Source organism: Streptomyces sp. NPDC005393 (assembly GCF_040606675.1).
In the GTDB taxonomy this organism is placed as follows: domain Bacteria; phylum Actinomycetota; class Actinomycetes; order Streptomycetales; family Streptomycetaceae; genus Streptomyces.
This window is the reverse complement of record NZ_JBEXFG010000051.1, coordinates 1-44,585: the sequence shown is the minus strand read 5'-3', so window position 1 is coordinate 44,585 and position 44,585 is coordinate 1. Positions and strand designations below refer to the sequence as shown.

Here is a 44,585-nt window from a genome sequence, read left to right as displayed (position 1 = left end):
TGCCGTTGCGAGGGTGTCCAGGTCTTTCGTCACACATTGACATTGGGCGCCCTCGTGCCATGTCCGCAGGCGAACCCTTGGACTCATTCATCTAGTGCGCCGACGGCCGGGGGCCGGTAGTGGGGCCGCCGATCAGGTTGCCCAGGCTGAGCCAACACCAGCGGGCGTCGGGGATTGCCTGCTGGGGTTCGTCTGGCACGAGTGCCTCTCCTCTCCGCTGGTCGGCTTGGGCTTGTGGCAGGCGCACCCGCAGGGTGTTGCAGGGAGAGTCGCCGGGATGCGGCAACACCCGTGGACCTCCGCGTACGCGGGGTCGGCGCTTGCGAGGCGGCAGTACGGGCACGTCCACGCCGGGGCGCGGTGCCGGCCGGGGAGTTGTTCGAGGGGCGGTGGGGGCGGGGCCGGCTGGCGGTCCGTATCAGTCCGGCCCCTGCCGTTGGGCGCGGCGCACGGCCGATAGGACTTCGAACGGGTCGAGGTGCTTCGGGAAGCTGGGCGCACAGCCCGGGCATGCGTAATGCCTGCGGCCGGCGACGCTCCCGCCGTGCTCCATCCCGACGATGACCGGCTCGTTGGTCGGTCGGTCGCAGCGGGCGCAGATCTGGGACGTCACCCGAGCTCCACCTCCTCACCGGGACCAAGCTCAGCGACGACCGCCCGGATCAGGGCTTCGCGCAGCCGGTCCTCGTCCGTGAGATAGCGGTCCGGGCCCATCGGGACGCGCCGTGCAGGGGGGCCTTGCGTGCGCGTGATGGGGGGCACGCCTACGTAGGTGATCTCGGCATGATCCGCGCCGAGTAACTGAACCTGCCGGATACGCCGCCAACCCCTGGTGCTTCCCGGCCGGACGAGCCAGCACAGCTGGGCGTAGTCGGCGATCACAGCACCAGTCGCGCCGAGCAGGGCCAGCGCGCGTTCACCGATCGGCGCCGGGGCCCTTACGGCGTCCCAGTGCGCGCCAGCCTCGACAAGCTCTACGTAGTCGCGCGGCGGTGTCCACGGCTGGACTCTTGTCGTCAAGGTCGGCTCCCCGTACAGACGGTGTTCTGACCGTCACAGGCTGCCGACCTGTCCAGAGCTCCAGTTTCACAAAGTGTGAAACTCCGCGTCCTTGACAGCCGCTGCTACAACCCCATCCAGTGGGCGAGGTTGGAGAGCGTCTCGCTGCTCTGCCGCTCGGCTCGGCGTAGCGCCAGCACCGTCTCCCGCGCATGCGGGTGGAAACGCGCCTGCTGCGGAGCGGCCTTCCTGGCCCTGTGCAGCGATGCCTCTGAACCGGCCCGGTCACCCGTCCACAGCTGCGCCCGGCTCAGGTCGATGAAGTGGTGGCCGACACGGTCCGGGTACGTCCGCGTGAACTCCCTGGAGAACCGCACGTTCCGCGCCGACTGCACCGCCGTCCCGTACTCGCCCAGCTCGACTTCCATCGCGATTTTGTGGATGGCGGTGTTGGTCGGCCCGAACGACAGCACGTAGTTCTGCGTATCGCGCCCGAGGCGCTGCGCGGTTTCGTACGCCTCCGCCCACTCGGCACCCGCCTGGTCGCTGTCCTGGCTTCGGGCCGCGAGCATCGTGGCGCGCAGGCGCAGGTTGCCCTGCACGCAGAGAGCCGCCACCTCGCCGGCGGCAGCCGCCTCTTCGACCTCTGTGTTGAAGCAGCTCTGAGCCCGTAGGTAGGCAGTGAGCGTGACCATGTACGGGTCATCGCTGCGCTCGGCACTGTGGGACATCCGGGCCAGGATGGTGTTGCCCAGGTCCAGGTGGCCGAGCTTGTGCGCCACGTCGTGCACGCAGCGGTAGGTGTAGGCGAGGAGTCGGTGCGCGCGGCCACGGTCGGCGCCCTCGTAGCGGTGAGACGCCTCCACGAGTTCGTCGATGAGTGCGGGGGCCTTCGTGGCGACGTCGAGATATGCGGCGCTACGGCGCAGGCTGCCGAGGTGGTTGACGTCCTTGGTGATCTCGGCCAGTGGTCGCGGTGGCACCGCTTCGTCGAGTGCGACGTCCCCCCGGTTCTCCAGGCTCGCGCGGATCGCGGCCAAGGGTGCCCCGAAGCGCTCGACGCGGAGTGCGTCCGTGTAGGGCTGGCCCATCAGGGTGCTGCTCTCTATGCCGAGGGCGCGGGCGCAGGCGGCGATAAGGGCGGGAGAGGCGGGGCGGTGGCCGCTTTCGACCTTCGACAGGATGCTGAGCGATACGTGAGCGCGGCCGGCGAGGCCGCGTTGGGTGAGATGGGCGCGGGTGCGCTCTTCGGCGATGCGTGTGCCGATGTGCGGGCTGTCCTTGTCGGGCATACCGGCTCCCGTTCTGACTCGACACCAGAACGGTACCGGTGGGGAGGCGCGGGGGGTACGCCGATCAGCCTCCAGGGCCATCCGTCGGCCCGGACGATGCCCGAGGGGGGGGGAGAGTGGGAGCAATGGCGACACGTGGACCATCCCCGCGGGTGCGGGGAGCAGTTCGGCACAGGACCTCCTGGCCGGCTCAGGTGAGGACCATCCCCGCGGGCCAGCGCCACCTCGGCCGCGCCCGCCACGTCGGGGTCCTCGGTCAGCCGGCGATAGAGGTCGAGCACGCCGGGGCAGCCCTCGGCGGCAGTGACTCGGACGCGGAACTGCACGGCACCTACCCCGATGTGATCCTATGGTGGCCGCCGATCGTAGCGCTCTCGCTAGGGGGTTGGGGGTGTGCTCGATGCGCCCCCCGTGGACGCGGCGGACACGGTGCCGTACAGGCTCAGCGTCATCGACACCCTGCCCCAGTCGTCGCGCATGATGACGTGTCCTTGGTACCGGGTGCCCGCTTCGGCCGACGGAGGGGGATTGAAGCTGACGGTGTACCGGCAGTGGCCTGAGGCCGGGGTCGCCCGACCGGGATGGGGGGTCTTCGGGCAGGAGATGACATCCACGCCGAATGCGTCGCGGTCGGGGTCAGCCTTGTCGACCGTCAGGGTCCTCTCGTCGTCGCACTCCCAGAATTCGCGCCATTCGACCTCGTATGTGGCTCCGCCGCCTGCCGGCACCTCCAGGAAGTCGTGCCCGCCCAGTTGATCGGGCCGGCAGCTGACGGGGGCCCGGCTGGAGCCCGTGGGCGGAGATGAGGTGGCCCGGATGGTCGGAGGGGGCGTCGCGGGCTTCGTCGGGGGGCGGGACGTACGGCCGGGCGACGGGGGACGGACGCGGGTCGGGGCGGTCGTGAGGGTGGGGGTCGAGTGGAGGGGCGAGGCGCCGGTCGGGGCCAGGAGCGTTACCTGCGCGCTGGGGCTCGGCTTGGCCTTCGGCGAACCGTCGCCCGCGGTGGCGAGGCCGGCGAAGACCCCGCCGACCACTAAGGCGGCTACCGCCGCGGTGATCGCGACCGGGTTGGACGCGACAGCGGCGAGCCCCGTTTTCCCGGCCGCCGCGCCGCCGTGACCCGCGGCGCCGGCGATATGGCCGATCACGCCCCCGGCGGCCAACGACGCGCCGGCCGTAGCCAGGACCGCCACCCCCAGCGACCGCTTGCGCACCTCCTCCTCCTGGGTGAAGTACGCCTCGTCCGCGGCCGAGCCCAGCGCGCGGGCCGCGGCCGCGCCCAGGTCGAGCACCCGGTGCCAGGCGCCCCAGCGCAGCGAGCGGGCCAGGGCGGGGGCCGTCGTACGGGCCAGGGTGCATACGGCCGCATGGTCGCCGGCCCGTGCCGCCGCCGCGAGGACGTGGCAGATCACGGGGGCCTCGGCGGCGATGTCATGGCGGGTGGCCGTCGTCGCGGCCCAGGCCGTCAGCGGGTGCGCCAGCTCCGCCGCGTCCCGCGCCGGGCCGGTCCGCTCGGCGACCAGGTGGGCGACGCGGCCGGTGGTGCGGTAGCCCGTACCCGAGGAGGAGACGAGGGCCAGGGACGTCAGCTCCGTGGCCGCGGTCTCGCCCGCACTCCTGCCCGTACTCCCCTCCGCACTCCCCGCCGGCATCGGCAAGAGCACCGGCAGCAGCTTCGGCGACAGCGACAGCGGGGCCAGCGCGTCCAGCAGGCGCAGTAGTACGGACGCGGCTTCGCTGAGCCCGTTCGCGAGCCCCGTCACCCGCGCGCCCTCATCCACCTCGAAGGTCGCGTCCGCCGCCGCCTGCACCAGCGTCAGCGGATGCCCTCGGACCGCCGTGACCAGACGTCTGGCCGCGTCGCGCTCCTCGTCGCGCAGCGGCCGTCGCAACTCCTCCCCGAGCAGCGCCAGCGCGGACTCCTCCTGCAGGCCCTCGAGGCGCAGCGCCCGTCCCTCGTCCCAGGCGTGGCGCTCGGCGGTGGCCAGCAGCACATCGCAGCCGGGCGCGGCATCCATCAGTTCGGCCAGCTCGGCGGTCGAGCCCTGGAAGTCGTCGATGACCAGCAGCGCCTGCACCGACCCCATCAGCCGGCGCATCCTGGCCGGCTCCGGCTTGTAGTCCTCCGCCTCGTAGCAGGCGTGGAAGATCTCCTGGACGAGGTCCTCGGCCGGCACGCCCGCCGCCGGGAGATACACCACGTCTCTGCCGCTCGCCGTGGCATCCGCGGCGTAACGGCGCAGTAGTACGGACTTGCCGACCCCGGGCAGGCCGTAGACCTGCACCGGGTAGCCCTGCCCCAACCACCGCTCCAGCGCGGCCAGCTCATGATCACGACCCAGCAGCCGGGGCGCGCGCTCGGGCAGTGCGCGGCCCGCGGGGCGGGGGCGCCGCCGGGTGGGCGGCGGGCCCTCGCTCCGTAGGCTCACGGACGAGCCCCGCGCGGCGTTGATCACGACGTTACGGTCGCCGACGACGACCTGGCCCTCGACATCGCCGTGTACATGGATGCCGTGCGTACCGGCCATTGGGCTGCCCCTCCCCCGTAGCGCCAACCCAGGGTGGAATTTATAGCAGCCAAACGCTCTATTCAGATCTTAATGTTCTTTATTGCCCGAAACTGTCCGGTGGATTTCGTTCACTACCGGCCCGGACCCTTCCCCCATGCTCGCCGCACGCGCCTGACTCGTCGGGCAGCGTGCGTGAGCACAGGGGATGGGTGTGGATCGTGCCTGGGCTGTCGTTACGAACGGCCGTGCTCGCCCTTGCCGTCGTGGTTGCCGTGGTCGTCCTGCTCCTGAGTCGTGCTCAGCACGCAGCCGGTGTCCGGATCGATCCGAACCTTCTTGACGGTGTGGTCGCACTCGACCTCGACGACCCACACCAGGGTCTTCTTCTCGTCCTCGTGGCGCCGGTCCTTGCGCTTGTCGTCCTTGCGCTTGTCGTCCTTGCGCTCGTCGTCCTTGCGCTGGTCGTCCTTGCGCTCGTCGTCCTTGTGCTGCTTGTCCTTGCGCTGGTCGCCCTTGCGCTGGTCGCCCTTGTGCTGGTCGTCGTTGCGCTCGTCGTCCTTGCGCTCGTCGTCCTTGCGCTGGTCGCCCTTGTGCTGGTCGTCGTTGCGCTCGTCGCCCTTGTGCTGGTCGTCGTTGCGCTCGTCGTCCTTGCGCTCGTCGTCCTTGCGCTGCTTGTCCTTGCGCTCGTCGTCCTTGCGCTCGTCGTCCTTGCGCTGGTCGCCCTTGCGCTCGTCGTCCTTGCGCTCGTCGTCCTTGCGCTGGTCGCCCTTGCGCTCGTCGTCCTTGCGCTCGTCGTCCTTGCGCTGCTTGTCCTTGCGCTCGTCGTCCTTGCGCTGCTTGTCCTTGCGCTCGTCGTCCTTGCGCTCGTCGTCCTTGCGCTGCTTGTCCTTGCGCTCGTCGTCCTTGCGCTCGTCGTCCTTGCGCTGGTCGCCCTTGCGCTCGTCGTCCTTGCGCTCGTCGTCCTTGCGCTGGTCGTCCTTGCGCTGGTCGTCCTTGCGCTCCTGGCCCTGGTGCTGGGGGTCGTCCTCGGGGCAGTCTTCCTCCAGCTTGGCGCTGACGGCCTTGCCTCCGACCTCGCACTCGGCGATCTCGATGGCCTTGCGGAGCGTCACCGGGCCGTTGTTGTTCTGCTCCTCGTCGTGGCGAGAGGACTCCATCTGGTGGGCGGACTCGTCCTGGCGAGCCGACTCGTCCTTGTGAGCCGACTCGCCCTTGTGGGCCGACTCATCCTGGCGAGAGGACTCCTTCTGGTGGGCGGACTCGTCCTGGCGAGAGGACTCGTCCTTGTGAGCCGACTCGTCCTTCTGAGCCGACTCATCCTGGCGAGCGGACTCGTCCTTCTGAGCCGACTCGTCCTGGCGAGCGGACTCGTTCTGGTGAGAGGCGTTGTAGATGATTACGGGGCGGGCGACGTTGCGGTTCTGCGACTCGTCATCCGACTGCGCCATCTCGCCGGACTGGGCCGACTGGTCGCGCTGCGCCATCTCCTCGGGCTGCGCCATGCCGCGCTGCTGGTAGCCATTCCCGTACTTCCCGTTGTCGCTGTGCTGGCCGTGGTCCTCGCGCTGGCCGTGGTCCTCGCGCTGACCCTCGTCCTCGCGCTGCCCGTGGTCCTCGTAGCGACCGTGGTCCTCACTCTGCCCGTTGTCGTCCTTGTGACCGTTGTCGTCCTTGTGGCCGTTGTCGTCCTTGTGGCCGTTGTCGTCCTTGTGGCCGTTGTCGTCCTTGTGGCCGTTGTCGTCCTTGTGGCCGTAGTCGTCCTTGTGACCGTAGTCGTCCTTGTGACCGTAGTCGCCCTTGTGACCGTAGTCGCCCTTGCGGCCGCTGTCGTCCTGACGCCCGTAGTCGCCCTTGCGGTCACTGTCGTCGTGGCGGCCCTTGTCGTGCTGCCCGTTGTCGTGCTGCCCGTTGTCGTGCTGCCCGTTGTCGTCGTGCTGACGGGCATCCCCATGGTCCTGGTGACACTCGGTGCTCGACGCCTGGGGGCTCGGCGTGCTGCTCGCGGCCCACGCGGTACCCGGGGCACCGGTCACCAGGGCCGCCGCCGCAATGGCACCTGCGGAGGCAACGCCCCAGCGGCGGAAGGACCGACGGGACCGCTGCACGAATCTGTTCTGCTGCGTCATGACCTGAATTCACTCCTTGGGCATGGGGATGCTCCTTCACCGGCGGCGCGCCGGACGCAGTGGACCCTTCCCCGAGGTCATGAGCCCGTAGCGGTTTCCGATCTCCAGTCCCCCGATTGGCTGCCAATAATGCCGTCATATCCTGCGTATGGATCACGCGCACGCAGCACCGTCCGCACCACGTCGTCACGTCGCCACAGGAGGGCCGATGACCACCCGTACCGCAGTCATCACCGGTGCGAGCAGCGGGATCGGGGCCGCGACCGCCCGTCGGCTCGCCGCCGCCGGATTCCGGGTCGTGCTGGCTGCCCGCCGTAAGGACCGCGTCGAGGCGCTCGCGGCGGAGCTGACCGAGGCCGGTCACGAGGCCGAGGCGTACGTCCTGGACGTCACCGACCGGACCGCCGTCGAGAGTTTCGCCGCCGGCCTCGACCGCTGCGACGTCCTCGTCAACAACGCGGGCGGCGCGATCGGCTCTGAGACCGTCGCGACCGCCGACCCGGCCGACTGGCGGGCGATGTACGAGGTCAATGTGGTGGGCGTGCTCCAGGTGACCCAGGCGCTGCTGCCCGCCCTCACCGCCTCCGGCGACGGCACGGTCGTCGTGATGTCGTCCACGGCCGGCTATGTCGCGTACGAGGGCGGCGGCGGTTATGTGGCCGCCAAGCACGGCGCCCACGCCGTCGCCGCCACCCTCCGTCTGGAGCTGTGCGGCGATCCGGTGCGGGTCATCGAGATCGCCCCGGGCATGGTCAGGACGGACGAGTTCGCGGTGAACCGCTACCGCGGCGACGAGTCCAAGGCCGCGGCCGTCTACGAGGGCGTGGCCGAGCCGCTGACCGCCGACGATGTCGCCGACGCCGTCGAGTGGGCGGTCACCCGCCCCGCCCATGTGAACATCGACATGATGGTCATCCGCCCCCGCGCCCAGGCCGCCCAGCACAAGGTGCACCGCGAGAAGTGACGCCGTGGGCCGGACCCGCGAGAAGTGACACCGTGGGCCGGACCCGCGAGCCCTGAGCCCGCGAGTACCGGCACCGCCAGCCCTTGTAGTCGCGGAAGTAGGTGTGTGCTTCGTCCACGATGAGCACGGTCAACGGCCAGGCGGCCGAGGGCTCGACGTGCCACATGTTCTTCACGCCGCCGTCGGCGACGGCGTACTGGATCGCGGCGGACGGAGCGGTGTCGCAGATGATCCTGGTGATCTACGCCATGTGGTGTACAGCAAGCTCAGGGCGCGCGTCGCTGACGGTGCGTTCAAACGGGAGGGCATCGTCAATTCCGCTACCGGACCAGCAGATTGGTGCTCCATGACCGGGTGGTACGCGAATCCCCGGCTATGTCCGATACTTTCTGGCTCGCGCTTGGTTCCATAGGCACCGCCGCCAGCTTCGGTGTGATCGCCTGGCAGTCGGCCCTCACACGCAAGGCCGTCACGGTCTCGCATGACGCGCTGGAAGTGGCGCAGAACGCCCTCGTCATCAACGAGGCCGTTGCCATCGACGCCGCCCGCGCGCGGCTCGATGCCCAGGCTCCAGCGGTGAGCGTGCGTCTCACAGACGTGCAGTGGCCCCCGTACGCCTGGTCACACGTCGGGATGCCTGTCAATCCGTGGCCTGCGGGCTACGAGTGGCACTTCCCGGAGAAGCAGGATGAGCGGACCGTTCTGCAGGCCCGTGTCGTGGTACAGAACCACGGAAACCGCCACGTCAACGTCGAGTACGAGGGCGACCTGGTCCGCGAGGTGGAGCACCGCCCTCGTCCTACCGCGTCGCACGCCCTGTGGCCCCACCAGGGCAACGGCGTGAGCCCCAACCTCTTCCTGCACAAGGAATTCACGATCAAGGAGCTCTCGGAGAACTACGAGGCGAGCCTGGAGGGCCGCCCTCTGCCGCACCGGGTGACAGGCATCATCACCGTGCACGACAGTCGGGATAGCGGCGTCACCGACAGGTGGGAGCTTGAACTGACCGGCTGCCCGGTCCGGCCGCACCAGAGCCGTACGGGCGTCTGGCTCATCGACACCGACACCGACACCGGCTCCGAAGCTCTGGCGTTCGCCTCCCACCCGGCGTTCGAGCGCACCTACTGGATCTCGCGTCAGCGCGGGCAGCGCCTACCCGATCCCACGTACGGCCCCGGAGGCAGGATCGGCAACCGCAGCCTGCCTCCCTCGTCGTCCCCTCAACTGCCGTAATCAGCCCTGGCGTCAGCTACGACGGCGGGGCCTCCCGCAAGTTTCCGGACGTCGCCCTGGCGCTCCCTGCAGGCCGCCGGAAGGGTAGTCGACGTGGCTCACACGGTATGAGATCCGGTCACGGAGCGACCGCACGGACGAGGAGCGTCCCGATGTGCCCTGGGTGAGGCGCGTCGAGGACCTCTGCGTCGGCTGTGGCGAACCCAGCCCGGGTGAGTAGGCGCTCCCACACGGCCGGGCGGTAGCTGTAGCGGTAGGCGAACATCGCCTTGCCCGCGAAGCCTCCCTTGTACATGCCCTGCGGCCCGTACGCGCCGGGGATGGCTGGAGGCTGCGAGAAGACGAAGACGCCGCCGGGCTTGAGCCGCTGGCGGACGAGCGGGAAGAGACGGCCCGGGTCGGTGAACCATGCGGCACCGAAGATGGAGTAGACGGCGTCGTACACGTACTCGTGCTCGCTCAGGTACTCCAGGACCTCGGCGCACACGAACGCCGCGCCGGTGCTGGCCCACTTCGCGGTGGTCTGCTTGACCATGACGGGAGACAGGTCAACACCGTGAGCGGTGATGCCGCGTTGAGCGAGGAAGGCGAGGGCGCGACCGGTGCCGCAACCGATCTCCAGCACGGAGCGCGGGTTGCCGAGCAATTCAGCGCCGGGTCCGTGATCGGCGTACTGGGTCCAGCAGAAGCTCGGCTCGGCGTCGTCCTTGAAGGCGGAGGCGGCGTAGGCGTCCCACAGTTCGGTCTCAGCGGCGATGTCATGTTGTGCGGGCAAGGCGGTTCCTCTTTGCAGGGTGGGCCCCTGCCCTCCGGGGGATCGAGGACAGGGGCCAGCGTAGGGCGGTTCAGTGGCTGTCCGGGACCTTGTTGTCGCACGGCGAGCAGTCCGTGCCGTCGATCGCCCACAGCTCCTCGTCGATGTCGAACCCGATGGACTTCAGGAAGTCCGCGGTGCGCACGCACAGCCCGTCGCGGCGACGCTCGATGAACGGGGCATGGTGCTTGTAGCGGCCCTCGTTGTACACGTCGCACAGAGCCCACCACACGGGTGTGTCGAGGATGAGCTGGTGAACACCGATGTCGACGAGCTTGCCGACACCGAGTGGACCTCGGGGTGTTCCATGCAGCCGACGGTGTACATGACGGCGTTGCCGAGGATGCGTTCGGCCATGTCGCGGACCATCGTGTGGTCGCGCAGCAGCAGGGCGACCTCGCGGTCCCACACGGTCATGCCGCTGTCCAGCACGTTGACAGTCAAGTGCTTGATGTGCGGCTGGACGGCGTTGAGCAGTTCCTTCGGGTCCCGCGTGCGGGTGCTCGCGGGCCGGTCGAGGATGGCGGTCATGACGTACTCCTTCGAAGGGTGGTCGTGCCGTGTTGAGACGAGCCCGCTCCTGTTCATGGCTGAAAGAGCGGTGCGGGCGCCCTTACAAGTCCCGTTTCAGGGGGCCTCTTGGGCTACCGAGCGGAACAGGGGACTTGGGTAGGGTCCTGGCAGTGGTAGGCGTGGCAGTGGCAGGTGCAGCGGTGAATGAGCAGGACACCGGTGGCGCCGGGCAGCGGGACATCGTCGATCTGGCGGCACTCCAGGTGCAGGTCCTCGTAGCCAGGGCGGGCAGCGACAGCGCACTCCGGCGACAGCAAGAGGGTGTCGCCGGACGCGCTCACCGCCCCGCCCTCACGGCCCGGTGCTGCAGGCACGTGCAGGGAGGAAACTCCTGCCCAAGACTTGTCGCCGTCTCGGCTTCTGCGCCCTCGAATCCGTGAGTGCCGGTGTCGCTCGTGACGTGGCCCTCGCGGGTCACGGTGTAGACCCTCAGCGTTATCTTGGGCGGGACCCCGCCGTCCTCGGTTGGCGTTCCTGCGCCGCTCATCCTTGGCCCGCTCGCCGGAGTGCCTCTGCCAGGCGCACGGCCACATCCGCGCGTACGCGCCCCAGGTCCACGAGCCGGAGAGTGGGTGAGCCGGCATCGACTGCGAGCGACGGCAGGACGATGCCTGCCTGAGGAAGTGCCGTCCTCAGAGACTCGGTGGCCGCGAAGGGATCGACGTCCTGCAAATCGTGTGCTGCAACCATGAACGGGACGGTAGGGAAGGAAAGTTGGCGGACGCCATGGAAGTTGCGCAAAGTTGCTCTACCATCCAGGGAGGTTGCGCAAGGTTGCTGATTAGGCCGACGGAAACCCCGGCACAGGACGTTGACCTCGGGGAAGCTTGGGAGATCAGTCCCCCCATGGGAAGGATGTGATCATGGCCCGACGACTGCGTTTCAACGGCACGGGCAGCGGCGTCAACGGGTGCCCGTCCATTCACGAAGACCTCGACACGGGTGAGGTCATCGTGCACGGCCCGGCCCTCACAGACCCTGACGACATCGCCCAGCTCCGGCACCTGAACGAGGGTGAGGTACCGATCGTGGTGCCACGCGAACTGCTCGTCGACTTCGCCCCCAAGGAGGTCACCCGCTTGTCAGACATCATCGGACTGGACGAGTTCGACCGGCTCTTCACGCAGTTCGAGCACACGGCATGGCGCCTGGAGACGCGGCGCCGGTACGCGTCCGACGAGCTCACGGACATGTACGCCCAGTTCAGCCGTGGAGGACCTGTCAACTGGGAGGGAGTCGACGCCGAGTGGTGTGCGGAGCGCCGCGAACAGATCGCGCTCGGCAAGCGGTTCGAGCGTGTCCGCATCGTCGACGACCCGCCCACGGCTGGCCAGCTCTATCTGCTCGTCAACGCCCGTCGCAACAGCGCCGTCGGCGAGAAGATCCTCAATCTCTGGCGCGCGGACGCCGATCGGCCCGGCCTGCCCGCCGAAGATTTCTGGATCTTCGACTCCCGGCTGGTCGCGCTGCTCAACTTCGACGACGCCGACAACCTAACGTCGAGCTGATCACGGAGCCTGCGGCGGTGCTGCGGTACTCCATGGCGCGTGACGCGGCGATGCATCATGCCATCCCGTACGAGGAGTTCGCGGCATGGCTGACCGCGAAGGAGGACTGAGGCAGGTGCGTACCGGTGAGCACGGACTACCAGCAGGCACGAGAAGCACTCGGGGTACGGCTGCGCGAACTCCGGCTCTCCGCTCCTGGGGGCCGGCTCACCGGCACTGAGCTCGCCGAGCAGTACGGGTGGAACAAGTCCAAGGTCAGCAGGCTGGAGAACGGCAGGCAGACTCCAACGCCCGATGACCTGCGCAAGTGGGCGGAGGCGACCGGCCAGCCCGAGGCGTACGACGAGCTGCTAGCGCGCCTCCGGGGCTTCGAGTCCCACATCCGGTCATGGCGACGGCAGCTGGCCTCCGGGCACAGGGCAGTCCAGGACACCCACCTGAGCGCTCATGCCGCCGCCTCCGTGTTCCGTGGCTGGGAGTCCTCGATGATCTTCGGGATTCTCCAGACCCCGGACTACGCCCGATCGATCTTCACGAGGTACGCGGAGCTACAGCGATCGCCGCGCGACACCGAGGAGGCAGTTCGGTCCCGCATGAAGCGGCAAGAGGCGCTATACGACTCCTCAAAGCGTTTCCACCTCATCATGTGGGAGGCCGCCCTTCATGCCTTGGTCTGTCCGCCGTCGGTGCTTGCGGCCCAGCTCGACCGCCTCGCAGGAGCCGTCGGCCTGGACACCGTAGAGCTGGGGATCATCCCGATGTCCGCCTCCCTCAAGATCCCCCCGGCCACCGCCTTCTGGATCTACGACGACCGCCAGGTGATCGTCGAGAACTGGCACGCGGAGTTGTGGATCGACGATGAAGCCAGCGTGGACACGTATCTGCGGACCTGGAAGACGCTCCGAGAGTCCGCCGTGTACGGCGTTGACGCGCAGAACCTCATCAATGCAGCGAGACGGGAGTTGAACTCACGCTGAGGCCGACACGTCCGAGAAGCAGTCCCTGGGCCACGAGCGGATCGCGTCGGCGGTGGCCCATGCCCTCCACCTCCCCGGCAACGACGCCACCTGGACGCTGCCCCTGCCCCCACAACCGCCCCCCACCGGCCGCCAGGCCGCTGCCGCCGAACTGCGCTGGGCGGTGTCGCGCGGGGCCTCGGGGAGAAATCCGGCTCCCAGATGGCTCCCAACGGTGGCCCTCAACCCTTAGCCGGGAAGGGCTTACGGGGCCTCTTGGCGGCTGAGGGCTCGGCCGACTCCAGGCTGCTACATGCCGAATCATGCTGCCGCTGAGCGGTGTACCCGTACCTCGTTGCGCCTGGCTCTGTGCTGAGGCTGGCCGGGGGCTGGTTTCTCGGAGTACTTCTTCCGCTGTCGGGTGCCCCATGACCCAGCCGCGCAGGATGTCGGGGTCGACGTACCGGTAGCTCTGGGGCGGGTGGAACGAGCCTCCAGCACGGAGGTGGGCTAGCGGAACTGGATTGGAGAAGGGTCTGGCGGCATCACAAGCCCAGCGACTGGCGACTCGGCTGCCAAGTACCTCCATGCAACGTCCGGCGAAAAGAAGCGAGTTGGAGTCGTTGTTGTCACGCTAAGGCGGCCGAGCAGACAAAATCCCCGGACCGTGGCCAGTCCCGGGCACACCGATCAAGTGCGGTCCTGCAGATCAGCCCTTCACGCAGATGATCTGCTTGAGCTTCGCGACCACCTGCACCAGGTCCCGCTGCTGCTCCATGACCTGTCCGATCGGCTTATAGGCGGCCGGGATCTCGTCCACCACGCCGGAGTCCTTACGGCACTCCACGCCCCGCGTCTGCTCCTCCAGGTCTCGAGTCGAGAACTTCCGCTTCGCGGCGTTCCGGCTCATCCTCCGGCCGGCACCGTGCGAGGCGGAGTTGAACGACTTGGGGTTGCCCAGGCCGCGCACGATGTACGACTCCGTGCCCATCGAGCCGGGGATGATCCCCCACTCCCCCGAGCCCGCGCTGATGGCCCCCTTGCGGGTAACCAGCAGATCCATCCCCTCGTACCGCTCTTCACTGACATAGTTGTGGTGGCAGCTGATCACACCAGGGCGGTACTCGACGGTCCTCATCTGACCTTCGGCATCTTCCTGCCGGCAGGAGATAACAGGATCGAAGACCGGCCGGGCCTTCTTGAACTCCTTGCGCACCACGTCCTGGAAGAGCGCCATCATGATCGCGCGGTTGTACTTGGCGTACTCCTGCGCCCAGAAGAGATCGTGCCGGTACGCCGCCATCTGCGGGGTGTCCGCGATGAAGACGGCCAGGTCGCGGTCGATCAGATCCTGGTTGTGCGGCAGCTTCCGGGCCTCGCCGATGTGGTACTCGGCAAGCTCCTTGCCGATGTTGCGGGAGCCGGAGTGGAGCATCAGCCAGACCGAGCCGGAGTCATCGAGACAGAACTCGATGAAGTGGTTACCCGACCCGAGCGAACCCATCTGCTTCGCCGCCCGCTCCTGACGGAACCTGACCGCTTCGGCGACTTCCCCGAACCGCGCCCAGAAGTCGTCCCACCCCGCCGTCGGAAACGCGTGCAGCCGCCCGGGATCCACGACGTCGTCGTGCATGCCGCGCCCCACCGGAATCGCCTGCTCGATCTTGGACCGCAGCCGCGACAGGTCTCCCGGCAGATCGTTCGCCGTCAGCGACGTCTTGACCGCCGACATTCCGCAGCCGATGTCGACCCCGACCGCCGCCGGGCATACCGCGCCCTGCATCGCGATCACCGAGCCGACCGTGGCGCCCTTTCCGTAGTGCACATCCGGCATCACGGCGAGACCCTTGATCCAGGGCAGCGTGGCGACGTTCCGCAGCTGCTGCATGGCGACGCCCTCGACCGTCGCGGGGTCGGCCCACATACGGATCGGTACCTTCGCCCCGGGCACCTCGACGTACGACATGTTTTACTCATTCCCCCGTAAAAGACAGAAAACGCAAAAGCCGGGCCTATGCCCCATAGGCGGCGGTCGACCGGCAGGCACATCAGTGCGTGCGGTAGACATTGTGTCCAGCCACCGCCCACGGGCGGCAAGCAGTTTTCCCCGCTCGAAGGGACACGGACAGTGCAGCCAGCGCAGCGAAGGGCGTACGGACGGCGCGCCACCCCGGCCGTCGCCGTGCTCATCACCGTGCTCGCCGCCGCCGGGCTCAGCGGATGCACCGGCTCCGACTCGAAGCCCGGCAAGGACGACGGCGCCTCCGACGACTCCGGAACGGCGGTCTCGGCCGAGCCCGGCCGCTATCGCACGCTGCCCGAGGCATGCGGCGCCGTCAGCCCCAAGACCCTCCGCGCCCTGCTGCCCGGCGCCGCCGAGGACGACAGGGCGTACGAGGGCCAGGCCGCTGTGACATATGACATAGACCGGCGCGACGGCTGCCGCTGGAAACTGGAGACGGCGGGCGGCACCCGCTATCTGACGATCGACTTCGAGCGCGTCGTCTCGTACGACCCCTCGGTCAGCGATGACGACCGGGCGCGGGAGACCTACGAGCAGAAGGCCGTCGCCGCGCATATCCCGGACGCCCCGAGCACCCCCTCGGCCTCCTCCTCCGGCTCGCAGGACGGGAGCGGCGGGGCCGCCTCCCCGAGCCCCGGTTCCAGCGAGAGCGGCAAGGACGGCAAGAGCGGCGGCAAGAGCGACACGGCCGGCAAGACGCCGGGCGACGACAGTACCCCGGGCTCCGGGTCCGGATCCGGGTCCGGGTCCGGCTCCGCGTCCGGTTCCGCCTCCGACGACGCCGGCAATAGCGCGAGCGACGACGGGAGCTCCGGGAGCGCCGGCACGTCGGACCCCACCGCCCCGCGCCGCCTGGACGACCTCGGCGACGACGCCTTCCTCAATGACCAGCTGATCACCAAGGACTCCGGCATTCACCGCGACATCAGCGTGGTGTTCCGGTCCTCGAATGTGATTGCCACCATTGAGTACGCCCAGTGGACGACCAACAAGAAGCACATTCCCGACAGCGAAGAACTGCAGCAAAACGCGCAGGACTTGGCCCAGCAGCTGACCGGCCGGCTCAAGGAATAGCACGCCGGCGGACGCCTCCCGGATTCCCCTGGGACACCCCGCGAAGACCTCGAAGATTGGGACGCCCGCGCATCGGCCGCGTACCGTGCCGACTAATGACGCGGGCGGCACGTCCGCCCATCGACAGAGAATTGAGCGAAGGACCCATGCACCGTTCAGCCCCGCGACTCGCCCGAATACTCGCCTGCGCGACCGTACCGGTGGTGCTCGTCGCCGGCTGCTCCTCCGGCTCCGGCAAGGACAAGAAGGACTCGGAGAGCTCATCGAGACCGGCCTCGCCCAGCGCTTCGCCGTCCGTTGCGGCCGCAAAGTTCAGCAAGCTCCCCGATGTCTGCTCCTCCCTGTCCGGGAAGACGATCGGCGATCTTGTCCCCAAGGCGCAGAACAAGAAGGGCAAGGCCCTGCCCTCCGCCGACACCAATTCCTCGGCCAACTGCCTGTGGAACGGCCTCGACGGGTTCAAGTACCGGTCGCTGTCCGTCTCCCTCAAGCTCTTCCACTCCGACGCGGGGCTCGGCTCCGGTGACAAGCGCGCCGGGGAGTACGCCGCCCAGCAGGCGAGCAAGGCCGCCACGGCCGGCGCGGTGAAGGACCCGAAGACCGGGAAGGCGGCGGGCATCGGTGACGAGGCGACCACCGTCAGCACCAAGGAGAAGAAGGACGGCGACGACTTCCGGAACCAGACGGTCGTGGCCCGCACCGCCAATGTCGTCGTGACGGTCGAGTACGACGGCGCCGGCTATGAGACCGCGAAGGCCCCTGACGCCGCCGGGCTGCTCAAGGACGCCAAGTCCGCGGCCAAGGAGGTCGTCGGATCCGTCGCGAAGGGCGCCCAGGGCACCGCGTAACGGCCTGCCACGCCCCCCTTCCCGTCCACGGCGCTTGACGTGTATGCGACCCTGAGCGCGCCGATTGCCGAGGACGGGGAGGGATCGCGGGTGGCCGCGATGCAGCTGACACGTACGCACCGCATATTGATCGGTGTGGTCGTCGCCGGAGCGGTGGTGATCGCAGCGATCGGTTTCGCCGGCTCCTACACCGCCGTGCGCAATCTCGCCCGTGACAAGGGCTTCGGCGGCTTCGCCAACGTCTTTCCCATCGGCATCGACGCCGGGATCGTGGTGTTGCTCGCCCTGGATCTGCTGCTGACGTGGATCCGTATCCCCTTCCCCCTGCTGCGCCAGACCGCCTGGCTGCTGACCATCGCCACCATCGCCTTCAACGGCGCGGCCGCCTGGCCGGATCCGCTCGGCGTCGGCATGCACGCCGTGATCCCGATCCTCTTCGTCGTCTCCGTCGAGGCCGCCCGGCACGCGGTCGGCCGGATCGCCGACATCACCGCCGACCGCCATATGGAGTCGGTCCGCATCGCCCGCTGGCTGCTCGCGCCCCTGCCGACCTTCCGGCTGTGGCGCCGGATGAAGCTGTGGGAGCTGCGCTCGTACGACGAGGTCATCAGGCTGGAGCAGGACCGGCTGGTCTACCGCGCCCGGCTGCGGGCCCGCTACGGGCGCGCCTGGCGCCGCAGGGCGCCCGTCGAGTCGCTGATGCCGCTGCGGCTGGCGCGCTACGGGGTGCCGCTGGCCGAGACCGCACCGGCGGGGCTGGCCGCGGCGGGGCTGGAGCCGATCGCGGTCCTGCCCGCCGCGCTTCCGGCGGGCAGGACGGGCGAGCGCGCGAACGGGACGGCGGACGGGACGGCGACCGGGGCCACGGACGGGACGGTGCGGGGCGCGGCGCTCCAGGGCCCTCAGAGGGCCGCTGACGGGACGCCCGGAGGCCCGGCCGGAGCCGAGGCCGTGGCTCCCGCAGGGGCCCAACAGCAGCCGCAGGAACTGCCTCAGGAGCTGCCCGTCCCCGGGTACCCGCAGCCCGCCGCGCAGGACCACGACGGCCGGGCCCCCACCGCTTTCGATCCGGCCGCCGCCCACCCCGTGCCTCCCGGCCCGCTCGAGGAACCCGCGCAGCCGCAGGTGACCGTCCCGGTCGTGCCCGGCGGCCGGGTGCGCCAGCTCGGCGGCCAGGGCGTGGGGACCACCCAGGGCATGTATGTACCGGGGCAGCGCGAGCCGGAGGCGTATGCCGAGTACGAGGAGCCGGTCGGGCCGCGGGTGAACCAGCTGCCGGAGGACATCCCGCGCGACGAGGTGTACTACGGCACCTTCCGCCAGTTCCTCGCCGACAACGCCCGCTTTCCCTCGGCGTACCAGTTCGGGCAGCGGCTGCGCGAGGCGTACGGCGTCACCGACCTCAGCAACAACGAGCTGGCCGTGCACGTGAACGACTTCAAGGAGCGCTACCGCATGGAGATGGAGGCGGAGCACATCCCGTAGGCCACCGGCAGACGGGCAGCAGGCCGGACGGCGCCGGGCGGGCCGATCCGGCCCGCCCGGCGCACGGGTCCCGCGAGGTCAGGCCGCGAGCAGCTTGCGCACCCGGTCCGCCCCCACCGCCAGCAGCAGCGTGGGCAGCCGGGGACCGGTGTCCCGCCCGACCAGCAGGGTGTAGAGCAGCGCGAAGAACGACCGCTGCGCCACCTTCAGCTCCGGCGTCGGCTTGGCGTCCGCCGCCAGCCCGGCCTGGAGCTTGGGCACCCCGTAGACCAGGGTGGTCAGCCCGTCGAGCGACCAGTGGTCGTCCAGCCCGTCGAGCAGCAGCCGCAGCGACTCGCGCTCGGTCTCGCTGAGCGACGCCAGCCGCTCCGTGTCCGGCTCCTCCCGCACCCTGGTGCGCTGATCGGCCGGGACCTGGGTGGTGATCCAGCGCTCGGCCTTGTCGAGCCGCGGCCGCGTCTCGTCCAGGGACGTCACCGGGTTGTCCGGGTCGAGCTCGCTGAGGATGCGCAGCGTCTGCTCGTCGTGCCCGGTGGTGATGTCCACCACCGACGCCAGCGTGCGGTACGGCAGCGGGCGCGGGGTGCGCGGCAGCTCGCCCGCGGCGGTGCGGGTCGCGCGGCTGTACGCGGCGGCGTCCCCGGGCTGGGCCGTCCCCTCGCTGATCTTGCGCTTCAGCGCGTCCCACTCGTCGTAGGTCCGCTGGATCTCCTGATCGAAGGCGATCTTGAAGGACTGGTTCGGCCGGCGCCGTGCGTACAGCCAGCGCAGCAGCGGGGCCTCCATGATCTCCAGGGCGTCGGCCGGGGTGGGCACACCGCCCTTCGAGGACGACATCTTGGCCATGCCGCTGATGCCGACGAAGGCGTACATCGGGCCGATGGGCTGTTCGCCGCCGAAGACCTCGCGCACGATCTGCCCGCCGACCACGTACGAGGAGCCGGGCGAGGAGTGGTCGACGCCCGACGGCTCGAAGACGACGCCCTCGTACGCCCAGCGCATCGGCCAGTCGACCTTCCAGACCAGCTTGCCGCGGTTGTGCTCGCTGAGCAGGACGGTCTCGGCGTGGCCGCAAGCGCAGGTGTAGGCGAGCTCGGTGGTCTCGTCGTCGTACGAGGTCACCGTGGTCAGATCGCGCTCGCAGACCGAGCAGTACGGCTTGTACGGGTAGTAGCCCGCGGTGCCCGCGCTGCCGTCGTCCTCGGCGGCGGCGCCCGAGCCCTCGGCGGCCTCCAGCTCGGCCTCGTCGACCGGCTTCTGCTGCTTCAGGTCCGGCTTCTTCGCGCCCGGCTTGTCCTTGGTCCGGTACCGGTCCAGCACCGCGTCGATCTCCCGGCGGTGGCGCATCGCGTGCAGGATCTGCTCGCGGTACGCGCCCGACGTGTACTTCTCGGTCTGGCTGATGCCGTGGAACTCGATGCCCAGCTCGCGCAGCGCCTCGATCATCGGCGCCTTGAAGTGCTCGGCCCAGTTGGGGTGCGGGGACCCGGGCGGGGCCGGGACCGAGGTCAGCGGCTTGCCGATGTGCTCGGACCAGGACGGGTCGATCCCGGCCGGAACCTTCCGATACCGGTCGTAGTCGTCCCAGGACAGGATGTGGACGCATTCGTACCCGCGGCGCCGGATCTCGTCGGCGACCAGGTGAGGCGTCATGACCTCGCGCAGATTGCCGAGGTGGATCGGGCCGGACGGGCTGAGGCCCGAGGCGCAGACGATCGGTTTGCCGGGGGCGCGGCGCTCCGCCTCGGCAATGACCTCGTCGGCGAATCGGGAGACCCAGTCGGTCTCGGTGCTCTGAGCCACGGTCGGCACTTCCTTCCTTGCGGTCATGGCACCGACCATTGTCCCAGACGGAAAGGGGGCTTCCGGAGTTACCCACAGGGGAGGCCGACGGACCGCACAGGTTATCCACAGCGCCGCACAAAGGGTTGGACACGCCGTGAAATACTGGGTTGCCAACTGAACCCACTATCGGAACGGCACCTCCCATGGCCTCGGTCCCCTCGCTTGCCGCTACGGTCCACCAGCGCATCGCGGACGCCCTCTCGGCTGCCCTGCCGGAGGCCGCCTCCGCGGACCCGCTGCTGCGACGAAGCGACCGGGCCGACTTCCAGGCCAATGGGATGCTGGCGCTGGCGAAGCGGCTCAAGGGCAATCCGCGCGAGCTCGCGTCGAAGGTCGTGGACCGGATTCCCGTCGCCCCGACCTCCGCCGATCCCGATGAGGTGATCGCGGACATCGAGGTCTCCGGCCCCGGCTTCCTCAACATCAGCATCGCCGACTCCGCCATCACCGCCACCCTCGCCGCCCGCGCCGCCGACGAGCGCCTCGGCGTTCCGTACGCGCCGGAGGCGGGCACCACCGTCATCGACTACGCCCAGCCGAATGTGGCCAAGGAGATGCACGTCGGCCATCTGCGCTCGGCGGTGATCGGGGACGCGGTCGTCCGGATCCTGGAATTCACCGGCGAGAAGGTGATCCGCCGCCACCACATCGGCGACTGGGGCACCCAGTTCGGCATGCTCATCCAGTATCTGATCGAGCACCCGCACGAGCTGGACCACAAGGACGCCGCCTCCGGCGAGGAGGCGATGTCGAATCTGAACCGCCTCTACAAGTCGGCGCGCGCGCTCTTCGACTCCGACGCGGAGTTCAAGGAGCGGTCCCGGCGGCGGGTGGTGGATCTCCAGGCCGGTGACGAGGAGACCGTCGCCCTGTGGCGGAGGTTCGTGGACGAGTCGAAGATCTACTTCTACTCGGTCTTCGACAAGCTCGACATCGAGATCCGTGACCCCGATGTGGTCGGCGAGTCGGGCTACAACGACATGCTGGCCGAGACCTGCCGGCTCCTGGAGGAGTCCGGGGTCGCGGTCCGCTCCGAGGGCGCGCTGTGCGTCTTCTTCGACGACGTCAAGGGCCCGGACGGCAATCCGGTGCCGCTGATCGTCCAGAAGTCCGACGGCGGCTTCGGCTACGCGGCCACCGACCTCTCCGCGATCCGCGACCGGGTGCAGCAGCTCAAGGCCGACAGGCTGCTGTATGTCGTGGACGCCCGCCAGGCGCTGCACTTCAAGATGGTCTTCGAGACCGCCCGCCGGATGGGCTGGCTGAACGAGCGGGTGCACGCCGTCCAGCTCGCCTTCGGCACGGTCCTCGGCAAGGACGGCAAGCCGTTCAAGACCCGTGCGGGCGAGACGGTGCGGCTGGAGGACCTGCTGGACGAGGCCAGCGAGCGGGCGGTGGCCGTCGTCCGCGAGAAGAGCGAGAAGCTCGGCCTCACGGAGGAGGAGATCCTCGAGCGCGGCGGGCAGGTCGGCGTCGGCGCGGTGAAGTACGCGGATCTGTCCACGTCGGCCTCGCGCGACTACAAGTTCGACCTCGACCAGATGGTCTCGCTCAACGGGGACACATCCGTCTATCTGCAGTACGCGTACGCCCGTATCCAGTCCATCCTGCGCCGCGCCGAGGCGGACCAGAAGCCGGTCGCCCACCCCGAGCTGCCGCTGACCCCGGCCGAGCGGGCGATGGGTCTGCATCTGGACGACTTCGCGGAGACGGTGGCGAGCGTCGCCGCCACCTATGAGCCGCACAAGCTCGCCGCGTATCTGTACCAGCTGGCGTCGCTCTTCACGACCTTCTACGACCAGTGCCCGGTCCTGAAGGCGGAGGGCGGCCCGGCGGTCGTGGAGAACCGGCTGTTCCTCTGCGAGATCACGGCGCGGACGCTGCGGCAGGGCATGTCCCTCCTGGGCATCCGCACCCCCGAGCGCCTTTGAGCGCTCCCGCACGCCCCCCGCGCGGCGGTCCTGATCTTTCCGATCGGGGCCGCCGCGTGGCTGCTTTGGGGTGCTTTGCCCGGCGGAATCGTTACTGAGCCCCTCCTCATCGATATCGCCGAGACGGTGTTCCAGAACCCTCCGGGATACCGGGCCGAGATCCTCGGAGGACAGCTGATCGTGACGCCCTCGCCGACCCTCCCCACGCGGAGTCGCTCACCGACGTCATGGACCCGCTCCCCGCCGCCAAGCCGCGTCAGGGCGAGACCCGCGTCGTCCAGGCCGTGGGCGTCTGGCTGCCGACCGGCGACGAGGACTACGCCATCCCGGACCTCTCGATCGTGGACGCGGACTTCCGGGACAATATGGCGCAGTACAACTGCGTCGACCCGGCCGTCTTCCGCGTGGTTTTCTAGCTCACCTCGTCCAACTGGCGCGACGACCTGGACCGCAAGCCCGAGCACTATGCGGTGCGGGCGTTCCGGTGTACGTCATCGGCGACCGCAAGCACGGCGAGGTCATCGTCCTCACCGACCCGCACGACGGCGAGTACCGCACCCGGTCCGTCCACCGCCCCGGCGAGTCCTTCGTCCTGCCCGAGTCGGTCGGCGCCAAGGTCGAGCTGGAGGTCGACTCGCTCCTGTCCGAGTGAGCGCGCCCCGGTCATCCGCCTAGTCCCGGGCCGCCGGGCAGGAGGTGTCGTGTTCTGGGCGGTTGCCGTTGAGCAGGAAGTCGGTCACCGCGGCGTCCGCGGCGTCCGCGGCGGACGCCGTACCGAGGAAGGAGGCGGTGGCGGCGGTGGCGAGCGCCAGCGCGGCCGTCTTGCCGGTCATCAATCTCATGCCCTGAGCCTCGCCGAACCGCCCGCCCGTTCCCATCCGGTCGCCCGGCCACCGTGCCCTGGGGATAACCCCCTGTGGCCGGTCCGCCCCCCCTACGCTGTGAACTCATGGACCACGGAGGTCGGTTACCACGGCGGTACACCCTGGCCAGGGAGAAGCGGTCGCCGCGCCGGGGGGGAGGTCGACTGGCCCGATGTGCGGCGGACGGCGTTCGCGCGGGCGGCGGGGGCCCGGAAGCCCAGCGAGACCTATGCCGCGATTCAGGGAGCCGTGGCCGCGCTCGGGGAGAGCCACACACATCGTGTACGTACTATTTCCGACAGACTTCCCAGGACGGGACAACCTCCTGTCGCCGCCGCCGGTCAAACCCCATGCGTTACCCGTTATCGACTACTTGGGGGTTGGCTATGCGACGGTGGGGGACCGGGCTCGCGGCGATGGTGCTGGCCGGCGGCGGGCTGGCGGTGACGGCCGGGACGGCCGGGGCCGTTACGGCGTCGTCGGCGAAGGCGGCCGCGGCCTGTGAGACGGGCTGGGGCAGCGGCGAGAAGACGGCTCAGGCGGCGGGGCACAAGCCGCTGGAGAACATCAGGACCGGTCAGCACGCGTGCTACGACCGCATGGTCTTCGACGTCAAGGGCGGCACGGCCGCCGATCGCGTCGGCTATCGCGTGAACTACGTCGACACCCTGTACCAGGACGGCTCGGGCGAGGCGATTCCGGTCGGCGGCGGGGCTGTTCTGGAGATACGCGTGGCCGCGCCCAGCTATGACCCGGAGACCGGCGGGGAGTCGTACCCGGGGCGGGCGCGGAAGCCGCTGCCGGGTGTGGACATCACGGGCTACAAGACCTTCAAGGACACGCGGTTCGGCGCCAGCTTCGAGGGCGACACCCAGATCGGTCTGGGCGTGCGCGCCCGGCTGCCGTTCCGGGTGTTCCAGTCGGGCGGGAGTGTCGTGGTGGACGTGGCGCACTCCTGGAACGCGGTGCGCTGAGAAAGGTGAACGACGAAGGGGCCTGTCCGCGACCGGGGTGGTCGCGGACAGGCCCCTTCCCGTCAGGGGAACGGAGGGCCCGGACTACTTCTTGAAGCCGTAGTCCATGAGCTTCTTCGCGTCCGCGGTGCGGTTGTCCACCGAGGAGGAGGCGAGGACCGTGCCGATGACCGTCTTGCCGCTCCGGGTGGCGGCGAAGACCAGGCAGTACTTGGCCTCCGGACCCGAGCCGGTCTTGACGCCGATGGCGCCCGAGTAGCTGCCGAGCAGCTTGTTGGTGTTCTCCCACGACATGTCGCGGTAGCCGCCACTCTTCGTGGTGACCGTCTGCTTCGTCGACTTCGTCTTCACGACCGTACGGAACGTGGAGTACTTCATCGCGCTGCTGGCGATCTTGGTCAGGTCGCGCGGCGTGGAGTAGTTCGCGCCGTGCCCGATGCCGTCGAACGAGTCGAAGTGGGTGTTCTTCAGCCCGAGGTTCGCGGCGGTGGTGTTCATCTTGCCGATGAACGACTTCACGCGTGCGGCCCGGGTGGACCCGCTGCCGAACTTGTCGGCCAGCGCGTACGCCGCGTCACAGCCGGACGGAAGCATCAGACCGTACAGCAGCTGGCGGACGGTGACCTTGTCGCCGACGATCAGCTTGGCCGAGGAGGCCCAGTTGTTGTCGACGATGTAGTCGCTGTACGCCTTCTGGACGGTGACCTTGGAATCCAGGTTGAGGTTCGGCTGCGCGAGCACCACCCGGGCCGTCATGATCTTGGTGGTGGAGCCGGTGGAAAGGCGGGTGTCCGCTGCCTTGGTGTAGAGCGAGGACCCCGTGCCGTTGTTCATCACGAACCCGCCCTTGGCGGTGATCGTGGGCGTTGCGAGCGTGGCGGCCTGCGCCGAGGCGGTGAATGCCCCGGCCGTCAGGACGGCTCCCGCGGTGACGACAACCGCGGACACGCGACGTAGACCCTTGATGCCGGTTTTCAAAATGTATACTCCAAATGCCCCTGCCATGCGGACACATGAGAGTGCCGCTTCATCATGAGACGCGTGAGACGGGCCAAAGGATGTGCGCCTCGCGGAGATTTTTCACTGGATTCCCCCGGGCGTACGTGTGGCGGCGTGCGGCGCCCCCATCCCGGGATCGGCAGTGCCTGGCAGACAAGGCCGGGCCGCGGTCAGGATGAGCGCATGACGCATACGCCCAGCGACCTTACCGGCACCACCGCCCCCTCCGGGCTCCTCCGCGGCAAAGTCACCCTGATCACCGGCGCCGGCCGCGGCATCGGCGCCGCCGCGGCCCGGCTCTTCGCCCGGGAGGGCGCGAAGGTCGTGCTGACCGCCCGTACGGAGGCGGAGCTGGCGGCCGTGACCGAGGAGGTCCGGGCGGCGGGCGGCACCGCCGACCACGTGCGGTGCGATCTGGCCGACCCGGCGAGCGTCCGGGCGGCCGTGGACCGGGCCGTCGAGCTGCACGGCCGGCTGGACGCCGCCTTCAACAACGCCGGGGCGGCCATACCCCCCTCGCCACTGGCCGATGTGGCGGAGGCGGACTTCGACCTGATCACCACCGTCAGCCTCAAGGGCGTCTGGGTCTCCATGGCGGCCGAGATCAAGGCGATCCAGGCCACCGCCGGCCGCGGCGCCATCGTCAACAACAGCAGCGTCGGCAGCTTCCGGGGCAATCCGGAGCTGCCCGCGTACGGAGCGGTCAAGCGGGCCGTCAACAGCCTCACCGAGTCCGCCGCCATCACGTACGGCCCCGAGGGCATCCGCGTCAACGCCGTCGCCCCCGGCACCACCATGACCGAGATGATCCGCGGCTGGGCCGACCGCTCCCCCGGCATCCTCGACCGACTGAACGCCCGCACTCCGCTGCGCCGCCCAGCGACCCCGGAGGAGATCGCCGAGGCCGCCGCCTGGCTCCTCAGCGACCGCGCCTCGTACGTCACCGGCGCGGTACTCCCGGTCGACGGCGGTATGCGGGCCTGACCCCGCCGCAGGGGCCTGGGGCTCAGCGGAGCCGGGAGTCCACCGTCGCCGGGCCGAAGAGGGCGTCGGCGACCATAGGGGCCGCGCCCGTGACGCCCGCGCGGGTGGCGAGCGGGGAGTGAACCACGCGCAGACGCCCACGCGACGGCCTGATCCCTCCTACGCCCCTTCCCGTAGACTCCTCGAAACCCCCGAAAGCGCCCGCTATGACTCCCCAGCAACTCCTCGAACGCGCACAGCGCCTGGCCGCCGCCGGCGGTCGCCGACTGCTCGGAATCGCCGGACCGCCCGGGGCCGGCAAGACCAGCCTGGCCGAGTACCTGGTCGACGCGCTCGGCGCCGACCGGGCGGTCCTCGTCCCGTTGGACGGCTTCCACCTGGCCGACGTGGAACTGCGCAGGCTCGGCCTGACGGACCGCAAGGGCGCTCCGGAGACCTTCGACCCGTGCGGTTACGCGGCCCTGCTGCGGCGGCTGCGGGAGCAGCGGGCCGGGGAGACGGTGTACGCGCCGGGGTTCGAACGGGAGCTGGAGCAGCCGATCGCGGGCTCCATCCCGGTGGCGCCGGACATCCCGCTGGTGATCACCGAGGGGAACTATCTGCTGCTGGACGACGCGCCCTGGCGGCCGGTCCGCGAGCTGCTGGACGAGACCTGGTGGGTCGAGCTGGACAGCGAGGAGCGGGTCCGCAGGCTGATCGACCGCCATGAGCGGTTCGGCAAGCCGCGTCCCGAGGCGGAGCGCTGGGTCCTCGCCTCGGACGAGGCCAACGCCCGCCGGGTCGCCCCCGGGCGCGAGAGCGCCGATCTCGTGGTCAGGGGCCGGTGATGACCGTCGCCGAAGGGGCCGGATCCGCTCGGCGGAGCCGGCCCCTTCGGCGTGGGAGAGACTATTCGCCGCGGTTCAGCCGCCGCGCGACCTCCGTCGCCCAGTACGTGAGGATCATCCCGGCGCCCGCGCGCCGTACCGAGGTCAGGGTTTCCATGATCGCGCGGTCCCGGTCGATCCAGCCGTTGGCGGCGGCCGCCTCGACCATCGCGTACTCGCCCGAGATCTGGTAGGCGGCGACCGGTACGTCCACCGCGTCCGCGATCCGGCGCAGGATGTCGAGGTACGGCAGGGCCGGCTTGACCATGACCATGTCGGCGCCCTCGGCGAGGTCCAGCTCCAGTTCGCGCAGCGACTCCCGCGCGTTGGGCGGGTCCTGCTGGTACGTCTTGCGGTCGCCCTTGAGCGAGGAGCCGACCGCCTCGCGGAAGGGGCCGTAGAAGGCCGAGGCGTACTTGGCGGTGTAGGCGAGGATCGAGACGTCCTGGTGCCCGGCGCCGTCCAGCGCCTCGCGGATCACCCGGACCTGGCCGTCCATCATGCCGCTGGCGCCCACCGTGTGGACGCCCGCGTCGGCCTGGACGCGCGCCATCTCGGCGTACCGCTCCAGCGTCGCGTCGTTGTCGACCCGGCCCTCGGCGTCCAGGACGCCGCAGTGGCCGTGGTCGGTGTGCTCGTCCAGGCACAGGTCCGACATGATCACGAGCTCGTCGCCGACCTCGGCCCGGACATCCCGGATGGCGACCTGCAGGATCCCGTCCGGGTCGGTGCCCGGCGTGCCGACCGCGTCCTTCTTGGACTCCTCCGGGACCCCGAAGAGCATGATCGCGCCGAGGCCCGCCTCGACCGCCTCGGCCGCCGTCTTCCGCAGGGTGTCGCGGGTGTGCTGAACGACGCCCGGCATCGACTCCAGCGGCACCGGCTCGGACACACCCTCCCGCACGAAGGCGGGAAGGATCAGCTCCGCCGGGTGCAGCCGGGTCTCGGCGACCATGCGCCGCATCGCGGGCGTGGTCCGCAGCCGGCGCGGCCGTGCGCCCGGGAAGCTGCCGTACGTCGTGCTCATGAACGTGCCCTCCTACGCGATCCGGGCCGTCGCTCGCTCGGGCGGGTGACCGGGTCCCCGGCCTCGAGCGCGGCCTGGCGCCGCGCCGCCCCGAAGTCCGCGAGCGCCTCGGCCAGCTTGAGCACCGAGGGCTCGGGCGACAGCACATCCACCCGCAGGCCGTGCTCCTCCGCGGTCTTCGCGGTGGCCGGGCCGATACAGGCGATGACAGTGACATTGTGCGGCTTGCCCGCGATGCCGACGAGGTTCCGCACGGTGGACGACGAGGTGAAGAGCACCGCGTCGAACCCACCGCCCTTGATCGCCTCCCGGGTCTCGGCCGGCGGCGGCGAGGCGCGCACGGTGCGGTACGCGGTGACGTCGTCGACCTCCCAGCCCAGCTCGATCAGCCCGGCGACCAGCGTCTCGGTGGCGATGTCGGCGCGCGGCAGGAAGACCCGGTCGATCGGGTCGAAGACCGGGTCGTACGGCGGCCAGTCCTCCAGCAGCCCGGCCGCGGACTGCTCACCGCTGGGCACCAGATCCGGCTTGACGCCGAAGTCGATGAGGGACTTCGCGGTCTGCTCGCCGACCGCCGCGACCTTGATCCCGGCGAACGCGCGGGCATCGAGCCCGTACTCCTCGAACTTCTCGCGCACCGCCTTCACCGCGTTGACCGAGGTGAAGGCGATCCACTCATAGCGCCCGGTGACCAGGCCCTTGACCGCCCGCTCCATCTGCTGCGGGGTACGCGGCGGCTCGACCGCGATCGTCGGCACCTCGCTGGGCACCGCGCCGTACGAGCGCAGCTGGTCCGAGAGCGAGGCGGCCTGCTCCTTGGTCCGCGGGACCAGGACCTTCCAGCCGAAGAGCGGCTTGGACTCGAACCAGGACAGCTGGTCGCGCCGCTCGGCCGCGCTGCGCTCGCCGACCACCGCTATCACGGGCTGCGAGCCCTGCGGCGACGGCAGCACCTTCGCGGACTTCAGCACCTGCGCGATGGTCCCGAGCGTCGCCGTCCAGGTCCGCTGGCGGGTGGTGGTACCGGCGACGGTGACGGTGAGCGGGGTGTCCGGCTTACGGCCGGCCGACACCAGCTCGCCCGCGCAGGCGCCGACGGTCTCCAGGGTCGCGGAGACGACGGCGGTCGCGTCGGACGAGCCGACCTCGCTCCAGCAGCGCTCGTCGGCGGTCCGGGCGTCCACGAAGCGGACGTCGGCGCTCTGCGCGTCTCGCAGCGGCACCCCCGCGTAGGCGGGCACGCCCACCGCCGCGGCGACACCGGGCACCACCTCGAAGGCGATGCCCTCGGCGGCGCACACGCGCATCTCGTCGGCGGCGTATCCGTCCAGGCCCGGGTCGCCCGCGACCGCGCGGACGACCCGCTTGCCGGCGCGCGCGGCCGCCATGACAAGATTGACGCTGTCCCGGAGTACCGGGACGTCGGCGGTGGCTGACGACACATCAGCGTCCGCCTGCCGTGGTGCGCCCTGAGTGTCCGCGGCCACGCCCGGCCTGACGTGCGCACGTACCACGTCGAGCACTTGCGGGTCGGCGATCAGTACGTCCGCGGCGGCGAGTGCCTCCACGGCACGCAGCGTCAGCAGGCCCGGATCTCCGGGGCCCGCACCGAGGAAGGTGACGTGCCCGCAGCCGGGGTGGTTCGGGGCGGTGGGGTTCAAAGTGCTCGCTCCCCCATAAGACCGGCCGCACCCTTGGCGAGCATCTCGGCCGCGAGTTCGCGACCGAGAACCGCGGCCTGGGCAGGCGACGCGGGTACGGGACCGGTGGTGGACAGCTGCACCAGCGTCGATCCGTCGGTGGTGCCGACGACGCCGCGCAGGCGCATTTCGGTGACAACCTGACCGTCGCCCAACAGGTCGGCCAACGCACCCACAGGTGCGCTGCAGCCGGCCTCCAGGGCGGCGAGCAGGGAACGCTCGGCGGTCACGGCGGCCCGGGTGTACGGGTCGTCGAGCTCGGCGAGCCGGGAGGCGAGGTCCGCGTTGGACGCGGCGCACTCGACTGCCAGGGCCCCCTGGCCGGGGGCGGGCAAAATGTGGTCGGCGTCGAGGAGCTCGGTCGCCTCGCCGATCCGCCCTATGCGGATCAGACCGGCGGCGGCGAGCACCACGGCGTCCAGCTTCCCCGAGCGGACGTAGCCGATGCGGGTATCGACATTGCCGCGGATCGGCACGGTCTCGATGTCCAGGCCGAACGAACGGGCCCAGGCATTGAGCTGAGCCGCGCGGCGTGGCGATCCGGTGCCTATCCGGGCTCCGCGCGGGAGCTCGGCGAAGGTGAGACCGTCACGGGCGATGAGCGCGTCGCGCGGATCCTCCCGCCGCGGGATCGCGGCCAGCGTCAGCCCGTCGGGCTCGGCGGTCGGCAGATCCTTCAGCGAGTGCACGGCGAAGTCGATCTCGCCGCTCAGCAGCGCCTCGCGCAGCGTGGAGACGAAGACCCCCGTGCCGCCGATCTGCGCGAGCTGCTCACGTGAGGTGTCGCCGTACGCCGTGATCTCGACCAGTTCGACGAGGCGTCCGGTGACCTCACGCACGGCGTCCGCTATGAGGCCCGACTGGGCCTTGGCGAGCACGCTGCGGCGGGTACCGAGGCGCAGCGGGGTGGTCTCAGGGGTCTCGGGGGTGGCTGGCGTGGCGTTCATGCCCGGCCTCCCTTCGGGTCGTTCGGTTCGGCGGCGCCGGACGGGCCGTCGGCGTCGGCCCGGCTGACGGCGACGACCGCCTGCGGATCGAGGTCGAACAGCTCACGCAGCGCGTCCGCGTAACCGGCGCCGCCCGGTGTGCTCGCGAGCTCCTTGACGCGCACGGTGGGCGCGTGCAGCAGCTTGTCGACGACCCGGCGCACGGTCTGGGTGATCTCGGAACGCTGCTTGTCGTCCAGATCGGGAAGGCGGCCGTCAAGGCGGGCGATCTCGCTCGCGACGACGTCTGCCGCCATGGTACGCAGTGCGACCACGGTCGGCGTGATGTGCGCGGCCCGCTGGGCCGCGCCGAAGGCGGCCACCTCGGCGGAGACGAGGGCGCGGACCTTGTCGACGTCGACGGCCATCGCCCCGGCCGCGGAGCCCGACTGATCGGAGGGCGTGGCGGCGGCCTCGGCGAGGGACTCGATGTCGACCAGCCGCAGCCCCTCGATCCGGTGCGCCGCCGCGTCTATGTCGCGCGGCATCGCCAGGTCCAGCAGCGAGACGGTGCCCGCGTCGCCCTGACCCTGGCCCTGGCCCGCCGCCGGGGGGCAGGTCGCGCGCTGGGCGAGGGCGGTGCGCAGATCGTCGGCGGTCAGCACGAGGCCGGTCGCGCCCGTGCAGGAGACGACGATGTCGGCGTGCGGCAGCTCGGCCGTGACCCGGTCCCGCGGCACGGCGCGGGCCACGAGCCCATCGCGCCGCGTCTCACCCTCCCCGGCGTGGGCAGCGTCCTCGCGCCCGGTGTCGGCGGCACGGAGGTCGCGGGCCGCGGCGGCACCGGCGTCGGCGGCACCGGCCATGGCGGCACGGGCCTCGGCGGCACGGACGCCGTCACGCGTGGCGTCGCCACGGGCCTCGGCGGCACGGGCGGTGGTGGCACTCGGGGTGGCGGCGTGCAGCTGGGCCAGGGACTCCGCCAGGCGCAGGGCCCGCTCCAACGTCCTGTTGGCGATCACCAGTTCTGCCACACCGGCCCGTGCGAGCGTCGTCGCGGCCAGTGAGGACATCGACCCCGCGCCGATCACCAGCGCACGCTTCCCGGTCGCCCACTCGGGCACGGTCGCGCCCTGGGCCAGCTGCTCCAGGCCGAAGGTGACCAGCGACTGCCCGGCCTTGTCGATACCGGTCTCGCTGTGCGCCCGCTTGCCGACCCGCAGCGCCTGCTGGAAGAGATCGTTCAGCAGCCGGCCCGCGGTGTGCAGCTCCTGCCCCAGCGCGAGCGCGTCCTTGATCTGGCCGAGGATCTGGCCCTCGCCGACGACCATCGAGTCCAGTCCGCAGGCCACCGAGAAGAGGTGGTGGACGGCCCGGTCCTCGTAGTGGACGTAGAGATACGGGGTGAGCTCGTCCAGGCCGACGCCGGTGTGCTGGGCGATCAGCGTGGACAGCTCGGCGACGCCGGCGTGGAACTTGTCCACGTCCGCGTAGAGCTCGATGCGGTTGCAGGTGGCCAGCACCGCGGCCTCGGTGGCGGGCTCGGCGGCGAGGGTGTCCTGCACCAGCTTCGCCTGCTCGTCCCCCACCAGGGCAGCGCGCTCCAGCACGCTCACGGGCGCGCTGCGGTGGCTCAGGCCGACAACGAGGAGACTCATGCCGGCATCACGGCGGGCACATCCCCGTCAGGTCCTTGCCGGCTGCTCTCGGCGCCGGGACCGCCGGCGGCCGTGCGGTGGGGCGCCACCGGAGCCGGTCCGGCGGCTCCGGGGCCCTCGTCGGAGGAAGCCATCTCTTCGCCCGCCTTGCGCTGCTCGTGGAAGGCGAGGATCTGCAGCTCGATGGAGAGATCGACCTTGCGCACGTCCACCCCGTCCGGAACGGACAGCACGGTGGGCGCGAAGTTGAGGATCGAGGTGACACCGGCGGCGACGAGCCGGTCGCAGACCTGCTGAGCCGCGCCCGCCGGGGTGGCGATGACCCCGATGGAGACCCCGTTGTCGGTGATGATCTTCTCGAGCTCGTCGGTGTGCTGCACCGGGATGCCCGCGACGGGGCGCCCGGCCATGGCCGGATCGGCGTCGATGAGCGCGGCGACCCGGAAGCCCCGGGAGGCGAAGCCGCCGTAGTTGGCGAGCGCGGCGCCGAGGTTACCGATACCGACGATCACGACCGGCCAGTCCTGGGTGAGGCCGAGCTCCCGCGAGATCTGGTAGACGAGGTACTCCACGTCGTAGCCGACCCCACGGGTGCCGTACGAGCCGAGGTACGAGAAGTCCTTGCGCAGCTTGGCCGAATTGACTCCGGCCGCGGTCGCCAGCTCCTCGGAGGACACCGTGGGCACCGAGCGCTCGGAGAGCGCGGTCAGGGCGCGCAGATACAGCGGTAGCCGGGCGACGGTGGCCTCGGGGATTCCTCGGCTTCGGGTCGCCGGTCGGTGAGTTCGGCCAGTTGCCACGGTGCTCCTGCGGGTAGAGCGGGGCTGCGGACGGTCGAATGTTGAAGGACCACCCCATCGACAGCAGGCTATGTCTTTGTGAACGCGTGCACAAAGATGGTGTCCGCTTTGTCCGAGCAAAGTGACCGGTGTCACGCGCCCTTTCGGGCCGGCCACGGAACCACGACCTGCGCCACACCGTTCCCTCCGGGCGCACCGGTGCCGCTGGGGTGCCGACGGGAGCACAGGCCCTCACTCCTCACCTTTTTACCCCCGGACACCAACAAATCGCCCACGATCGTAATCCACCCCGGCGCTACTTCCGAACTCGTCGGCTCCGGCGGCCGGGGCGGCCAGACGGCGCCGGGGCACAGCGGCGCCGGGGCACAGCGGCGCCGGGGCACAGCGGCGCCGGGGCACAGCGGCGCCGGGGCACAATGGCGGACATGAGTCCGCTGCTGCGCCGCACCCCCCGCAAGAACCCCGCCGAGCGCACGGTCACGCTGATCGGCAAGCCCGGCTGCCACCTCTGCGAGGACGCCGAGGCCGTGATCAAGGAGGTCTGCGAGGAGCTGGGCACCCCCTGGGAGAAGAAGGACATCACCCAGGACGAGGAGCTCCACCGTAAGTACTGGGAGCAGATCCCGGTGATCCTCGTCGACGGCGCACAGCACGACTTCTGGCGGGTGGACCCGCGGCGGCTGCGCGCCGCGCTGGGCGGCTGACCCCGCCGCCGAGGCCCTGAACAGCCCCCCTTTCGCGTAACCTGAATCGTCCGGACACCCGGTCGTAACGGGATGCGCCCGAGCGCTGGCTATGCTCACTTCATGGCCGCACTGGGATGGTTCACCCGCCGTCGACGACCCGTCACGAAGCGGAGTGTGCTCGCTGGAGAGGCATCGGCCGAGGCGGCGCGCAAGTCGTCGGCCGAGACCGCCCCGCCGCCGCCCGCCGCCGAGCCGGAGTTCCCCGTCATCGGGGACGAGCGGGCCGCCGCCTTCTTCGACCTGGACAACACGATCATGCAGGGCGCCGCGCTCTTCCACTTCGGTCGCGGCCTCTACAAGCGGCACTTCTTCCGCAAGCGCGAGCTCGCCCGCTTCGCCTGGCAGCAGACCTGGTTCCGGATGGCCGGCGTCGAGGACCCGGCTCACATGGAGGACGTGCGCAGCAGCGCGCTGTCTATCGTCAAGGGCCACCGGGTCGCCGAGCTGATGTCGATCGGCGAGGAGATCTACGACGAGTACATGGCCGACCGCATCTGGCCCGGCACCCGCGCCCTCGCCCAGGCCCACCTCGACGCCGGACAGCGGGTCTGGCTGGTGACCGCGGCCCCGGTCGAGACCGCGACGATCATCGCCCGGCGGCTCGGGCTGACCGGGGCGCTGGGAACCGTGGCCGAGTCCGTCGGCGGCATCTATACGGGCAAGCTGGTCGGCGAGCCGCTGCACGGCCCGGCTAAGGCGGAGGCCGTACGGGCGCTGGCGGGCGCGGAGGAGCTGGACCTGGCCCGCTGCGCGGCGTACAGCGACTCCTCCAACGACATCCCGATGCTGTCGATCGTCGGCCATCCGTACGCCGTGAACCCGGACGGACGGCTGCGCAAACACGCGCGCGAGCGCGGCTGGCGGCTGCGCGACTACCGCACGGGCCGCAAGGCGGCCCGGATCGGCATCCCGGCGGCGGCCGGGGTGGGCGCGGTGGCGGGCGGTACGGCGGCGGCCGTGGCGCTGCACCGCCGGCGCCGCTGACGCCCTCCGCTCCACCGCCGCACGGCCGCACGCCCCGGCGCCGCCCCCGCACCGTCCCCTCACGGTCCGTTACGCGGTGTTACCGGCGCCACTGATCGTGTCCGCTCGTGTCCGCTCGTGTCCGCACGACCGTGACCGAGCACGGTCGCACCTGACCGATGATCGCGCTCCGTGACGGCGTACCCATGGATGCAGAGCGTCACCAACGGACAGCGACCGTACCGTTTCGGTCATTCCGGGCTTCCTACCCCGCAGCGCCCCCGCCAGTCCCCTTACCGCCGGTTTGTCACAACACGCCACACAATCGCACAAACGGCGAGAGCATTCGGTCAATTCCCGTACTGCATTCGATACTTGTTGCGTCATCAATCCATAACAGAGCAGACGGAAACGATGATTTGAGCAACTGGGTGTAGTGCTGCCTATACGAAGCGTTATTCTCCTTAGACGCAAACCGGTACCCACGCGTCCCTACGGCGAGTGAACGGTCCCGTACTGCACGTGATGGAAGCTCTGCCTCTGGGAGTCCCGTGTACCCACACGTCGGGGTTGACGCCTCGGGCCTGGCTACGCTGCGCGCAACGGTCCTCGACTGTCTGCGCGGCTTTGTCCCCACCGCGTATGCCGTCCCCGCCCTCGCCACGCCCGTGCCCGTCAGCCCTGCCACCGGTCCGGTCGACCGGTCCGGCCAGGCCCATTCCTGCTATGCCCTGGCCGACGGCGGAGCGGCGGTGGGCAGACGCTCCCGCGGCGGCACCTCCACCACCCGCCGGCCCAGCGCCGACAGCGACAGCCGCCGCATGATGGATCTCGTCGAGCGCGCCCAGTCGGGCGAGGCCGAGGCCTTCGGCCGGCTCTACGACCAGTACGCCGACACGGTCTACCGCTATATCTACTACCGCGTGGGCGGGAAGGCCACGGCCGAGGACCTCACCAGTGAGACGTTCCTGCGCGCCCTGCGCCGCATCGGCACCTTCACCTGGCAGGGCCGGGACTTCGGCGCCTGGCTGGTGACGATCGCCCGCAACCTCGTCGCCGACCACTTCAAGTCCAGCCGCTTCCGGCTGGAGGTCACCACCGGCGAGATGCTCGACGCCAACGAGGTCGAGCGCAGCCCCGAGGACTCCGTCCTGGAATCGCTCTCCAACGCGGCGCTGCTGCAAGCGGTACGAAAACTCAACCCGCAGCAGCAGGAGTGTGTGACGCTCCGCTTCCTCCAAGGCCTCTCGGTCGCCGAGACCGCCCGGGTCATGGGGAAGAACGAGGGCGCGATCAAGACCCTTCAGTACCGGGCCGTCCGCACCCTGGCACGGCTCCTGCCGGACGACGCCCGCTGACCGTCGGTGGTGCTTCCACCACGGTCCGTCCGCTCCTCGGGAGGGCGTAACCCGGGTGCTGCGCCGCTCGTTGTGGGGGATGCAGGCGCCTTGTGGACGTACCCTGCCCGTACCCACTCACTCGATCGGGTGGACACGCGCATGGCACGGAACCTTCGGGTGTCCTGGGGAGTCGACCGTCACGACGAGAGGAGGTGCCGCCTGTGATCGCCAACGTATCGGCACACCGGCGGGCGAACGCCTTCGCCAAGGCCCTGGAGGCCCTGGAGGCCCTGGACAAGCGCCAGGCCCCCCGGGACGAGACGCCGCACCAACAGCCCGGCTCATCGGCGCACAGCGCCGAGCAGAGACGGCTGATGGCTCTGGCGAGCGGCCTCGGCGAGCTGCCGGCACCGACATTGGATCCTGAGGTCAGGATCACACAGCGGGCGCAGCTGATCGCCGCCATGGAAGCGGCCTTCGCCGAGGGCACGCCCCGCGTGCCCGAGCAGCGCCGCCGCCCCGGCGGCGCCCACCGGGCCAAGCCCCCGGTGGGCAGACAGCGCCCCCGTTCCCGCTGGTCCAAGGGGCTCGCGGCCGGGGGGCTCACGGTCGGCGTCGCGGCGGGCGCGTTCGGCGGTGCCGCCGCGGCCAGTACGGACGCCCTGCCGGGCGACACCCTCTACGGGTTCAAGCGCGGCATGGAGGATCTCAAGCTCGAGATGGCCGACGGCGACTCCGCCCGCGGCCGGATCTATCTGGACCAGGCGTCGACCCGGATGAGCGAGGCGCGCCGCCTCATGGAGCGGGCGCGCGCGGGCGAGCTGGACCATGACTCGCTGGGCGAGATCCGCCGGGCGCTGGCCGGTATGCGCCATGACGCCTCGGAGGGCCACCGGCTGCTGCATCAGGTGTACGAGCGGGACGGCTCGCTCGGCCCGATGCGGGAGCTGTCGTCCTTCGCCCAGGCGCATCGCGAGGGCTGGAGCCAGTTGCGCGGCCGACTGCCGGTCCAGCTCATGGACGTCGGGGACGAGGTGAGTTCCGTCTTCGCCGCCATAGACCAGGAAGTCGGCCCGCTGGAGCCGCTGCTGCCGACCACAAAGGACCAGCGGGGCCAGACCGGCCGCCAGAGCGGCGAGGCCCCCGAGCGCCCCGGCGCGGTGGGCCCGGACGGCCGCCCGGCGACCTCCTCGGCCACCCCGAGCGGCGGCCACACGGGCGGCGACACCGCACCCCGGCCGCACCCGTCGTCCTCGGCGGGCGCCGAGGACCAGGGCGGCCTGGTCGGCGGGGCGGGCGGTCTGCTGGACCCGCCGATCGGCACCGCGGGCCCGAGCCCGTCCACGGGCAAGGGCGACACGGGCGGCAAGCCGTCCCAGCCGGACATCACCATCCCGCCGCTGCTGCCGGATCTGCTGCCGGGCCTCAGCCTTGACGGGGACGACACGAGGTAAGCACGAGGGGTGGTGGTGTGCCGTACCGCACACCACCACCCCTCAGAAGACCCCGGGTCAGGAAAACACCCCTCAGAAGAACACCGAGCGCCGCTGCACCAGCAGCTTGTAGAGGGTGTGCTGGATCGTTTCTCGTACCTGGTCCGTCAGGTTGAACATCAGCATCGGGTCGTCCGCAGCCTCCGGCGGATGGCCGTCGGTCGGGATCGGCTCGCCGAACTGGATCGTCCACTTCGTCGGCAGCGGCACCGCGCCCAGCGGCCCGAGCAGCGGGAAGGTCGGCGTGATCGGGAAGTACGGAATGCCGAGCAGCCGGGCGAGGGTCTTCGCGTTCCCGACCATCGGGTAGATCTCCTCGGCACCCACGATCGAGCACGGCACGATCGGCACCCCGGCGCGCAGCGCCGTCGAGACGAAGCCGCCCCGCCCGAAGCGCTGCAGCTTGTACCGCTCCGAGAACGGCTTTCCGATCCCCTTGAAGCCTTCCGGCATCACCCCGACCACCTCGCCGCGCTCCAGCAGCAGCTGGGCGTCCTCGGCACAGGCCAGGGTGTGGCCCGCCTTACGCGCCAGCTCGTTGACGACCGGCAGCATGAACACCAGATCGGCGGCGAGCAGCCGCAGATGGCGGTGGGCCGGATGGTTGTCGTGCACCGCGACCTGGAGCATCAGCCCGTCCAGCGGCAGCACCCCGGAGTGGTTGGCGACGACGAGCGCCCCGCCGCTGTCCGGGATGTTCTCGATGCCCTTCACCTCGACCCTGAAGTACTTGTCGTACATCGGGCGCAGCAGCGACATCAGGACCTGGTCGGTCAGATCGCGGTCGTAGCCGAAGTCGTCGACCTCGTAGTCCCCGGTGATCCGACGGCGCAGAAAGCTCAGCCCATGGGCGAGCTTGCGCTCCCAGTCGCCGCCGCCCGGGGCGCGCTTGGGCGGGCCCGGCGGCAGGGGCGGGACGGCCGCGGCGGCCGTCCCGGGGCGCTGCTCCAGCTCCTCGTCGCGCTGCTGCGGCACGGGTTTGAGCGAGCCTTGGGACCGGCCGGCACGCCCCGCGCGAGGGCTCGTGCGCCGGGACCGCGGTTCCTCACCGAACGGAATGACCTTGGCATCCGCCATGGTGGTTGCGCTCCTCAATTCTGGGCGCCGGCGGGCAACAGCGCAGCGAGCCGGTCGATGCTACGGGCGAGAGTCTCGGGCGGGAGCAGCCCGGGACCCCGGCTGTGCGCGTAGTCCGCGAAGGCGCCGGCGGTGGTGTGCTCGGGTTCAAAACCCAGGGTCTCTCGCATCTGGTTGGTGGCCACGACCCGGCCATGGGTGAGCAGCCGGATCTGCTCGGGCGAGAAGTCGGTGATGCCGAGGGACCGAAGGGCGGTGCGGGCCCATCGGAGCGTCGGCAGCAGCAGCGGCAGCGTCGGGCGGCCGAGCCGCCGGGCGGCCTGGGAGAGCAGCAGCACACCGTCTCCGGCGATATTGAACGTGCCGCTGTTGAGCGTGGCGCGGCGGGGCTCGGAGGCGGCGATCCGCAGCACCTCGATGGCGTCCTTCTCATGGACGAACTGGAGCCGCGGGTCGTAGCCGATGACGGTGGGCAGCACGGGCAGCGCGAAGTACTCGGCGAGCGGCGAGTCCGCGCACGGCCCCAGGATGTTGGCGAAGCGCAGCACGCACACGGCGACATCGGGGCGGCGCCGGGCGAAGCCGCGGACATAGCCCTCGACCTCGACCGTGTCTTTCGCGAAGCCGCCGCTCGGCAGCGACTTGGGCGGGGTGGTCTCGCTGAAGACGGCGGGGTCGCGGGGCGCGGAGCCGTACACATTGGTGCTGGACTTGACCACGAGCCGCTGGACCGACGGCGCCTTCTGACAGGCACCGAGCAGCTGCATGGTGCCGATGACGTTGGTCTCCTTGATCGAGGCGCGATTGCCGCGCGCCCCGAGCGGGGTGCCGTTGATGTCCATGTGGACGACGGTGTCGACGCCGTATTCGGCGAGCAGCTTCCCGATCGTGGGATGGCGGATGTCGGCCCGGACGAAGTCGGCGCCGCCGAGGTGATGTTCGGGCGGCACCGCGTCCACCCCGATCACCCGGTCGACATCGGGCTCGCGCTGTATCCGCCGGACGAAACGGCCTCCCAGCCGGCGAGCGACTCCGGTGACGAGCACGACCTTTCCCAAGATCAGCGCCTTCCTTCCGACCCTCGTCCGAGCTGGTCTGTGGCGAACACCGTAACCGCTCGATGTTGCGCTGTAATGACCACTCGCCGCGCGGAGCGACGTTTTAAGCCGAGGCCAGGGGCGTGGCCGGGAGCGGGGCCCGGGCCGCGCACGCACCGCAGCCCTTCCACCGGTGGTGGAAGGGCTGCGGGACGAACACAGCGTCGCTTGCTTACTTCTTGTTGCGACGCTGGACGCGCGTGCGCTTGAGCAGCTTGCGGTGCTTCTTCTTCGCCATCCGCTTGCGCCGCTTCTTGATAACAGAGCCCACGACAACCCTCGCTCACTTCGAATCACTCGGTGCGGGGCGTCCGAGCCCACACGACCTACATCGGGCCAGCCTACCCGGCACCGAGCGAACCACGTAATCCGAGGGGCATCACCCGGATCGGGCCTAGGCGGACTCCACCCCCACATAGGACTCGCGGAGGTATTCATGAACCGCTTGCTCCGGCACCCGGAAGGACCTGCCCACCCGGATCGCCGGCAGATGACCGCTGTGCACCAAGCGGTACACGGTCATCTTGGACACTCGCATCACCGAGGCGACTTCCGCCACGGTCAGAAACTGAACCTCATTCAGAGGCCGTTCGCCAGCAGCCATGACACACCACCTGAACCTTCCGCACATGTCGGGCACCGGCTTCCCCTCCGGTGACTCCTGCTCGCATGCGCGCTCCTCCCCAGATTAGGGGCGCGTGATGCAAGTGGGGAAGAGGAGTAGCGATCGGACGCCTACTGTGACAGACACGCTCGATTGAGTACATAGCGAGTAAGCGGCCGGTAGTAACCAGACCGCACAGCGTCATCAAGCGGAACGGCGACGGACACCTGTCCCTCAGCCTCCCCGACGAACAGCGCGGGGTCGTCCGTGTCACCCAGGCCGATGGCCTCAAAGCCCAGCTGACCTGCTCCGCAGACCCATCCGTGGTCCCCGATGACCAACCCCGGCAAGGGGCCGCCGGACTCGGCGGCACAGCCGAGCGCGACCCGAACCGGGAGCGGGGAGTGGCTGTGGGCACCCGGCTCACTCGCGCCGGGACGAGCGCCGGGCTCCCGCACCATCGCAACTCCTCGTACGTAGGCGAGCTGGTACATACGTACGCCGAACCGGGTCGTTATGTCGATACATCTACCCTGCGCGGGGCTGAGGACACGGCAGCCGGCCGCCGAGAGCGCCGACGCCAACGAGGCGTAGAAGTCAAGGAGGCGATGGGGATGGCCGGTGCCGATGAGCACCGGGAGCCGCGCTCGGGCGGCGGCGTGGAGCCGGTCCGCGAAGGCGTGCAGCGCGGCGATCGTAAGCTCCGGATCGATCACATCCTGACCCGAGATGTGGGCCGGATTGGCCGAAACCCCACATTTGTTACCCATCAGACGAAGTAATTCAATGAAAGACCAGTCGTATTCGGGCTCCAGACCGAGCAGCACCCGGGGGTCCCGGGCGGCGAAGAGCCGGTAGCGGCGCAGGCTCTCCTCCCGGCTCGTCGCCACGGGCCCGGCGAGCCTCGCCGCCAGCAGATGCGCGCGCAGCGCGGCCGTACTCAACACGTCACCGATGCTGACGGATCCCCGCCGCCGCCCGCCGTGGAACGGCGGGAGACCCCACGGTTGGCCTAACGGCCCTCGTCCCCGAGCCGCCGCCAGGGACCGCTAGGGAAGCAGCCCGTGCTGGGGGAACACCGCCCGGCGCGTCGCCAGGATCGCCTGGTCCAGCGGGTCCGCCGGGTCGTACCCGGACTCGGCGAACTCCTGCCAGCGCGGCTCCCGCCCGTCCGTCATCCGCCGCGGCGCCTCCAGCCGGGTCCGCCGGTACACCTCGTGCCGCCACTCCTCCGGCACCGCCGTCTCCGCCGCCACCGGCCGCCCCGCCGCGATCGCGACCAAATGCGTCCAGGCCCGCGGCACCACGTCCACCACCGCGTAGCCGCCGCCCCCGAGCGCGACCCAGCGCCCGTCCGCGTGCTCGTGCGCCAGCCGATGGCAGCTCTCCGCGACCGCCCGCTGCGCGTCCACGGTCACCCCCAAGTGGGCCAGCGGGTCCTCGATATGGGTGTCCGCGCCGTGCTGTGTCACCAGCACCTGGGGGCCGAAGGCGGCCAACAGCTCCGGCACCACCGCGTGAAAGGCCCGCAGCCAGCCGGCGTCCCCGGTCCCGGCCGGCAGCGCCACATTGACCGCCGAGCCCCCGGCGCCCTCCCCGCCCGTCTCCTCGGGCCAGCCCGTCTGCGGGAAGAGCGTGCGGGGGTGCTCGTGCAGGGAGATGGTCAGCACCCGCGGATCGTCCCAGAAGGCGGCCTGCACGCCGTCCCCGTGGTGGACATCCACATCCACATACGCGACCCGCTCGGCCCCCAGCTCCAGCAGCCGGGCGACAGCCAGCGCCGCGTCGTTGTAAATGCAGAACCCGGACGCGCCGCCGGGCATGGCGTGGTGCAGCCCGCCCGCGAAGTTCACCGCGTGCAGCGCCTCCCCGCGCCAGACGCTCTCCGCCGCGCCGACCGACTGCCCGGCGATCAGGGCCGACGCGTCGTGCATCCCCGCGAAGGCCGGATCGTCCATGGTCCCGAGGCCGTACGCACCGTCCGCCGCCTCCGGGTCGGCCGAGGCCCGCCGTACCGCCTCGATGTACTCCTGCCGGTGGACCAGGCGCAGGGTCGACTCCCCGGCCGGTTTGGCGGCCACCACCTCGACCGCCCGATCCAGCCCGTACGCCTCCACCAACCGCATGGTCAGCGCGAGCCGCACCGGGTCCATCGGATGCCCGGCGCCGAAGTCGTATCCGGTTACTTCCTCATCCCACATCAACTGTGCTCGGCCGCTCATGTCCGTCACCGTATCGGGTTGGTACAGGAGTGAACGACCGCGCGTACACCAGCGTCGCGAGCACCAACGTCATCGGCACGAGCATCGCCCCGCGGTAGCTCCACGCCCCGCCCAGCGCACCGACGAGCGGTGAGCCGACCAGAAAGCCGACATAGTTGAAGATATTGAGGCGTGCGATGGCGGCGTCGGACGCCCCGGGGAAGAGCCGGCCGGCCGCCGCGAAGGTCTGCGGCACCAGCACACACAGCCCGAGCCCCAGCAGGGTGAACCCGAGCATCCCCACCCAGGCACCGGGCGCCGCCGCGACGACGGCGAAGCCGCCGGCGGCAAGGAGGCTTCCGGCCCGGACCACGGTGACCGCGCCGAAGCGCCGCACCCCGAGGTCGCCGAAGGCGCGGCCGAGGAGAGTGGTGACCATATAGACGTTGTAGGGGACCGTGGCCAGCTGCTCGGAGCTGTGCAGCACGTCCTCCAGATACTTGGCACTCCAGTTGGAGACGGTGGAGTCGCCGATATAGGCGAAAGCCATGACGAGGCAGAGCGGCAGCAGCAGCTTCATGCTCACCGCAGTACTGTCGTCACCCGCCTGACTCTCCTGGTTCTCCCGGTTCTCCTGGTTCTGTCGGCCCGCCGGGGTGTCCTGGCCCCCCTGATCCGCGTACCAGCGGCCGGCTATGAACGCGACGGGCACGAGGGTCGCGACCAGCGGGGCATAGAGCGCGGGCAGCGGCAGATTCCCGTGCGCGCCCACCCAGGAGAGCGAGGCGCCGGTGATCCCGCCCAGGCTGTACGCGGCATGGAAGCCGAGCATGATGCTCCGCCCGTACGCGCGTTGCAGGCTCACCCCGAGCATGTTCATCGACGCGTCGAGCGCCCCGACCGTCAGACCGAAGACGCCGAGCGCGAAGGCCAGCTGCCACACGGTCGAGCCCGACCCCGCCGCGAGCAGCGCGACGGAGACGACGGGCTGGACCAGGCGGAGGACAAGCCCGGGCCGCACCCGCTTGACGAGATGCTCGGTGCCGACGCTGCCCACGCCCGCGAGCACGGGGACGGCCGCGAGGAAGAGCGGCAGCAGGCCGTCGGATATCCCGTACCGGTCCTGCAGCGCGGGTATCCGTGTCACCAGCAGAGCGAAGATCGCGCCCTGGACGAAGAAGCTGATGGCCAGCGAGGCCCGGCCGTGCCGCAGCCGCGGGCCCGGGCGGGTATCGGTCATGGCCGAGGAGCGTACGGCCCCGCGACTACGTGTGGGTAGAGGCGAGCAGTTGCGGCAGCTCGGCCATGTCCGCGAAGAGCGCCCGCGCCGCGGAGAGTTTGACGGCGGGCGTCATGGCCGTGTAGCCGTACACATCCATCTCCGCGGCCACGGCGGCCTGGACGCCGAGCGGGCTGTCCTCGACGACCGCACAGCGCCCCGGCTCCACCCCCATCCGGGCGGCCGCGTGAAGAAACAGATCCGGGGCGGGCTTACCGCGCCCCACATCCTCGGAGCTGAAGATGCGGTCCTCACCGAAACGGTCGTACAGCCCGGTCTTCCGCAGGGCGACCCGGATCCGCTCATGGCTGCCGGAGGAGGCGACGCAGTACGGGATATCGTCCGCCCGCAGCTTCTCCAGGACCGCCGAGACGCCGACGACCGGCTCCAGCTCACGGCGGAAGGCGTCAAAGACCCGGCCGTGGAAGGTCGTGTCGAAGTCCGCCGGAAGCCGCTGCCCCGAGCGCTCGTGAACCAGGTCATGGATGCGGTGCATGGCGGATCCCATGTAATCGCGTATGGAGTCCTCGTAGCTGGTGGGGTAGCCCAACTCCGTGAGGTAGGCGGCGAGCAGCCGATTGGAGAGGGGCTCGCTGTCGACGAGCACTCCATCGTTGTCGAAGACGACCAGGTCGTAGCGCATGCCGTCAGCCTAACCGCAATAAAAAAAGCCCGGTCGGGAGCTGAGCTCCCGACCGGGCTTTCTATAAAATTTGTTCGGCGGCGTCCTACTCTCCCACAGGGTCCCCCCTGCAGTACCATCGGCGCTGAAAGGCTTAGCTTCCGGGTTCGGAATGTAACCGGGCG

Annotated in this window: 41 protein-coding genes, 1 rRNA gene and 3 pseudogenes; 19 read left to right on the top strand and 26 right to left on the bottom strand. The window is 70.2% G+C overall.

The window, feature by feature from the left end:
* Positions 1-609: 609 nt before the first annotated feature.
* The 4 genes from ABZS71_RS30045 to ABZS71_RS30030 all read right to left on the bottom strand — a co-directional run bounded on the left by ABZS71_RS30045 (position 610) and on the right by ABZS71_RS30030 (position 6,927).
* Positions 610-1,020, bottom strand: coding sequence for a hypothetical protein (locus ABZS71_RS30045; protein WP_356215102.1), 411 nt, complete (start codon positions 1,018-1,020; stop codon positions 610-612).
* A 104-nt stretch (positions 1,021-1,124) separates the two neighbouring features.
* Positions 1,125-2,291, bottom strand: a complete 1,167-nt coding sequence (locus tag ABZS71_RS30040) for a helix-turn-helix transcriptional regulator (RefSeq protein WP_356215100.1) — start codon at positions 2,289-2,291, stop codon at positions 1,125-1,127.
* Positions 2,292-2,668: 377 nt separating this feature from the next.
* Complete coding sequence (locus ABZS71_RS30035; protein WP_356215098.1) at positions 2,669-4,819, bottom strand: hypothetical protein; 2,151 nt, start codon at positions 4,817-4,819, stop codon at positions 2,669-2,671.
* Positions 4,820-5,034: 215 nt separating this feature from the next.
* Positions 5,035-6,927: a hypothetical protein gene (locus ABZS71_RS30030; protein ID WP_356215096.1), complete on the bottom strand. Its 1,893-nt coding sequence runs from the start codon at positions 6,925-6,927 to the stop codon at positions 5,035-5,037.
* A 208-nt stretch (positions 6,928-7,135) separates the two neighbouring features.
* Between ABZS71_RS30030 and ABZS71_RS30025 the strand changes: the two genes are divergently transcribed.
* From ABZS71_RS30025 to ABZS71_RS30015, 3 genes are all read left to right on the top strand, one after another.
* Positions 7,136-7,891, top strand: coding sequence for an SDR family NAD(P)-dependent oxidoreductase (locus ABZS71_RS30025; protein ID WP_355860142.1), 756 nt, complete (start codon positions 7,136-7,138; stop codon positions 7,889-7,891).
* Positions 7,892-8,010: 119 nt separating this feature from the next.
* Positions 8,011-8,241, top strand: a complete 231-nt coding sequence (locus ABZS71_RS30020; protein WP_356215094.1) for a hypothetical protein — start codon at positions 8,011-8,013, stop codon at positions 8,239-8,241.
* A 25-nt stretch (positions 8,242-8,266) separates the two neighbouring features.
* Complete coding sequence (locus tag ABZS71_RS30015) at positions 8,267-9,124, top strand: hypothetical protein (RefSeq protein ID WP_355860146.1); 858 nt, start codon at positions 8,267-8,269, stop codon at positions 9,122-9,124.
* A 118-nt stretch (positions 9,125-9,242) separates the two neighbouring features.
* On the opposite strand, the gene ABZS71_RS30010 is transcribed toward ABZS71_RS30015, so the two are convergent.
* The 4 genes and pseudogenes from ABZS71_RS30010 to ABZS71_RS29995 form a co-directional block, all read right to left on the bottom strand.
* On the bottom strand, positions 9,243-9,899 hold the full coding sequence (locus tag ABZS71_RS30010) for a class I SAM-dependent methyltransferase (protein ID WP_356215092.1): 657 nt from the start codon (positions 9,897-9,899) through the stop codon (positions 9,243-9,245).
* A 70-nt stretch (positions 9,900-9,969) separates the two neighbouring features.
* Positions 9,970-10,469, bottom strand: a pseudogene (locus ABZS71_RS30005) (hypothetical protein).
* A 113-nt stretch (positions 10,470-10,582) separates the two neighbouring features.
* Positions 10,583-10,825: a hypothetical protein gene (locus ABZS71_RS30000; RefSeq protein WP_355860152.1), complete on the bottom strand. Its 243-nt coding sequence runs from the start codon at positions 10,823-10,825 to the stop codon at positions 10,583-10,585.
* A gap of 169 nt (positions 10,826-10,994) precedes the next feature.
* Entirely contained in the window at positions 10,995-11,201 is a 207-nt protein-coding gene (locus ABZS71_RS29995) for a hypothetical protein (RefSeq protein WP_356215090.1), read from the bottom strand.
* A 173-nt stretch (positions 11,202-11,374) separates the two neighbouring features.
* Between ABZS71_RS29995 and ABZS71_RS29990 the strand changes: the two are divergent.
* The 3 genes and pseudogenes from ABZS71_RS29990 to ABZS71_RS29980 all read left to right on the top strand — a co-directional run.
* Positions 11,375-12,129: pseudogene (locus ABZS71_RS29990) on the top strand (DUF6879 family protein).
* Positions 12,130-12,144: 15 nt separating this feature from the next.
* Positions 12,145-12,996, top strand: coding sequence for a helix-turn-helix transcriptional regulator (locus ABZS71_RS29985; RefSeq protein WP_356215088.1), 852 nt, complete (start codon positions 12,145-12,147; stop codon positions 12,994-12,996).
* Between the two features lie 25 nt (positions 12,997-13,021).
* Positions 13,022-13,159: pseudogene (locus tag ABZS71_RS29980) on the top strand (SGNH/GDSL hydrolase family protein); the annotation flags it as partial.
* 525 nt (positions 13,160-13,684) lie between these two features.
* Here ABZS71_RS29980 and ABZS71_RS29975 read toward each other — a convergent pair.
* A complete protein-coding gene (locus ABZS71_RS29975) occupies positions 13,685-14,941 on the bottom strand; it encodes an RtcB family protein (protein WP_356215086.1) in 1,257 nt (418 codons plus the stop codon).
* Between the two features lie 162 nt (positions 14,942-15,103).
* On the opposite strand from ABZS71_RS29975, the gene ABZS71_RS29970 reads away from it, so the two are divergent.
* The 3 genes from ABZS71_RS29970 (at position 15,104) to ABZS71_RS29960 (ending at position 18,405) form a co-directional block, all read left to right on the top strand.
* Positions 15,104-16,072 carry a DUF3558 domain-containing protein gene (locus ABZS71_RS29970; RefSeq protein ID WP_356215084.1) on the top strand — a complete coding sequence of 323 codons (969 nt, stop codon included), beginning with the start codon at positions 15,104-15,106 and terminating at the stop codon, positions 16,070-16,072.
* Between the two features lie 146 nt (positions 16,073-16,218).
* Positions 16,219-16,920: a hypothetical protein gene (locus ABZS71_RS29965; RefSeq protein WP_356215082.1), complete on the top strand. Its 702-nt coding sequence runs from the start codon at positions 16,219-16,221 to the stop codon at positions 16,918-16,920.
* A gap of 99 nt (positions 16,921-17,019) precedes the next feature.
* Positions 17,020-18,405, top strand: a complete 1,386-nt coding sequence (locus ABZS71_RS29960; RefSeq protein WP_356215080.1) for a DUF2637 domain-containing protein — start codon at positions 17,020-17,022, stop codon at positions 18,403-18,405.
* 78 nt (positions 18,406-18,483) lie between these two features.
* Here ABZS71_RS29960 and lysS read toward each other — a convergent pair whose 3' ends face one another.
* The gene (gene lysS, locus ABZS71_RS29955; protein WP_356215078.1) at positions 18,484-20,235 is read right to left on the bottom strand and encodes a lysine--tRNA ligase; all 1,752 of its coding nucleotides are present in this window, start codon (positions 20,233-20,235) and stop codon (positions 18,484-18,486) included.
* Between the two features lie 158 nt (positions 20,236-20,393).
* Between lysS and argS the strand changes: the two genes are divergently transcribed.
* From argS to ABZS71_RS29940, 3 genes are all read left to right on the top strand, one after another.
* On the top strand, positions 20,394-22,181 hold the full coding sequence (gene argS / locus ABZS71_RS29950) for an arginine--tRNA ligase (protein ID WP_355858470.1): 1,788 nt from the start codon (positions 20,394-20,396) through the stop codon (positions 22,179-22,181).
* 227 nt (positions 22,182-22,408) lie between these two features.
* The gene (locus ABZS71_RS29945) at positions 22,409-22,597 is read left to right on the top strand and encodes a hypothetical protein (RefSeq protein WP_356215076.1); all 189 of its coding nucleotides are present in this window, start codon (positions 22,409-22,411) and stop codon (positions 22,595-22,597) included.
* A 68-nt stretch (positions 22,598-22,665) separates the two neighbouring features.
* Positions 22,666-22,833 (top strand): hypothetical protein, encoded by a 168-nt coding sequence (locus ABZS71_RS29940; RefSeq protein WP_356215074.1) that lies wholly within the window; start codon positions 22,666-22,668, stop codon positions 22,831-22,833.
* A 19-nt stretch (positions 22,834-22,852) separates the two neighbouring features.
* Here the strand turns inward: ABZS71_RS29940 and ABZS71_RS29935 are convergent, their stop codons facing one another.
* Positions 22,853-23,023: a hypothetical protein gene (locus tag ABZS71_RS29935; RefSeq protein WP_356215072.1), complete on the bottom strand. Its 171-nt coding sequence runs from the start codon at positions 23,021-23,023 to the stop codon at positions 22,853-22,855.
* A gap of 407 nt (positions 23,024-23,430) precedes the next feature.
* On the opposite strand from ABZS71_RS29935, the gene ABZS71_RS29930 reads away from it, so the two are divergent.
* Positions 23,431-24,018, top strand: coding sequence for a hypothetical protein (locus ABZS71_RS29930; RefSeq protein ID WP_356215070.1), 588 nt, complete (start codon positions 23,431-23,433; stop codon positions 24,016-24,018).
* Between the two features lie 84 nt (positions 24,019-24,102).
* Here ABZS71_RS29930 and ABZS71_RS29925 read toward each other — a convergent pair whose 3' ends face one another.
* Complete coding sequence (locus ABZS71_RS29925) at positions 24,103-24,996, bottom strand: D-alanyl-D-alanine carboxypeptidase (protein ID WP_355858458.1); 894 nt, start codon at positions 24,994-24,996, stop codon at positions 24,103-24,105.
* A gap of 204 nt (positions 24,997-25,200) precedes the next feature.
* On the opposite strand from ABZS71_RS29925, the gene ABZS71_RS29920 reads away from it, so the two are divergent.
* Positions 25,201-26,001, top strand: a complete 801-nt coding sequence (locus ABZS71_RS29920) for a glucose 1-dehydrogenase (RefSeq protein ID WP_356215068.1) — start codon at positions 25,201-25,203, stop codon at positions 25,999-26,001.
* A 206-nt stretch (positions 26,002-26,207) separates the two neighbouring features.
* The gene (locus ABZS71_RS29915) at positions 26,208-26,828 is read left to right on the top strand and encodes a nucleoside/nucleotide kinase family protein (RefSeq protein ID WP_355858452.1); all 621 of its coding nucleotides are present in this window, start codon (positions 26,208-26,210) and stop codon (positions 26,826-26,828) included.
* A gap of 61 nt (positions 26,829-26,889) precedes the next feature.
* On the opposite strand, the gene hemB is transcribed toward ABZS71_RS29915, so the two are convergent.
* The 5 genes from hemB to ABZS71_RS29890 are packed head-to-tail and all read right to left on the bottom strand — an operon-like array spanning position 26,890 to position 32,978.
* On the bottom strand, positions 26,890-27,894 hold the full coding sequence (hemB, locus tag ABZS71_RS29910; protein ID WP_356215066.1) for a porphobilinogen synthase: 1,005 nt from the start codon (positions 27,892-27,894) through the stop codon (positions 26,890-26,892).
* Positions 27,891-29,555 carry a bifunctional uroporphyrinogen-III C-methyltransferase/uroporphyrinogen-III synthase gene (locus ABZS71_RS29905; protein ID WP_356215064.1) on the bottom strand — a complete coding sequence of 555 codons (1,665 nt, stop codon included), beginning with the start codon at positions 29,553-29,555 and terminating at the stop codon, positions 27,891-27,893. Before ABZS71_RS29905 ends, hemB begins: the two co-directional genes overlap by 4 nt.
* Positions 29,552-30,541 (bottom strand): hydroxymethylbilane synthase, encoded by a 990-nt coding sequence (gene hemC / locus ABZS71_RS29900; RefSeq protein WP_356215062.1) that lies wholly within the window; start codon positions 30,539-30,541, stop codon positions 29,552-29,554. Before hemC ends, ABZS71_RS29905 begins: the two co-directional genes overlap by 4 nt.
* A complete protein-coding gene (gene hemA / locus ABZS71_RS29895; RefSeq protein WP_356215060.1) occupies positions 30,538-32,178 on the bottom strand; it encodes a glutamyl-tRNA reductase in 1,641 nt (546 codons plus the stop codon). Before hemA ends, hemC begins: the two co-directional genes overlap by 4 nt.
* Positions 32,175-32,978: a redox-sensing transcriptional repressor Rex gene (locus tag ABZS71_RS29890; RefSeq protein ID WP_355858437.1), complete on the bottom strand. Its 804-nt coding sequence runs from the start codon at positions 32,976-32,978 to the stop codon at positions 32,175-32,177. Before ABZS71_RS29890 ends, hemA begins: the two co-directional genes overlap by 4 nt.
* 425 nt (positions 32,979-33,403) lie before the next feature.
* Between ABZS71_RS29890 and ABZS71_RS29885 the strand changes: the two genes are divergently transcribed.
* From ABZS71_RS29885 to ABZS71_RS29870, 4 genes are all read left to right on the top strand, one after another.
* Positions 33,404-33,682: a glutaredoxin family protein gene (locus ABZS71_RS29885; RefSeq protein WP_356215058.1), complete on the top strand. Its 279-nt coding sequence runs from the start codon at positions 33,404-33,406 to the stop codon at positions 33,680-33,682.
* Positions 33,683-33,784: 102 nt separating this feature from the next.
* Positions 33,785-34,708 (top strand): HAD-IB family hydrolase, encoded by a 924-nt coding sequence (locus ABZS71_RS29880; protein WP_356215056.1) that lies wholly within the window; start codon positions 33,785-33,787, stop codon positions 34,706-34,708.
* Positions 34,709-35,238: 530 nt separating this feature from the next.
* Positions 35,239-36,045: an ECF subfamily RNA polymerase sigma factor, BldN family gene (locus tag ABZS71_RS29875; RefSeq protein ID WP_355858429.1), complete on the top strand. Its 807-nt coding sequence runs from the start codon at positions 35,239-35,241 to the stop codon at positions 36,043-36,045.
* A gap of 203 nt (positions 36,046-36,248) precedes the next feature.
* Positions 36,249-37,481 carry a DUF5667 domain-containing protein gene (locus ABZS71_RS29870; protein ID WP_356215054.1) on the top strand — a complete coding sequence of 411 codons (1,233 nt, stop codon included), beginning with the start codon at positions 36,249-36,251 and terminating at the stop codon, positions 37,479-37,481.
* A 72-nt stretch (positions 37,482-37,553) separates the two neighbouring features.
* On the opposite strand, the gene ABZS71_RS29865 is transcribed toward ABZS71_RS29870, so the two are convergent.
* The 9 genes from ABZS71_RS29865 to rrf form a co-directional block, all read right to left on the bottom strand.
* Positions 37,554-38,597 carry a lysophospholipid acyltransferase family protein gene (locus ABZS71_RS29865; protein ID WP_355858423.1) on the bottom strand — a complete coding sequence of 348 codons (1,044 nt, stop codon included), beginning with the start codon at positions 38,595-38,597 and terminating at the stop codon, positions 37,554-37,556.
* Between the two features lie 14 nt (positions 38,598-38,611).
* Positions 38,612-39,655 (bottom strand): NAD-dependent epimerase/dehydratase family protein, encoded by a 1,044-nt coding sequence (locus tag ABZS71_RS29860; protein ID WP_355858420.1) that lies wholly within the window; start codon positions 39,653-39,655, stop codon positions 38,612-38,614.
* A gap of 211 nt (positions 39,656-39,866) precedes the next feature.
* Entirely contained in the window at positions 39,867-39,965 is a 99-nt protein-coding gene (locus tag ABZS71_RS29855) for an AURKAIP1/COX24 domain-containing protein (RefSeq protein ID WP_003948845.1), read from the bottom strand.
* Between the two features lie 123 nt (positions 39,966-40,088).
* Entirely contained in the window at positions 40,089-40,298 is a 210-nt protein-coding gene (locus tag ABZS71_RS29850; protein WP_014053989.1) for a helix-turn-helix domain-containing protein, read from the bottom strand.
* A gap of 131 nt (positions 40,299-40,429) precedes the next feature.
* Positions 40,430-41,245 (bottom strand): phosphatase, encoded by an 816-nt coding sequence (locus ABZS71_RS29845; protein ID WP_356215052.1) that lies wholly within the window; start codon positions 41,243-41,245, stop codon positions 40,430-40,432.
* Positions 41,246-41,347: 102 nt separating this feature from the next.
* Complete coding sequence (locus ABZS71_RS29840) at positions 41,348-42,520, bottom strand: acetoin utilization protein AcuC (RefSeq protein WP_355858413.1); 1,173 nt, start codon at positions 42,518-42,520, stop codon at positions 41,348-41,350.
* Entirely contained in the window at positions 42,489-43,739 is a 1,251-nt protein-coding gene (locus ABZS71_RS29835; protein WP_356215050.1) for an MFS transporter, read from the bottom strand. Before ABZS71_RS29835 ends, ABZS71_RS29840 begins: the two co-directional genes overlap by 32 nt.
* Before the next feature lie 25 nt (positions 43,740-43,764).
* The gene (locus ABZS71_RS29830) at positions 43,765-44,421 is read right to left on the bottom strand and encodes an HAD family hydrolase (RefSeq protein WP_356215048.1); all 657 of its coding nucleotides are present in this window, start codon (positions 44,419-44,421) and stop codon (positions 43,765-43,767) included.
* Between the two features lie 72 nt (positions 44,422-44,493).
* Positions 44,494-44,585, bottom strand: a 5S ribosomal RNA gene (gene rrf, locus ABZS71_RS29825); the annotation flags it as partial.

Excerpts from the sequence above, each read along its gene's own strand:
- ABZS71_RS30040 (WP_356215100.1), bottom strand. The coding sequence starts at position 2,291 with ATGCCCGACAAGGACAGCCCGCACATCGGCACACGCATCGCCGAAGAG.
- ABZS71_RS30035 (WP_356215098.1), bottom strand. The coding sequence starts at position 4,819 with ATGGCCGGTACGCACGGCATCCATGTACACGGCGATGTCGAGGGCCAG.
- ABZS71_RS30030 (WP_356215096.1), bottom strand. The coding sequence starts at position 6,927 with ATGACGCAGCAGAACAGATTCGTGCAGCGGTCCCGTCGGTCCTTCCGC.
- ABZS71_RS30025 (WP_355860142.1), top strand. The coding sequence starts at position 7,136 with ATGACCACCCGTACCGCAGTCATCACCGGTGCGAGCAGCGGGATCGGG.
- ABZS71_RS30020 (WP_356215094.1), top strand. The coding sequence starts at position 8,011 with ATGAGCACGGTCAACGGCCAGGCGGCCGAGGGCTCGACGTGCCACATG.
- ABZS71_RS30015 (WP_355860146.1), top strand. The coding sequence starts at position 8,267 with ATGTCCGATACTTTCTGGCTCGCGCTTGGTTCCATAGGCACCGCCGCC.
- ABZS71_RS29995 (WP_356215090.1), bottom strand. The coding sequence starts at position 11,201 with ATGGTTGCAGCACACGATTTGCAGGACGTCGATCCCTTCGCGGCCACC.
- ABZS71_RS29975 (WP_356215086.1), bottom strand. The coding sequence starts at position 14,941 with ATGTCGTACGTCGAGGTGCCCGGGGCGAAGGTACCGATCCGTATGTGG.
- ABZS71_RS29965 (WP_356215082.1), top strand. The coding sequence starts at position 16,219 with ATGCACCGTTCAGCCCCGCGACTCGCCCGAATACTCGCCTGCGCGACC.
- ABZS71_RS29960 (WP_356215080.1), top strand. The coding sequence starts at position 17,020 with ATGCAGCTGACACGTACGCACCGCATATTGATCGGTGTGGTCGTCGCC.
- lysS (WP_356215078.1), bottom strand. The coding sequence starts at position 20,235 with ATGACCGCAAGGAAGGAAGTGCCGACCGTGGCTCAGAGCACCGAGACC.
- argS (WP_355858470.1), top strand. The coding sequence starts at position 20,394 with ATGGCCTCGGTCCCCTCGCTTGCCGCTACGGTCCACCAGCGCATCGCG.
- ABZS71_RS29945 (WP_356215076.1), top strand. The coding sequence starts at position 22,409 with ATGGACCCGCTCCCCGCCGCCAAGCCGCGTCAGGGCGAGACCCGCGTC.
- ABZS71_RS29935 (WP_356215072.1), bottom strand. The coding sequence starts at position 23,023 with ATGAGATTGATGACCGGCAAGACGGCCGCGCTGGCGCTCGCCACCGCC.
- ABZS71_RS29930 (WP_356215070.1), top strand. The coding sequence starts at position 23,431 with ATGCGACGGTGGGGGACCGGGCTCGCGGCGATGGTGCTGGCCGGCGGC.
- ABZS71_RS29920 (WP_356215068.1), top strand. The coding sequence starts at position 25,201 with ATGACGCATACGCCCAGCGACCTTACCGGCACCACCGCCCCCTCCGGG.
- ABZS71_RS29915 (WP_355858452.1), top strand. The coding sequence starts at position 26,208 with ATGACTCCCCAGCAACTCCTCGAACGCGCACAGCGCCTGGCCGCCGCC.
- hemB (WP_356215066.1), bottom strand. The coding sequence starts at position 27,894 with ATGAGCACGACGTACGGCAGCTTCCCGGGCGCACGGCCGCGCCGGCTG.
- hemC (WP_356215062.1), bottom strand. The coding sequence starts at position 30,541 with ATGAACGCCACGCCAGCCACCCCCGAGACCCCTGAGACCACCCCGCTG.
- hemA (WP_356215060.1), bottom strand. The coding sequence starts at position 32,178 with ATGAGTCTCCTCGTTGTCGGCCTGAGCCACCGCAGCGCGCCCGTGAGC.
- ABZS71_RS29885 (WP_356215058.1), top strand. The coding sequence starts at position 33,404 with ATGAGTCCGCTGCTGCGCCGCACCCCCCGCAAGAACCCCGCCGAGCGC.
- ABZS71_RS29880 (WP_356215056.1), top strand. The coding sequence starts at position 33,785 with ATGGCCGCACTGGGATGGTTCACCCGCCGTCGACGACCCGTCACGAAG.
- ABZS71_RS29865 (WP_355858423.1), bottom strand. The coding sequence starts at position 38,597 with ATGGCGGATGCCAAGGTCATTCCGTTCGGTGAGGAACCGCGGTCCCGG.
- ABZS71_RS29850 (WP_014053989.1), bottom strand. The coding sequence starts at position 40,298 with ATGGCTGCTGGCGAACGGCCTCTGAATGAGGTTCAGTTTCTGACCGTG.
- ABZS71_RS29840 (WP_355858413.1), bottom strand. The coding sequence starts at position 42,520 with ATGAGCGGCCGAGCACAGTTGATGTGGGATGAGGAAGTAACCGGATAC.
- ABZS71_RS29835 (WP_356215050.1), bottom strand. The coding sequence starts at position 43,739 with ATGACCGATACCCGCCCGGGCCCGCGGCTGCGGCACGGCCGGGCCTCG.
- ABZS71_RS29830 (WP_356215048.1), bottom strand. The coding sequence starts at position 44,421 with ATGCGCTACGACCTGGTCGTCTTCGACAACGATGGAGTGCTCGTCGAC.